The 42440-nt window shown below is 65.5% G+C and carries 46 protein-coding genes (1 of these 46 running past the window's edge); 22 read left to right on the top strand and 24 right to left on the bottom strand.

Annotated elements, in window-relative coordinates; genetic code table 11:
* On the bottom strand, nucleotides 1-244 hold a 244-nt coding region (locus IE113_RS10955; protein WP_444544211.1), incomplete at its 3' end, for a flagellin N-terminal helical domain-containing protein.
* 195 nt (nucleotides 245-439) lie between these two features.
* Here IE113_RS10955 and IE113_RS10950 point away from each other — a divergent pair.
* The 3 genes from IE113_RS10950 to IE113_RS10940 are packed head-to-tail and all read left to right on the top strand — an operon-like array spanning nucleotide 440 to nucleotide 5474.
* Nucleotides 440-2140 (top strand): amidohydrolase, encoded by a 1701-nt coding sequence (locus tag IE113_RS10950; RefSeq protein ID WP_189541340.1) that lies wholly within the window; start codon nucleotides 440-442, stop codon nucleotides 2138-2140.
* Nucleotides 2141-2190: 50 nt separating this feature from the next.
* Complete coding sequence (locus tag IE113_RS10945; RefSeq protein WP_189541338.1) at nucleotides 2191-4935, top strand: ATP-dependent DNA helicase; 2745 nt, start codon at nucleotides 2191-2193, stop codon at nucleotides 4933-4935.
* Nucleotides 4932-5474, top strand: a complete 543-nt coding sequence (locus IE113_RS10940; protein ID WP_189541336.1) for a SixA phosphatase family protein — start codon at nucleotides 4932-4934, stop codon at nucleotides 5472-5474. Before IE113_RS10945 ends, IE113_RS10940 begins: the two co-directional genes overlap by 4 nt.
* Before the next feature lie 10 nt (nucleotides 5475-5484).
* Here the strand turns inward: IE113_RS10940 and IE113_RS10935 are convergent, their stop codons facing one another.
* The 6 genes from IE113_RS10935 to rpmF form a co-directional block, all read right to left on the bottom strand.
* The gene (locus tag IE113_RS10935; RefSeq protein WP_189541334.1) at nucleotides 5485-6918 is read right to left on the bottom strand and encodes an NAD-dependent succinate-semialdehyde dehydrogenase; all 1434 of its coding nucleotides are present in this window, start codon (nucleotides 6916-6918) and stop codon (nucleotides 5485-5487) included.
* Between the two features lie 64 nt (nucleotides 6919-6982).
* Nucleotides 6983-7426, bottom strand: a complete 444-nt coding sequence (locus IE113_RS10930) for a MerR family transcriptional regulator (protein ID WP_189541331.1) — start codon at nucleotides 7424-7426, stop codon at nucleotides 6983-6985.
* Between the two features lie 9 nt (nucleotides 7427-7435).
* A complete protein-coding gene (locus tag IE113_RS10925) occupies nucleotides 7436-7732 on the bottom strand; it encodes an integration host factor subunit alpha (RefSeq protein WP_189541329.1) in 297 nt (98 codons plus the stop codon).
* 111 nt (nucleotides 7733-7843) lie between these two features.
* Nucleotides 7844-8812: a beta-ketoacyl-ACP synthase III gene (locus tag IE113_RS10920; protein ID WP_189541327.1), complete on the bottom strand. Its 969-nt coding sequence runs from the start codon at nucleotides 8810-8812 to the stop codon at nucleotides 7844-7846.
* Nucleotides 8809-9864 carry a phosphate acyltransferase PlsX gene (gene plsX / locus IE113_RS10915; protein ID WP_189541325.1) on the bottom strand — a complete coding sequence of 352 codons (1056 nt, stop codon included), beginning with the start codon at nucleotides 9862-9864 and terminating at the stop codon, nucleotides 8809-8811. The genes IE113_RS10920 and plsX overlap by 4 nt, the downstream gene beginning before the upstream one ends.
* A gap of 27 nt (nucleotides 9865-9891) precedes the next feature.
* A complete protein-coding gene (gene rpmF, locus IE113_RS10910; RefSeq protein ID WP_189541323.1) occupies nucleotides 9892-10071 on the bottom strand; it encodes a 50S ribosomal protein L32 in 180 nt (59 codons plus the stop codon).
* Between the two features lie 157 nt (nucleotides 10072-10228).
* Here rpmF and IE113_RS10905 point away from each other — a divergent pair, with 157 nt between their 5' ends.
* Nucleotides 10229-10621: an MAPEG family protein gene (locus tag IE113_RS10905; RefSeq protein WP_189541321.1), complete on the top strand. Its 393-nt coding sequence runs from the start codon at nucleotides 10229-10231 to the stop codon at nucleotides 10619-10621.
* Nucleotides 10622-10664: 43 nt separating this feature from the next.
* Here the strand turns inward: IE113_RS10905 and IE113_RS10900 are convergent, their stop codons facing one another.
* Nucleotides 10665-11345 carry an MBL fold metallo-hydrolase gene (locus IE113_RS10900; protein ID WP_308430061.1) on the bottom strand — a complete coding sequence of 227 codons (681 nt, stop codon included), beginning with the start codon at nucleotides 11343-11345 and terminating at the stop codon, nucleotides 10665-10667.
* Nucleotides 11346-11408: 63 nt separating this feature from the next.
* Nucleotides 11409-12059, bottom strand: coding sequence for a S24 family peptidase (locus IE113_RS10895; RefSeq protein ID WP_189541319.1), 651 nt, complete (start codon nucleotides 12057-12059; stop codon nucleotides 11409-11411).
* A gap of 117 nt (nucleotides 12060-12176) precedes the next feature.
* Between IE113_RS10895 and IE113_RS10890 the strand changes: the two genes are divergently transcribed.
* The 3 genes from IE113_RS10890 to IE113_RS10880 all read left to right on the top strand — a co-directional run bounded on the left by IE113_RS10890 (nucleotide 12177) and on the right by IE113_RS10880 (nucleotide 13405).
* On the top strand, nucleotides 12177-12365 hold the full coding sequence (locus tag IE113_RS10890; protein ID WP_189541317.1) for a hypothetical protein: 189 nt from the start codon (nucleotides 12177-12179) through the stop codon (nucleotides 12363-12365).
* Nucleotides 12355-12714, top strand: a complete 360-nt coding sequence (locus IE113_RS10885) for a hypothetical protein (protein WP_308430060.1) — start codon at nucleotides 12355-12357, stop codon at nucleotides 12712-12714. Before IE113_RS10890 ends, IE113_RS10885 begins: the two co-directional genes overlap by 11 nt.
* Nucleotides 12715-12796: 82 nt before the next feature.
* Nucleotides 12797-13405, top strand: a complete 609-nt coding sequence (locus IE113_RS10880) for a 2OG-Fe(II) oxygenase (RefSeq protein ID WP_189541315.1) — start codon at nucleotides 12797-12799, stop codon at nucleotides 13403-13405.
* 6 nt (nucleotides 13406-13411) lie between these two features.
* Here the strand turns inward: IE113_RS10880 and IE113_RS10875 are convergent, their stop codons facing one another.
* The 7 genes from IE113_RS10875 to IE113_RS10845 form a co-directional block, all read right to left on the bottom strand.
* Nucleotides 13412-14350, bottom strand: a complete 939-nt coding sequence (locus IE113_RS10875; protein WP_189541311.1) for a D-2-hydroxyacid dehydrogenase — start codon at nucleotides 14348-14350, stop codon at nucleotides 13412-13414.
* A 47-nt stretch (nucleotides 14351-14397) separates the two neighbouring features.
* Entirely contained in the window at nucleotides 14398-15876 is a 1479-nt protein-coding gene (cysS, locus tag IE113_RS10870; protein ID WP_189541309.1) for a cysteine--tRNA ligase, read from the bottom strand.
* Between the two features lie 60 nt (nucleotides 15877-15936).
* The gene (locus tag IE113_RS10865; protein ID WP_189541307.1) at nucleotides 15937-16608 is read right to left on the bottom strand and encodes a nitroreductase; all 672 of its coding nucleotides are present in this window, start codon (nucleotides 16606-16608) and stop codon (nucleotides 15937-15939) included.
* A 10-nt stretch (nucleotides 16609-16618) separates the two neighbouring features.
* Nucleotides 16619-17296: a nitroreductase gene (locus tag IE113_RS10860; protein ID WP_189541305.1), complete on the bottom strand. Its 678-nt coding sequence runs from the start codon at nucleotides 17294-17296 to the stop codon at nucleotides 16619-16621.
* A 37-nt stretch (nucleotides 17297-17333) separates the two neighbouring features.
* On the bottom strand, nucleotides 17334-19148 hold the full coding sequence (gene cobT / locus IE113_RS10855) for a cobaltochelatase subunit CobT (RefSeq protein WP_189541304.1): 1815 nt from the start codon (nucleotides 19146-19148) through the stop codon (nucleotides 17334-17336).
* 64 nt (nucleotides 19149-19212) lie between these two features.
* Nucleotides 19213-19863, bottom strand: a complete 651-nt coding sequence (gene fsa, locus IE113_RS10850) for a fructose-6-phosphate aldolase (protein WP_189541302.1) — start codon at nucleotides 19861-19863, stop codon at nucleotides 19213-19215.
* 83 nt (nucleotides 19864-19946) lie between these two features.
* Nucleotides 19947-20630, bottom strand: coding sequence for a DUF4197 domain-containing protein (locus IE113_RS10845; RefSeq protein ID WP_189541300.1), 684 nt, complete (start codon nucleotides 20628-20630; stop codon nucleotides 19947-19949).
* A gap of 67 nt (nucleotides 20631-20697) precedes the next feature.
* Here IE113_RS10845 and IE113_RS10840 point away from each other — a divergent pair, with 67 nt between their 5' ends.
* Nucleotides 20698-22863, top strand: coding sequence for a primosomal protein N' (locus tag IE113_RS10840; protein ID WP_189541298.1), 2166 nt, complete (start codon nucleotides 20698-20700; stop codon nucleotides 22861-22863).
* Here the strand turns inward: IE113_RS10840 and IE113_RS10835 are convergent.
* The 4 genes from IE113_RS10835 to IE113_RS10820 all read right to left on the bottom strand — a co-directional run bounded on the left by IE113_RS10835 (nucleotide 22860) and on the right by IE113_RS10820 (nucleotide 26148).
* The gene (locus IE113_RS10835; protein ID WP_189541296.1) at nucleotides 22860-23363 is read right to left on the bottom strand and encodes a hypothetical protein; all 504 of its coding nucleotides are present in this window, start codon (nucleotides 23361-23363) and stop codon (nucleotides 22860-22862) included. The genes IE113_RS10840 and IE113_RS10835 overlap by 4 nt on opposite strands.
* 80 nt (nucleotides 23364-23443) lie before the next feature.
* Nucleotides 23444-24493, bottom strand: coding sequence for a bifunctional transcriptional activator/DNA repair enzyme AdaA (locus IE113_RS10830; protein ID WP_229822291.1), 1050 nt, complete (start codon nucleotides 24491-24493; stop codon nucleotides 23444-23446).
* A gap of 83 nt (nucleotides 24494-24576) precedes the next feature.
* Nucleotides 24577-25389 carry a TauD/TfdA dioxygenase family protein gene (locus tag IE113_RS10825; protein WP_229822290.1) on the bottom strand — a complete coding sequence of 271 codons (813 nt, stop codon included), beginning with the start codon at nucleotides 25387-25389 and terminating at the stop codon, nucleotides 24577-24579.
* A 78-nt stretch (nucleotides 25390-25467) separates the two neighbouring features.
* Nucleotides 25468-26148: a dienelactone hydrolase family protein gene (locus tag IE113_RS10820; RefSeq protein ID WP_189541292.1), complete on the bottom strand. Its 681-nt coding sequence runs from the start codon at nucleotides 26146-26148 to the stop codon at nucleotides 25468-25470.
* Between the two features lie 157 nt (nucleotides 26149-26305).
* Here IE113_RS10820 and IE113_RS10815 point away from each other — a divergent pair, with 157 nt between their 5' ends.
* The 7 genes from IE113_RS10815 (at nucleotide 26306) to IE113_RS10785 (ending at nucleotide 32233) form a co-directional block, all read left to right on the top strand.
* Nucleotides 26306-26860, top strand: coding sequence for a F0F1 ATP synthase subunit delta (locus IE113_RS10815; RefSeq protein WP_189541290.1), 555 nt, complete (start codon nucleotides 26306-26308; stop codon nucleotides 26858-26860).
* A gap of 32 nt (nucleotides 26861-26892) precedes the next feature.
* Entirely contained in the window at nucleotides 26893-28422 is a 1530-nt protein-coding gene (gene atpA, locus IE113_RS10810; RefSeq protein ID WP_189541288.1) for a F0F1 ATP synthase subunit alpha, read from the top strand.
* 23 nt (nucleotides 28423-28445) lie between these two features.
* Nucleotides 28446-29321, top strand: coding sequence for a F0F1 ATP synthase subunit gamma (locus IE113_RS10805; protein WP_189541286.1), 876 nt, complete (start codon nucleotides 28446-28448; stop codon nucleotides 29319-29321).
* A gap of 30 nt (nucleotides 29322-29351) precedes the next feature.
* Nucleotides 29352-30821 (top strand): F0F1 ATP synthase subunit beta, encoded by a 1470-nt coding sequence (gene atpD / locus IE113_RS10800; protein ID WP_189541284.1) that lies wholly within the window; start codon nucleotides 29352-29354, stop codon nucleotides 30819-30821.
* 6 nt (nucleotides 30822-30827) lie between these two features.
* Complete coding sequence (locus IE113_RS10795) at nucleotides 30828-31085, top strand: ATP synthase F1 subunit epsilon (protein WP_189541282.1); 258 nt, start codon at nucleotides 30828-30830, stop codon at nucleotides 31083-31085.
* Nucleotides 31086-31170: 85 nt separating this feature from the next.
* Nucleotides 31171-31509, top strand: a complete 339-nt coding sequence (locus tag IE113_RS10790; RefSeq protein ID WP_189541280.1) for a hypothetical protein — start codon at nucleotides 31171-31173, stop codon at nucleotides 31507-31509.
* On the top strand, nucleotides 31502-32233 hold the full coding sequence (locus IE113_RS10785) for a class I SAM-dependent methyltransferase (RefSeq protein WP_189541278.1): 732 nt from the start codon (nucleotides 31502-31504) through the stop codon (nucleotides 32231-32233). The genes IE113_RS10790 and IE113_RS10785 overlap by 8 nt, the downstream gene beginning before the upstream one ends.
* A gap of 4 nt (nucleotides 32234-32237) precedes the next feature.
* Here the strand turns inward: IE113_RS10785 and IE113_RS10780 are convergent, their stop codons facing one another.
* The 3 genes from IE113_RS10780 to IE113_RS10770 all read right to left on the bottom strand — a co-directional run bounded on the left by IE113_RS10780 (nucleotide 32238) and on the right by IE113_RS10770 (nucleotide 34962).
* Nucleotides 32238-33506, bottom strand: a complete 1269-nt coding sequence (locus tag IE113_RS10780) for an LTA synthase family protein (RefSeq protein ID WP_189541277.1) — start codon at nucleotides 33504-33506, stop codon at nucleotides 32238-32240.
* A gap of 89 nt (nucleotides 33507-33595) precedes the next feature.
* Nucleotides 33596-34054, bottom strand: a complete 459-nt coding sequence (locus tag IE113_RS10775) for a DUF6265 family protein (protein WP_189541274.1) — start codon at nucleotides 34052-34054, stop codon at nucleotides 33596-33598.
* Nucleotides 34051-34962, bottom strand: coding sequence for a DMT family transporter (locus IE113_RS10770; protein ID WP_189541272.1), 912 nt, complete (start codon nucleotides 34960-34962; stop codon nucleotides 34051-34053). The genes IE113_RS10775 and IE113_RS10770 overlap by 4 nt, the downstream gene beginning before the upstream one ends.
* A 100-nt stretch (nucleotides 34963-35062) precedes the next feature.
* Here IE113_RS10770 and IE113_RS10765 point away from each other — a divergent pair, with 100 nt between their 5' ends.
* The 5 genes from IE113_RS10765 (at nucleotide 35063) to IE113_RS10745 (ending at nucleotide 41065) form a co-directional block, all read left to right on the top strand.
* Nucleotides 35063-36046 carry a phosphatase PAP2 family protein gene (locus IE113_RS10765; protein WP_229822285.1) on the top strand — a complete coding sequence of 328 codons (984 nt, stop codon included), beginning with the start codon at nucleotides 35063-35065 and terminating at the stop codon, nucleotides 36044-36046.
* 199 nt (nucleotides 36047-36245) lie between these two features.
* Entirely contained in the window at nucleotides 36246-36485 is a 240-nt protein-coding gene (locus IE113_RS10760; protein WP_189541270.1) for a hypothetical protein, read from the top strand.
* 2 nt (nucleotides 36486-36487) lie between these two features.
* Entirely contained in the window at nucleotides 36488-37870 is a 1383-nt protein-coding gene (locus IE113_RS10755) for a class I SAM-dependent methyltransferase (protein WP_229822282.1), read from the top strand.
* Nucleotides 37871-37881: 11 nt separating this feature from the next.
* Nucleotides 37882-39429, top strand: coding sequence for a sulfatase-like hydrolase/transferase (locus IE113_RS10750; protein WP_189541266.1), 1548 nt, complete (start codon nucleotides 37882-37884; stop codon nucleotides 39427-39429).
* 130 nt (nucleotides 39430-39559) lie between these two features.
* Nucleotides 39560-41065, top strand: a complete 1506-nt coding sequence (locus tag IE113_RS10745; RefSeq protein WP_189541264.1) for a TadA family conjugal transfer-associated ATPase — start codon at nucleotides 39560-39562, stop codon at nucleotides 41063-41065.
* An 83-nt stretch (nucleotides 41066-41148) separates the two neighbouring features.
* On the opposite strand, the gene IE113_RS10740 is transcribed toward IE113_RS10745, so the two are convergent.
* Nucleotides 41149-41400, bottom strand: coding sequence for a hypothetical protein (locus tag IE113_RS10740; RefSeq protein WP_229822281.1), 252 nt, complete (start codon nucleotides 41398-41400; stop codon nucleotides 41149-41151).
* 19 nt (nucleotides 41401-41419) lie between these two features.
* Between IE113_RS10740 and IE113_RS10735 the strand changes: the two genes are divergently transcribed.
* Both IE113_RS10735 and IE113_RS10730 read left to right on the top strand, forming a co-directional pair.
* Nucleotides 41420-42328: a DMT family transporter gene (locus tag IE113_RS10735; protein ID WP_189541262.1), complete on the top strand. Its 909-nt coding sequence runs from the start codon at nucleotides 41420-41422 to the stop codon at nucleotides 42326-42328.
* A 74-nt stretch (nucleotides 42329-42402) separates the two neighbouring features.
* Nucleotides 42403-42440, top strand: the start of a protein-coding gene (locus IE113_RS10730) for an entericidin A/B family lipoprotein (protein ID WP_189541260.1). The gene runs 94 nt beyond the window's last position; only the first 38 of its 132 coding nucleotides appear in the window; its start codon is at nucleotides 42403-42405; its stop codon lies off the right edge, out of view.

Below are 42440 nucleotides of genomic sequence, written 5' to 3'. Positions count from 1 at the left end.
ACAGCGCGCCTTCGGCGGTCTGCGCCAGGCTGATGCCATCGTTGGCGTTGCGGATGCCCTGGCTCATGCCGCGCACCTGCGAGGTCATCGTGGTGGCAATGGCCAGGCCCGCCGCGTCGTCCTTCGCGCCGTTGATGCGCTTGCCCGACGACAGCCGTTCCATCGCCGTGCCCAGCATCTTGCTGGCGGCGGTCGACGAATTGGCAGCGCGGATCGCGCCCATGTTGGTGTTGATTACGGTCATGTGGTTACCCCTTCTTGCTGTCGGCTCCGGGGTTGATTGCTGAAAACCGGTGCCGCTGTCGGAACTAAGAGCGGCAGGGGAGCGCCAAATTTAACCCTTAGTGCCATTACCTTGTTGGTCGCCCCACGATTGCGCTAGGCAAATCCAGCGCTTCCCCCCTATCCTCCAGGACCAGAAAACAAGTGGGACGGGACCATGAAGGGCAAGATTTTTACCGCCGCCGCAGCACTGCTGCTGGGCGGAACCAGCGCTGCAGTCGCAAAGGCCCCGCCCGCTTCCCTGTGGTTCAACGGCACCATCATCACGATGGATGGCCCCGCCCCGCGCACCGTTGACGCCGTGGTCTCGCGCGACGGCCGGATCGTGTTCGCGGGGCCAGAGCGAAAAGCCCGCTCCATCGCCGGCAAGGATGCCGTCCGCCACGATCTGCGCCGCGCCACGATGCTGCCCGGCTTCATCGATGCGCACTCGCACTTTGCCATCGCGCTGCAATCGGCCGGAGGGATCGATCTGTCCGACCCGACCCTGCCCCCGGTGACCGATACCGCCAGCCTGATCGCAACCGTCCGCGCCGAAGCGGACCGCCGCCAGATTCCGGCCGGAGAATGGGTGGTGGTCTGGCAATACAACGAGGAAGCACTGGCCGAACGCCGCCACGTGACCCGTGCCGAACTGGATAGTGCCTTTCCGGATCGCAAGGTCATCCTTCTCCACGTTTCGCTGCACGGTCTGGTCGCGAACAGTGCCGCTCTGGCCGCCGTCGGAGTGGATGAGAGCACGCCGGTTCCCGCTGGCGGGATCATGCCCAAGGGACCGGATGGCAAGCTGAGCGGACTGGTGTTCGAATCCGCACTGTTCCTCATCATGCCCAAGCTGCCGCAGCCCACCGAAGCCCAGAAACTCGCCGCTCTCGACGCCGCCCAGACCCGTTATGCCCGCGAAGGCTTTACCCACGCGCAGGAAGGCGGCACGCAGCTAACCGATCTCAAGTTCCTGATGAGCGCCCCGGCGCGCGACCGCTTGCGGATCGACCTTGCGGCACTGCCGTTTCATTCCACGCTGGACTGGGTCCTGGCCCAGCCGGACCTGAAATTCGGCCAGTATCAGGGGCGGTTCAAGCTGCAGGGCGTCAAGTTCGTGCTCGATGGCTCCCCCCAGGCCCGCACCGCCTACTTCACCCGCGATTACGCGCGCGGATCACCGGGCGAAGGCAAGCACCCCTGGCACGGCGAACCAGTGATGTCGGAGGCCAGCTTTCAAGAAATGGCTGGCAAGGTCCACGCGCGCGGCTGGCAGATCTTCGCGCATGCCAACGGCGATGCGGCGATCGACATGGCGCTGCGCGGGTTCGACGCGCTGGGGATCAAGGCTGCCGACAATCGCCGCCCGGTGGTGATCCATTCGCAGTTCCAGCGCCGCGATCACTTGCCCGACTATGCCCGGATCGGGGTTGGTCCAGCCTATTTCAGCAACCACACGCACTATTTCGCGGACACCCACCGCACCAACTTCCCGGCTGAAGTGGTGGATTTCATCAGCCCGCTCAAAGCTGCTGCACAAGCTGGCCTGCACCCGTCAAACCACAGCGACTTTCCCGTCACCCGGCTCGATCCGTTCACCCAGTTGTGGAGTTCGATGGCCCGCACCTCGACCACGGGCGTGATCAGTGGCGCGGACCAGCGGCTCAGCGCCTATGCGGGTCTGCAAGCGCTGACCACTGGCCCGGCCTGGCAAGTGTTCGAGGAAAACCGCAAAGGCCGGATCAAGCGTGGTCTGCTGGCGGATTTCGTGGTGCTGGACCGCAATCCGCTGACCGTTCCGGTGGAGGAAGTCCGCGCGATCCGGGTGCTGGAGACCGTCAAGGAAGGCCAAACGATCTGGAAACGGGGGGAATAAGCCGCCTGCACGGCTTGCCCTGCGTTCCAGTTCCGTTCTAATGCCGCGCCATGGACGAAGTCCCGCCCAGCCCTGGTTCCGCAGCGATTCCGGCCCTGCCCCTACCCGCGCTCCACGCCAGCCACGGCGGCTGCTGGCTGCGCGATGGGGCGGGCCACACACGCGGCGCGGGCAAGGGCGATGCGATTGTCGCGGCCGCGGACACGCCGCTGCTGATACTCAGCGCTCCGTTGATCGCCACCCGCCTGGGCTATCCCGACTTGTCCGGGCTCGACCTGCTGGAACTGTTCGCTTTCGTTCACCCGGCGCGGTTCGTGGTCCCGACCGCCAAGGGTCTGGCCCACGCGCTCGAACTGCCCGAACCGGACGGCGATGATGCGATCCCGCTGCTGCTTCAGCAAGCGGCAGAGGCCCTGCTGGGCACATGCGAAGCGCCGGACTGGCAGGAACGCGAAGGCGCATGGAGCGCGCTCCAATCGCTGGCCCGCCTGCGCTGGGCCTGGGCACCGCTGCTCACCGCGCGGATTGCCGCGCCGCAGCGGGCGGAGCGCTGGCTGTTTTCGCGTCTGCCCGAATGGGAGGATGCGCCCGAACGGCCCCAGCCGGGGCAAGTCACGCTCGACCCCGACGCCGTGACCACCCGACTCGCACAATTGACCGGTAGCGGCGCCGAAGCCCGCCCCACCCAGCAGGCCTATGCCGCCGAAGCCGCGCACGTGTTTGGCCCGCGTCGCCGCGAAGGCCTGCCGCATCTGCTGCTGGCGCAAGCGGGAACCGGCATCGGCAAGACACTCGGCTATCTCGCCCCAGCCTCGCTCTGGGCCCAGCAATCGGGCGGGACGGTCTGGGTTTCAACCTATACCAAGGCCCTGCAACGCCAGCTGCGCCGCGAAAGCCGCCGCGCCTGGCCCACCACTCGCGCCGATGGATCGCAGCCGGTGGTGGTGCGCAAGGGCCGTGAAAACTACCTTTGCCTGCTCAATCTGGAAGATGCGCTGCAAGGCGGGTTCAGTGGACGCGCCGCGATCATGGCGCAGCTGGTCGCGCGCTGGGCCGCCTATAGCCAGGACGGCGACATGATCGGCGGCGACCTGCCCGGATGGCTAGGCACGCTGTTTCGCCAGCGCGGCATCGCCGCCTTGACCGACCGGCGGGGCGAATGCGTCTATGCCGGCTGCCCGCATTACCGCAAATGCTTCATTGAACGCGCCGCGCGGGCCAGTCCCCAGGCCGATCTGGTGATTGCCAACCACGCGCTCGTCATGGTCAACGCCGCGCGCAGCCGCGAGGCCGCCCAGCGACCGACCCGGATCGTGTTTGACGAAGGCCACCATGTGTTCGAGGCGGCCGATTCCACCTTTGCCGCGGCACTGACCGGCACTGAAACGATCGAACTGCGCCGCTGGGTGATCGGCCCGGAACGCGGATCGAAAGGACGCCGCCGGGGCCTCGCCGCGCGGCTGGCGGATCTCGCCAGTTATGACGAGGCTGGGGCGAAGGCGATCTCAGCCGCGCGCCATGCGGCAGAGGCGCTGCCCGGCGATGGCTGGTTACAGCGACTGGCCGAGGGCACGCCATTTGGTCCGGTGGAGGAACTGCTCGCAGCGGTCCGTTCGACGGTTTACGCCCGTGATGAAAGCGGCGGGCAGGAAGCCGGCTATGGGCTGGAAACCGAAGCGGCGCAGCTCGATGGCCCGTTCATCGAACGCGCCGGGGCCGCGCAGGCCGCCTTGGCCGCGCTGCGCCAACCGCTGATCCGCCTGGGGGTTCGGCTGGAAGCCTTGCTGGCCGAACCGCCAGACTGGCTCGACGGACCAGGCCGCGCCCGGATCGAGGGCGCGCGCCATTCGCTGACCTGGCGGATCGACCTGCTGGCCGCGTGGGAGGCGCTGCTTGAACGGCTGGGTGGTCCGGCGGACCCGGAATATGTCGATTGGCTGGCGGTCGAACGCGGCGATGCGCGTGAATTCGACATCGGTATTCATCGCCGCTGGCTTGATCCGATGAAGCCGTTTGCCCGCGTCGTGCTGGAACCGGCCCACGGGGTGATGATCACCTCGGCCACCTTGCGCGACGGGAATGACTGGGACGCGGCGATTGCGAAGTCCGGGGCCAATGCCCTGTCGCTGGCACCGCGCCTGTCCAGCTTCGAGAGCCCGTTCGACTATGCCGGACAAGCCGAAGTCCTGATCGTCACCGATGTGCCAAAAGGTGACGTGGCGGCACTCGCAGGAGCCTATGGGCGCCTGATCGAGGCTTCGGGCGGCGGCGCGCTGGGGCTGTTCACCGCGATCCGCCGGCTGCGCGCAGTACATGGCCGGATTGCCGACCGGCTCGCCCGCGCCGGCCTGCCGCTCTATGCCCAGCATGTCGATCCGATCGACACTGGCACACTGGTCGACATCTTCCGGGACGATCCGCGCGCCTCGCTGCTCGGCACCGATGCCTTGCGTGACGGGGTGGACGTGCCGGGCCATTCGCTGCGGCTCGTGGTGATGGAACAGGTGCCCTGGCCCAAGCCGTCAATCCTGCACCGCGCCCGGCGGCTGGCTGGGGGCGGATCGGCCTATGACGACCGCATCATCCGCGCCCGGCTCGCGCAAGCCTTTGGCCGCCTGATTCGCAGCCGCGAGGATTCGGGCCATTTCGTGGTGCTGTCCTCCGCCTTTCCCAGCCGCCTGCTGTCCGCGTTCCCCGCCGGAACGCCCGTCACACGCCTGACGCTGGACGAGGCTTTACAACGGGTCGCCACTGGTGCTTTTGGCAAGCCCGTCCAGACAGAGAGCAATTCGTGAAAATCCTCGGCCTGTTCCGCCATGCCAAGTCAGACTGGCACGATCCCCGCGCCCGCGATTTCGACCGTCCGCTGAACGAGCGCGGCCGCACGGGAGCTGCCATGATGGGACGGCACATCCGCGACCACGGCGTGGCATGGAACCGGGTCATCGCCTCGCCCGCGATTCGCTGCGCCGAAACGATCGAGATCGCCTGTCAGGCCGCCCAGCGCCCGATTGCAATCAACTGGGATCGCCGCATCTACCTGGCCAGCAGCGCCACCCTGGCCGATCTGCTGCGCGAACAGGAGGGCGATCCGCAGGCAATCCTGATGGTCGGGCACAATCCGGGGCTTGAAGACCTGATTTTCGATCTGGTCCCCGATGACGGCTCCAGCCCGCTGCGCGACGTGGTCGAGGCGAAGTTCCCCACGGCCGCCTTCGCCGTGCTGGAACTCGCCATCGACCGTTTGAGCGATCTGGCTGACCGCTGCGGGCGGCTGGTGCACCTCACCCGCCCGCGCGATCTGGACCCGGAACTGGGACCGCAGCGCAGCTGATCCAGCCGTCTCAGGCGGTGTGGATCGCCTTGGTGACGAGATAACTTTCCAGCCCCTCGATCCCCCCTTCGCTGCCAAAGCCCGAATCCTTTACGCCGCCAAACGGTGCATCGGCCATGCTGATCGCAAAGGTGTTGATCCCCACCATCCCGCTTTCGATCGCATCGCCCAGCAGGTTCGCCTGCCGCATGTTCTCGGTGAAGGCGAAGGCGGCAAGGCCGTAGGGTAGGCGGTTGGCCTTGCCGATCGCATCGTCCAGCGTGTTGAACGGCGCAGCCACGGCCACTGGCCCGAACGGTTCGCTACCCATGATGTCGGCATCGTCCGGCACATCGGCCAGCAAGGTCGGCTGAAAGAAGAACCCTTCGTTCCCGCGCTTGCCCCCGGCCAGCACCCGCGCGCCCTTGGCGGCGGCATCCTCCACCAGCGCGGCAATCGCCTGCGGGCGGCGGACATTGGCAAGCGGCCCCATCTTCGTGTCGGCATCCAGCCCGTGCCCGGTCTTAACATGCGCGGTTCGCGCGGCAAATCCGGCCAGGAAGCGGTCATAGATTCCTTCCTGCACATAGAACCGCGTCGGGCTGACACAGACCTGGCCCGCGTTGCGGAACTTCTGCGGCACGACCATGTCCAGCGTCTTTTCCAGATCGCAGTCGTCGAATACCAGCACCGGGGCATGGCCGCCCAGTTCCATCGTCGTCCGCTTCAGCCCATCGGCAGCCAGTTTCAGCAGATGCCGCCCGACCGGAACCGACCCGGTAAAGCTGATCTTGCGGATCACGGGTGAGGCCAGCAGGTGGCGGCTGACGGCATCGGGCACGCCATGGACCAGTTGCACCACCCCGTCCGGCAGCCCCGCGTCAACGAGCGCGCGAATCAGCATGCCGGTGCAGCCGGGGGTTTCCTCCGGCGGCTTGGCGATAACCGAACAACCCACGGCCAGCGCCGGAGCGAGCTTTTTTGCCATTAGGTAGACTGGGAAATTCCACGGGCTGAACGCGGCCACCGGGCCTACCGGCTGCTTGATGACCAGCGAGCGCTGCCCGGTGGGACGGACCAGCACGCGGCCATAGATCCGGGTGGTCTCCTCGGCACACCAGTCAAAGAAGCTGGCGCTGCTGACCACTTCGGCGCGCGCCTCGACCAGCGGCTTGCCCTGCTCCAGCGTCAGGATGCGGGCAATGGCATCGGAGCGCTCACGCAGCAGCGCAGCGGCCTTTTTCAGCACTGCCGCACGGGCTTCGGGCGCGGTATTGCGCCAGGTCACGAAGGCCTTGTCGGCCACAGCCAGCGCTTCGTCGAGGTCGGCGGGGGTAGCCAGCGGCACTTCGGCAATCGTCTCGCCACGCGCGGGGTCCACCACCGGGAACAGGTCGCGGCCTTCGCCGACCTTCCAGCTGCCGCCAATGAACAGCGACAGATCGGCATCGTAAGTCTGGGTCATGGGAAAATCCTCACTCCTGCTGCGGAGCGGGATAGAATGTTACGCTGCCCTTGGCGAGAGTTGCTCAACCTTCATGCAAGGCATTGACCAGGGTTGTCCGCAGGGCAATCAAACGCGCCCGGAACGCAAAGGAGGGCGCGGCAGGTGCGGGCGCCTCCGCGATGGCCGCTGCCACCGGTGCGGCTGCAACGGGCATGGGCGCGAGGGCGGCGCCCTCCGCCTCTCGCAGCGCCTTGAGCGCGCCTTTCAGGGTATAGCCCTGTTGGTGCACCAGCCGGTCGATCGCCTCGACCAGTTGGACATCTTCCGGACGGTAATAACGGCGCCCACCGCTGCGCTTCAGCGGCTTGAGCATCGGGAACTGGTCTTCCCAGTAGCGCAGCACGTGCTGGCGAATGCCGAGGGCCTTGGCCACTTCCCCGATCGTGCGAAGTGCCCCCGCGTCTTTGCCATCGGCAAAGGCGGCGTCGCGCGCAGGTTGGTCCAAAGAACCCTCAACTTCGGTCATGCTGGCGCGTTACCCCTTGGCAATCCGCTCTTTCAGCATCTGGCTGGCCCGGAAGGTCAGCACGCGGCGCGGGGTAATCGGCACTTCCACGCCAGTCTTGGGATTGCGGCCAATCCGTTCGCCCTTGTCACGCAGGAGGAACGTGCCAAACCCCGAGATCTTTACGTTCTCTCCGCCTTCCAGCGCATCGGACATGTGATTCAGGATGGATTCGACCATTCCCAGCGAATCCGACCGCGAAAGCCCGACCTTGCGGTTGATAGCCTCCGCCAGGTCCGCACGGGTCAGTGTATTCATCGAGCGCATTATGCGCACTCCCCCAGTTTTCAGTGACGCGACCACTGAGTCGAGACGATAATCATCTGCAACCAGAATGCAACGGAACTGCCGCGAAAACCGGCAGTTAGGGGCCAAAATTCAAACCCGCAACAAAGTTGCGCCCCAGGTAAAGCCGCCGCCCATCGCTTCCAGAATGACCAGGTCGCCCGGCTTGATCCGGCCATCGCGCACTGCCGTGTCCAGTGCGAGCGGCACCGAGGCGGCCGAGGTGTTGGCGTGCCGGTCAACGGTGACCACCACCTTTTCCGGCGCCAGGCCAAGCTTCTTGGCGGTGGCATCCAGAATGCGCTGGTTGGCCTGGTGGGGAACGACCCAATCGATATCGGCCGCGCTCAATCCGACTTCGGCCAGCGCCTCGCCCAGCACTTCGGCCAGGTTCACCACGGCGTGGCGGAATACTTCCCGACCTTTCATACGGATATGCCCGGCGGTGCCAGTGGTCGAGGGGCCACCGTCGACATAGAGCATCTGGTTGTGCGCCCCGTCGGCATGGAGCTTGGTTGCCAGCAGGCCGGGACCATCGACTGCCACGTCGCGCGCTTCCAGCACGACCGCGCCGGCGCCGTCGCCGAACAACACGCAGGTGGTGCGGTCTTCCCAATCCAGAATGCGGCTCATCGTTTCCGCGCCGATCACCAGCGCACGGCTGGCCATGCCGGCGCGCAGCATGGAATCGGCAACCCCGACGGCATAGAGAAAGCCGGAGCACACCGCCGCCACATCGAACGCGATGCACCCGTTGGCGCCGATCTCGTTCTGCACGATCGTCGCGCTGGCAGGGAACGTCTGGTCCGGCGTGCAAGTCGCCAGAATGATCAGGTCAATCGATTCGCCCGCAACGCCAGCAGCCTCCAGCGCGGAGCGCGCCGCTGCGGTGGCGAGTGTGGACGTCGTTTCGCCCTCGCCCGCGATATGACGGTTGCGAATGCCGGTGCGCTCGACGATCCATTCGTCGCTCGTGTCGACCATCTGCGCCATTTCCGCATTGGATACGGCACGCTTCGGCAGGGCGGAGCCCGTGCCGATCAGAACGGAACGACGGATCATTCTGCTGCCTTCGCGCTTTTGCGGAAATTGTCTGCACCAAGCCGGGCAAGGTCCGCCTTGATGCGTTCGGTCAGGTTTTCTTCCAGCAGCCGCGCCGTCAGCGCCACCGCATTGGCCACGCCGAGCGCGCTGGCCGAGCCGTGGCTTTTCACCACCACGCCGTTCAGCCCCAGGAACACGGCCCCATTGTGGTTGTTCGGATCCAGATGGTGCTTCAGCAATTCCGTCGCCGGGCGCGAAATCAGGAAGCCGAACTTCGAGCGCAGCGAACTGGCAAAGCTGCGACGCAGCAGGTCGGCCACGAACCGGGCCGTGCCTTCGACCGCTTTGAGCGCAATGTTGCCCGAAAACCCGTCGGTCACGACGACATCGACGTCACCGCGCCCCAGCTTGTCTGCCTCGGTGAAACCGTCGAACGCCATGGACAGCTTGTCGGCGGCTTCGCGCAGCATGGCCGCGGCGGCCTGGATATCCTCGGTGCCCTTGGTTTCCTCGCTGCCGATGTTCAGCAATCGCACGCGCGGACGCTCACGTCCGGTGGCGATGCGCGAGTAGGCCGCGCCCATCACCGCGAACTGCACCAGATTGCGCTCGTCGCACTCGGTGTTTGCGCCAAGGTCCAGCATGACTAGGTCGCTATCGCCCAGCGTCGGCAGCAGAGCGGAGAGCGCCGGGCGGTCGATGCCTGGCATCGTGCGCAGCGCCAGCTTGGCCATGGCCATCAGCGCGCCGGTGTTCCCGGCGCTGACCGCAGCACCGGCATCGCCCTGCTTCACGGCGTTGATCGCCAGCCCCATCGACGTGGTCTTGGCCCGGCGCAAAGCCTGGGTCGGCTTTTCATCGCCGGTCACCACATCGGGCGCATGCAGGATTTCGGAGGCAGCCCGCAGGTTGGGATGCACCTCAAGCGCGGCGCGAATCCGGTCTTCGTCCCCGACCAGCAGGAACTTGAAACGGTCATGGCGGCGCCGGGCAAGCGCCGCCCCTTCGATCATGACGCGCACGCCCTCATCGCCGCCCATCGCATCAATGGCGATACGCGGCAGGCTCATGCGCTTCGATCCCCCGTCGGCTTGGGCTTAGAGCCCGACCGCAACGATCTCGCGACCGTTGTAGTGACCGCAGGCCTGGCACAGGTTGTGCGGGCGCTTCAGTTCACCACAGTTCGGGCATTCGTGGAATGCGGCCGGCGTCAGCGAGTCGTGGCTGCGGCGCATGCCCCGGCGCGAGGGGGTCGTTTTTCTTTTGGGGACAGCCATGTCGGCACCTGTTCCTGAAAATTCCTGGCGTCTATGAAGTCCGCACAGAGCCCAAGGGGGTCGGCGGAAGCGAAGGCGCGCCTATAACGAATTTGGCGCGGGTTGCAAGCACCGAGCGGCACCTTGAGGCAACTGAACGAAACCGGGGGAACCAACGATGCTGCTGACCACTACCCTTTCGCTTGCCGCCGCCGCGGCGATCATCAATTTCTGGCTCGCGCTGCGCTGCGGCCAGGTTCGCGCCAAGGCCAAGATCTCGATCGGCACCGGCGGCAACGAATTACTGGAGCGGCGGATGCGCGCGCAGCTCAACTTTGTGGAAAACACGCCCTGGGTGCTGATCCTGATCGCCGGGATCGAACTGGCCGCGCGTGGCGGAGCCTGGCTGGCCCCGGTCGGCGCGGTATTCATGCTGGGCCGCGTGGCGCACGGGCTGGGCATGGACGGCGGCCGCTTTGGCGTGGGCCGCTCGATCGGCACGGCCACGACCATGCTGACCCAGCTGGGCCTGGCGATTGCCGCCGTGCTGATCGTGCTGGGTTACCTCTAAGCACAGCGCTGACCGCCCTGCCCGCGCGATGCGGGCGGGGCGGTCAGGCCAGCATGTAATCGCTGACGAACGAATTCGTCTGCCGCTCGCGCCCGAACGTGCTGGTCGGACCATGGCCGGGCAGGAACGTCACGTCATTGCCCAGCGGCCACAGCTTCTGCGTGATCGAATCGATCAGCTGCTGGTGATTGCCCATCGGGAAGTCCGTCCGCCCGATCGACCCGGCAAACAGGACGTCACCCACCACGGCAAAGTGCGATTCCGGGTGGTGGAACACCACGTGACCCGGCGTATGGCCGGGACAGTGGATCACGTTGAGCACCAGATCCCCCACCGTTACCGTATCGCCATCCTTCAGCCAGCGATCCGGCACGAAGTTCTCCGCCGGCATGCGGTATTGCCGCCCCGATTCCTCCAGCCGGTCGAGCCAGAAGATGTCATCCTGATGCGGTCCTTCGATCGGCACACCGAGTTCGCGGGCGTAGACAGCAGTCGCGCCGCAATGGTCCATGTGGCCGTGGGTCACGAGCAGCTTCTCGATCGTCACGCCCACCTTGGCGACGGCGCCGCGCACCTTGTCGAGATCGCCGCCGACATCGATCAGCGCGCCCTTCATGGTCCGGGTGCACCAGATCAGCGAGCAGTTCTGCTCCAGCGGGGTGACAGGAATGATGCCCACGCGCATCGGCGGTTCGCCGGGGGCCGGCTGGTTGGTTTCGCTCATGCCCCGGGAATGGCGCGCGGGCGCGGACAAATCAATCCCGGATGGTGCCCCATCGATAGCGCGTCACAGGCGCCCGCTTTTCCAGACGACTCGCCCGATCACTTCCACTTCATCGGGGCGTAGCTCGATCCGGCCATAGGCGGGATTGTCACTGACCAGCGCGATGACGCCCGGTCGCCCCAGATCGAGCCGCTTGACGAGCAGGGCATCGCCGGTGCGCACCACGTGAATCCCGTCGCGCAGCGGCCGGGGTGTGCGATCAACCAGAATCTCGTCCCCGTCGCGGAGCGTCGCCTCCATCGAATCGCCCTCCACCCGGATGGCCGAGAGCATCGACGGAGCGAGTCCCTGCTCACGCAGCCAACGCGCGGAAAAGCGGAACGCACCGATCGGCTGCTCCTCCAGCGCCAGCGCGCCCGGCCCGGCAGAAGCGCCAAGCGGCAGCCGTGGAACATCGCACCACTCGCTCAGCGCCGGTTTTCCCACCGAGGCGGAGGATTTTTCCTCTGGCCCACCCAGCTCCGATTCGGCCACGCCAAAGAACCGCGCCAGCGTGCGCCGGTCGTTCTCCTCCAGCTTGCGCGGGCTGCCTTTGCGAATGAACTGCTGCAAATACGTGGAGTTACGCCCGATCAACTCGGACAGGCCAGACAAGCTGGCACCGCGTTCGCTGGCCAGTTCCAGCAGTCGCACCCTAGGATCGGTGGTAACCATGAAAATCCTATAGGCGATGTATTTTTCCTAGACAAGTAGGATTTCGGCTTGAATTACTAGGGAAATTCCCACGGCGATTCGTCCGTCGCCGCCCATCTGACCAGAGGAGCCGCCCTTATGCTGTTACGCCGGATCGAGAAGTTCCTGCGCGAAACCGGAATGCCCTGGACCAAGTTCGGGCGACTGGCCGCACACGATCCGCGCTTCGTGCAGGACTTGCGCAATGGCCGCGCGCCGCGCGCCAAGACCACCTCACGCGTGGAACATTTCATGAACACTTATCGCGAGGAAGCCCGTGCAAATTGATCCTGCCGCCACCCGGTCGATGCAATCCGCCGTCCGCCGCAGCCCCTGGCTGTTGCTGCTGTCCACCCTGCTGGAACTGGCGCAGGGCAAGGCCGAGCTGGTCCGCCATGCCGAGCGCAGCTGGGCGAGCGCCACCTTTTCCGGCACCCGCCACACGGTTGTCCTGTCCTTCACCGGGCTGGAGGCCGTCGCCGCCGGTGAAGCGCTGATTGAGCTGCTGCCCGACCACGAATTCGCCATCCCCCGGCAACTGGTGGCCGATGCCAACGTGATCGCGGTGGACCACACCGCCCTGCCCCAGCCGCACCTGCAACTGGAAGTGGAACTGCTGCTGCTGGAGGATTGCTGAAACGGCCCGCTCCGGCCTATGCTGAGGCTGCACAGCCGCGCGGCATGGGCCGGGCCGGTTCAGGCGCAGGAACAGACAACCGATGGCAGGCCCAACGCCCCGCACCGCGATCTTCGATCAGTTCCTGCCAGAGACCCTGCATCGCCAGTTGCTGGACTACACGCTCGCCAGCGAAGCCGATTTCATCCCCTCGGGCGTGCATGTGGAGGGCGAGGCAAAGGTGCGCGATCACTATCGCATCAGCCACTATCATCCCGATGGACTGGGCCCGCTCAAGAAAACCTTCCGCGCCGTCGCCGACGATAATTTTGCCCGCCTGTGCGATGGCGCGGGGGTCAAGCCGTTCGCGATCGACTGGATCGAGGTGGAACTGGCCGCGCACGGCGACGGCGCGTTCTTTCTGCCGCATATCGACACGTACACCGGGCGCGGACGCGGCACGCAGAACAGCGACCGGGTGCTGACGGCAGTCTATTACTTTCACCGGGAACCAAAGGGGTTCAGCGGCGGCAATCTGGAAGTCCACCCGTTCGGCGGCGGTCCGGCCTGTCAGGTGATCGAACCGCAGCAGAACCGAATGGTCTGCTTTGCCTCGACCGTGCTGCACCAGGTCAGCGCGGTTTCCTGCCCCAGCGGCAAGTTCGAGGACAACCGCTTTGCGCTGAACTTCTGGTATCACCGCGCGAAGTAGGCGCGCTCAATACCCCAGCGACGGATCGAAGCGGTTTTCCAGCGGCAAGCCCGCGTGCCAATGGGCCAGGTTGTCGAGGAACCGTTCGGCCCCACGCGCCATCATCAGGGTTTGCGACCGCCCCGACAGGTGCATGGTCACTTCCACGTTGTCAAAGCTCCACAGCGGATGGTCGGCGGGCAGCGGTTCGGGCGTGGTCACGTCCAGAAACGCCCCGCCCAGGTGCCCGGCGCGCAGGGCATCGACCAGCGCATCCTGATCGACGACGGCCCCGCGCGCCACGTTGACCAGCTCTGCCCCCGGCTTCATCGCCGCGAGTTCCGCCGCGCCGATCATGCCATCGGTCTCCGGGGTGGCCGGGACCGCCAGGATCACCCAGTCGAATTCCTGCAAGCGGGGGCGCCAGTCGTCCGGACCCAGCGTACCGGGGCCGGCATTGCGGCGCACCTTGATCACGCTCACCCCGAATGCGGTCAGCCGCGCATCGACCAGTTGCCCGATTGCGCCATAACCCAGAATCAACGCCTTGCTGCCCGCCAGCTCGCGCTTGCCGGGGGCGTCGCGCAACCATTCATGCCGGTCCTGCGCGCGCACCACTTCGCGGTAGCCCTTGGCGCGGGAAAGCATTCCCATCACCACGTATTCGGCAATCGTCAGCGCGTTGATCCCCGCGCCGTTGGTCACCGTCACCCCGCGCTCGATCAGCAGGTCAGCGGGCAGGAAATCCAGCCCGGCAATGATCGAATTGAGCCATTTCAGCCGCGTTGCGCGGGTAATCGCCTCGACCATGTCTTCCTTGGCGTGCATGTCGAACCAGCCGATTTCGGCCTGCGGGGCCAGGTCCATCGCCTCGCCCTTGGTCGCATACCAGCGCACATCCAGCCAGTCCGGCAACCGGCCTTCCAGCAGCGGCTTCAGCATGGCGTTGAGCACGGCGACGGTCATCGGCAATTCTCCCAGTTGATGCGTCCCGGTTCGCGCGCCGGGATCGTTCAGCTACCCAGCTTCCATTCCCAGCCCAGCGGATCACCGTCCATGACCTCGACCCCTTGCGCGGCGAGTTCGTCGCGCAGCGCATCGGAACAGGCAAAGTCCTTGGCCGCACGGGCTTCCTTGCGGGCCGTCAGTGCGGCTTCGATCTCCGCTTCGGTGATCGTCGCCGCCTTGGGCCGGATGCGCAATTCCGCGCGGTCCAACTTGCCAAGGCCAAGGCCCAGCACCCGGTCCATATGCACGGCAGCCGTCACAACGCATTCCGGCGCAGTGCCCTTCAACGCCAATGTTTCCTCCAGCACGGTCAAGGCATCAGCCGTGTTGAGATCGTTGGAGATCGCCGCATCAAAGCGGGCGACGAGCGCATTGGTCACGCGTTCGCGCTCCCAGCTGTCGCCGGGGGTGAGGCGCCCTTCGGTCAGCCGGTCAGCCCACTTGCGATGCGCCATCAGCATCCGCTTCAGGCGCGTCAGCGCCGCCGCCAGCCCTTCCCACGAAAACTCCAGCTCGCTGCGGTAATGCGCCTGCAGGCACATCATCCGGTAGGCGAGCGGGTGATAGCCCTTGTCGATCAGCAATTGCAGCCGCAGGAATTCACCCGACGACTTGCTCATCTTGCCGCTGCGCTCGACCAGGAAGTTGTTGTGCATCCACACCCGCGCGCCGCTGTTGGCCGGGTCGGACAGGCCGCCCGCGCAGCAGAACGCCTGGTTCTGGGCGATTTCGTTGGGGTGGTGGATTTCGCGGTGGTCGATCCCGCCGGTGTGGATATCGAACGGAAAGCCCAGGAGCTGGCCCGACATCACCGAGCATTCCAGGTGCCAGCCCGGCGCGCCCCGCCCCCACGGGCTGTCCCATTCCATCTGGCGCTTCTCGCCCGGCGGGGTCTTGCGCCAGATCGCGAAGTCGGCGGCGTGGCGCTTGCCTTCCACCGCCTCGATCCGGCCTTCTCCCTCATCGGTCTGCGCACGGGCGAGACGGCCATAGTTCTCGACCGACCCGGTATCGAAATAGAGCCCGCTCTCCAGCTCGTAGCAGTGCTTGTCCGCGATGCTTTTCGCGAACTCGATCATCTGCGGCACGTAATCGGTGGCGATCGACCAATGCGCGGGCTGGCGGATGTTCAGCGCCTTGATGTCGGCCCAATAGGCTTCGGTATAGTGCTTCGCGATGTCCCAGATGGATTGCGCGTTTTGCGCCGCCATCTTTTCCATCTTGTCCTCGCCCGCGTCGGCATCGTCGGTCAGGTGGCCGACGTCGGTGATGTTGATCACGTGGGTGAGCTTGTAGCCCTTGAACGACAGTGTCCGCCCCAGCACGTCGGCAAAGACATAGGCGCGCATGTTGCCGATGTGCGGGTAATTATAGACCGTCGGCCCACAGGTATAGACGCGCGCCTCGCCGGGGTGGACGGGCTGGAACGGCTCCAGCTGGCGGGTCAGGCTGTTGAACAGCTTCAGGGGGGCAGCGTCAGTCATGCGGCGAGGCCATAAGTCGGCCTCGCGCCTTCGACAAGCGCCTGCGGTGGATCAGGATCTTCAGAAGCCTTCCCAGCGGACCACTTCATCCAGCGGAGCGCGGGGCACGGGAAACTGGTTGATCGGCAAACTGCGGTCACCATGCCCGATGGCCAGCCCGCAGAAGAAGATGTGGTCGTCGGGAATGTCCACGCATTCGCGGATCTGCTTCGTGTAAACCGCCCAGGCTTCCTGCGCGCAGCTGTCCAGCCCTTCCTCGCGCAGCAGCAGCATCACGGTCTGCAGCCACATTCCCATGTCCGACCACTGCGGCGGCCCCATGTAGCGCGGCGTGTGGACCAGCATCAGCACCGGGGCCCCGAACGCCTGGAAGTTACGGGCGAACCATTGCATCCGGCTGGCCTTGTCCTCACGCGGGATGTCCAGCGCGGCATACATCGCCTCGCCCACGCCAAACCGGCGCTCCTGATAGGCGCCGTCCAGTTCAGGCGGATAGATGTTGTATTCGGGCGAATAGGCCGCCAGCCCCTGCGGGATCACGTCCGCGACCTTGCCCAGCAACGTCTGCAGCGGCGCGCCGGTCAGCAAAACCGCATTCCACGGCTGGGTATTGCCCCCGGACGGGGAACGCTGCGCCCGTTCCAGCACGCGCGTCAGCACCGCCCGGTCAACCGGCTGGTCCAGAAATGCGCGGATCGAGCGGCGCGAGGCGACAGCGTCGGAAACGTTCATGCCGATGCCCTTATTCGAAGCCGAGGAACCTGACCTTGCCGTCTAGCGGCTCGCGCTTGCGGTCAAAGTGGTTCACCGGGTCTTCCTCGTCCTGATAGCCAATGGCGATCCCGCAGAAGAAGATGTGGGTTTCATCCGATACGCCCAGATGGTCCTTGATGACCTTGGAATACATCGAGAGGAATTCCTGCGGGCAGGAATCGAGGCCCTGCTCGCGCAGCAGCAGCATGATCGTCTGCAGCCACATCCCCACGTCCGACCACTGCGGCGCACCCATGACGCGCGGGAAATAGACCATCAGCACGGCCGGAGCATCGAACGAGACGATGTTGCGGGCCATGAAGTCCGCACGGCCTTCCTTGTCGCCGCGTTCAACCTGCAGGGCCGCATACATATCCGCGCCGACCTGCTGCAGGCGGGCGAGGCATTCCGGAATGACTTCCGGATCGCTCCACGAATATTCCTTGGGGTCCTGCGGCGGCGTGACCTTCATCTTTTCCTGCAGCTGGCGCAGCGGCTCCCCAGTCAGGATCGCGCCTTCCCACGGCTGGAAATTGCAGCCGGACGGCGTCCAGCGGGCGGTTTCCATGACCTGCCGCAGGATATCGAGGGGAACGGGCTTGTCGCTGAACGCCCGGATCGAGCGGCGCGACATGACGGCTTCGGTGACGGTGGTGCTTTTGCTCATCCGCGTTTAATTGTTCGGTTAAACGCGGCGGTCAAGCCTATTCGTCCTCGAACAGGCCCGCCAGCTGCTCGATCATCGTCCCGGCCAGTTGCTCGACATCCATGATCGTCACCGCGCGGCGGTAATAGCGGGTCACGTCGTGGCCGATGCCGATGGCGACCAGTTGCACCGGCGACTGCTTTTCAATCCAGTCGATCACCTTGCGCAAGTGCTGTTCCAGATAGCCCGCGCTGTTCACGCTGAGCGTGGAATCATCGACCGGCGCGCCGTCGGAAATGACCATCAGGATGCGGCGATCTTCCGGCCGTGCGAGCAGACGGGTGTGCGCCCAGAGCAGCGCCTCGCCGTCGATGTTTTCCTTCAGCAGGCCTTCGCGCATCATCAGGCCCAGGTTCTTGCGCGCCCGGCGATAGGGTTCGTCCGCCTTCTTGTAGATGATGTGGCGCAAATCGTTCAGGCGGCCCGGATGCGCCGGCTTGCCCCCGGCCAGCCATGCCTCGCGGCTTTGCCCGCCCTTCCACGCGCGGGTGGTAAAGCCCAGGATCTCGGTCTTCACCCCGCAGCGTTCCAGCGTCCGCGCCATGACATCGGCGCTGATCGCGGCGATCGAAATCGGCCGGCCGCGCATCGAGCCGGAATTGTCGAGCAGCAAGGTCACGACCGTGTCCTTGAACTCGATGTCACGCTCCACCTTGTAGGACAGCGACTGCCCCGGCGAGATCACCACGCGGGCCAGCCGCGCGGCGTCCAGCAGGCCTTCCTCCTGGTCGAAATCCCAGCTGCGGTTCTGCTGCGCCATCAACCGGCGTTGCAGCCGGTTGGCCAGCTTCGTAACGACGCCCTGAAGCCCCTTCAGCTGCGCATCCAGATAGGCCCGCAGGCGGTTCAGCTCGTCCTCGTCACACAGGTCGGTCGCGGCGACGACTTCGTCGAAGCTTTCGGTAAAGGCCTTGTAATCGAAGTTGGCGGGAATGTCGGTCCACGGCCGGTTCGGGCGGACGGGCATCATGCCTTCCTCGCCCTCGTCCCCGGCCTCGCCCTCGGCCGAATCGTCCTCCATCTGGGATTCGGCTTCGCCCTCGCCGTCGTCCTCACCCTCGGTGGGTTCGGCAGCGACTTCGCTGGGCGACTGCTCCTCGCCCGCCTCGCCCTCGTCCGGCTGGTCTTCGGACTGGTCCTCGCCGTCCTGTTCCTCGCCTTCCTCGGTGCTCGGCTCCATCGGCTCGGCCTTGGTCAGCTCAAGATGCTGGAGCATGTTGAGCGCCAAGCTCTGGAACGCCTTCTGATCGTCGATGGAAGCGGCCAGCGCATCGAAATCACCGCCCGCGCGCTCATCGATCCAGCCGCGCAGCATGTCGACCCCGGCCCGCGCCGCTTCAGGCACCGGCTGGCCGGTGAGCCGTTCGCGCAGCAGCAGCGACAGCGCCGCGGACATCGGCACTTCGTCCGCCCGCACCGCGCGGGTGATCGGATCGCCACCGACCCGCACCATCAGCGCCGCGTCGAGATTGTCGCGCATCCCCTGATAGGCGTTTGCACCCAGTGCTTCATACCGCACCGTTTCCACCGCGTCGTAACAGGCGCGGGCAGTGGGTTCGGCAGGCGCGTTCCTGGCGTGCAACTGTTCGTTGTGGTGCCGCACCTTCAGCGTGAAGCTGTCGGCAAAGCCGCGCGCTTCCATCGCCTGTTCGCGCGGCAGGTTGCGCCCCGGCATCGGAATTCGGAAGTTCTTGCCATTCTGGATCGGCGTATCCGCCGTCCAGGCCACCTCGATCTCCGCATCGTGCGACAGCGCACGGGCAGTGCCGGCCAGCACCGACTTGAAGCGATCGAGGGGGGATTCGTCTGACATGGGCCTCGTGAAACCTAGCTTGGGGCTAACCCCGCATCACCACGCGATTACAGCGAATGCCAGATCAGAGCGACTGGCCGGTCTTGGCCCAGTCGGCCATGAAGCCTTCGATGCCCTTGTCGGTCAGGACGTGCTTGAACAGGCCCTTGATGACGGACGGCGGCGCGGTCATCACGTCGGCGCCGATCTTGGCGGCTTCCAGCACATGAACGCCGTGGCGCACGCTGGCGACCAGGATTTCGGTCGCGAAGTTGTAATTGTCATAGATCAGGCGGATGTCGCTGATCAGGGCCATGCCATCAAAGCCGTTGTCGTCATGCCGGCCCACGAACGGCGAGACGAACGTTGCCCCCGCCTTTGCCGCCAGCAGCGCCTGATTGGCCGAGAAGCACAGCGTGACGTTGACCATGGTGCCGTCGCCGGTCAGCGCCTTGCAGGTCTTCAGGCCGTCAATCGTCAGCGGTACCTTGATGCAGACATTGTCCGCGATCTTGCGCAGGATTTCCGCCTCGCGCATCATCCCTTCGTGGTCCAGCGCAACGACTTCGGCGCTGACCGGGCCATCGACGATACCGCAGATTTCCTTGGTCACTTCGATGAAGTCGCGGCCCGACTTCATGATCAGCGACGGATTGGTGGTCACACCGTCCAGCAGGCCAGTGGCGGCCAGTTCCTGAATGTCGGCGATTTCGGCAGTGTCGGCAAAGAACTTCACGGGTGCAGGCTCCTGATGGCGAGTCAACCGCCGCTATAGGCAAGCCCTGCCCCCCGGCCTAGACCTTAAAGCAAGCCCCGTCCTTAAAGCACCTTCAGCGCGGCGATCAGCAGCGGATCGTTCGTCGCCTGCGGATTGGCCCGAATCGCGGCTTCTTCCGTGCCGATCTGATACCAGATCGAATTGTCCGCGCCGATGGCGACCGATTGCGCCACCGCGCCCACATCCACACCCGTCAGCGCGGCAATGGCCTGACTGACGATGGGATCTTCGGCCACGCGGATCGCATCGGCCAGGCCGGGGATCATCGCGTTGATCAGGCCCGGACCCATCTGCCGGCGCAGATAGGTCGTCGCGGCAGTCGGCCCACCCTCGATCAGGGCCAGCGCGTCCTCGATGGAAATGGTGCGAATCACCTCGGCCACCACTGGCGCGGCGCGCTCTGCCCCGCGTTCGGCCAGATGGTTGAGTTCGCGGTGGAGCCTGGCGCGGAACGGGCCAGACGTAAGGATGCCTTGCAGCACCCCGCCCCGGCTGCCGAACAGGTCCGGCAAGGCGATCCGGGCCACCTGGCTGTCCCAGAACCCGCCCGGCGCGGTCAGTTTGGCCAGCGCATTGTCGGCGGACAGCATCAGCAGGCGCCGCACGACTTCGACCAGGCTGTAGCGCGGCCCGGTCTGGCAGCCTGACAGTGCCAGCAGGCCCGTGGCGGCGGTTCCGGTCAGGAACAGACGGCGGGGAATCCGGTTTTCAACGGCGCTGTGCATGGCTTGGCTCCCTTTGAGGAATCGAGACTGTCGCGCCTCGGCGCCAGACCCCATATAGGCGGCGCAGATGAACCGCGTCCGACTCCTTGTCTTCAACCCCGTGCTCAACGTGCTGGATTACCGCGTTCCCGATGGAATGGCGACTCCGCTGGGCGCGCTGGTTGTCGCCCCGCTGGGGCCGCGCCAGGTGCTGGGGATCGTGTGGGAGCCGGACCAGCTGGAGGGCGAGGCAGTGGCCGACAGCCGGCTGCGCCCGCTGCTGGAAGTGCTGCCCGTGCCCCCGATCCCCGCACCCTTGCGGCGGCTGATCGAATGGACGGCGGATTACTATTGCGCGCCGCTCAATGCCGTCGCGCGGATGATGCTGGGGCCGATGGCGGCGCTGCGCGGCGGCGGCACGGCCACCGAATACCGCCTGACCGGGGTGGAACCGGCGCGCCTCACCCCGCAGCGCGCCGCCGCGCTGGATGCCTTGCAGGGGGAACAGGCCTCGATCCGGGAACTGGCGGAACTGGCCAGCGTATCGGACGGCGTGCTGCGCGGGATGGTCAGCGCCGGAATGCTGGAAGCGGTGACGGTGGACCTCGACCGTCCCTACCCCCGCGCAAACCCGAAACACGCCGCGCCGGACCTCAGCGACGAACAGGCGGCGGCAGCGGATACCTTCGTCGCGGCGGTGCGGGACGGCGGATTTCAGCCCTTCCTGCTCGACGGGGTAACCGGCTCCGGCAAGACCGAGTGCTACTTCGAAGCCGTGGCCGAGGCGCTGAATACCGGCAAGCAAGTGCTGGTGCTGCTGCCCGAAATCGCGCTCACCGAAAACTTCCTGCGCCGGTTCGAGGCGCGCTTTGGCGTGCCACCCGTGTTGTGGCATTCGGGCCTCAAGCAAAGCGAACGGCGGCGCGCGTGGCGGGCGATCGTGGCGGGGCAAGCGCAAGTCGTGGTCGGCGCGCGCTCGGCGCTGTTCCTGCCCTATGCGCGGCTGGGGCTGATCGTGGTCGACGAAGCGCACGAAGTGTCGTTCAAGCAGGATGACGGCGTGCGCTACAACGCCCGCGATGTCGCCGTGATCCGCGCGCGGTTCGAAGGCATTCCGGTGATCCTAGCCAGCGCCACCCCGGCGCTCGAATCGCTGCAACTGGCCGAAAGCGGGGTTTACCGGAAGATCGACCTGCCCAGCCGGTTCGGCGGGGCCGAGCTGCCCGACATCCAGATCGTCGACTTGCGCAGCGAAGCGCCGGAACGCGGCCACTGGCTTTCCCCCCGCCTGGTCAGGGAACTGAAGCTGCGGCTGGAACGGGGCGAGCAATCGCTGCTGTTCCTCAACCGGCGCGGCTATGCACCGCTGACGCTGTGCCGCCACTGCGGCTATCGCTTTCAATGCCCCAACTGCACCGCCTGGCTGGTCGAACACCGCCTGTCGCGGCGGCTGGCCTGCCACCATTGCGGCCACGAAGTGCCGGTGCCCGATGCCTGCCCCGAATGCCACACGCCCGATTGCCTGGTCGCCTGCGGCCCCGGCGTGGAGCGGATCGCGGATGAAGTGGCGGAAATCATGCCCGACGCGCGAGTCGCCATCGTTACGTCCGACACGCTCAACACGCCGGAGAAGATTGGCGAATTTGTCGCGGCGGCGGAGGAAAAGCTGATCGACGTGATCGTCGGCACCCAGCTGGTGACCAAGGGCTACCACTTTCCCGAGTTGACGCTGGTGGGCGTGGTCGATGCCGATCTGGGGCTGGAAGGCGGGGATCTGCGGGCGGCGGAGCGGACATATCAGCAGGTCGCGCAAGTCGCCGGGCGCGCCGGGCGCGGGGAAAAGCCGGGCGAAGTCCTGATCCAGACCCGCCACCCCGAAGCCACCGTGATTGCCGCGCTCGCCGCGGGGGACCGCGACGCGTTCTACGCCGCCGAGGCCGAAGCCCGCCGCGATGCCGGGGCGCCGCCGTTCGGGCGCTGGGCCGCGATCATCGTCAGTAGCGAGGACGAGGCCGAGGCGCGCGATGCCGCCCGCGCCATCGGTGGCACCCGGCCCAACCTGCCCGACGTGATGATTCTTGGCCCCGCCCCGGCGCCGCTGTCATTGCTGCGCGGGCGCTATCGCTATCGCCTGCTCATCAACGCCCGGCGCAGCGCGCAGTTGCAGGACGTGATCCGGCAATGGCTGGGCGGCCTGAAATTCCCGCCGGGCGTCCGCGTCGGCGTGGATATCGATCCCTACAGCTTCGTCTAGGCTGGAACCAGTTCGGCCGCCGCCAGCAGGCGGTTGCCGTGGTCGGTCTCTTCCTTGCCGTTCAGCAGGAACAGGGCCGCGGCCTCGGCATTGGCGGTGTTCGCCGCCCAAACCTCGTAGAGCTTCTCTCCGCCGAACTCGCCCTGCGCCAGACCGGTCAGGGCTTCGCGCGTGATCGGGGCGAACGGGGCCAGGCCGTCCTGCAGATAGGGATTGTCCTCCGGCTGGGGTGGGTTGAACTCCTCGCCCGACACGATCCGGATCGCTTCGGATACCCGCCGCGCGTGGAGCATTTCCTCGCGCCCGTTGGCCTGGAGCAGGTCCACGATCCCGCTGATCTCGGTGCCCTCTGCCGTCTTGTAATAGAGCGCCATCGCCGCCGCCTCGGTCAGCACCATGACTTTCATGTCCAGCACACTCGGGGCAGTGACGGTGCCGATGTGGGCAAAGGCTTCGCGCAAGGTGGCGGGCGCCCCTTCGGGCAGGGTCATCACGGGCATCGGCGGGATTCTCCCAGTTCCTTTTGCGACAAAGCTATGCGTCCGCCGCCTCCGCCGCAAGCCTGCCGGAATTGCCAAGCCTACAGCAGATCATCATCCAGCGCGCCTTCACGCTGCAGCAGCGCCCGCTTCACCTCCAGCCCATACGCATAGCCGCCCAGGCTGCCGTCGCTGCGAATCACCCGGTGACAGGGGATCAGCACCGCCACGTTGTTGGCCCCGTTGGCGCTGCCCGCCGCGCGTACCGCGCCGGGGTTGCCCGCCGCTGCGGCCAGCTCCGCGTAAGAGCGGGTTTCTCCGGCCGGGATGCGGCGCAGTTCCCGCCAGACGGCCTCCTGAAAGGCCGTGCCCTTCACGTCGAGCGGGATGTGCGCGAAATCGCCGGGTGTCTCCACCGCGCGGATCACCTCGTCCAGCAGCCGGGCGAACTCGGCCCCGCCCGCAACCAGCTCCGCATTCGGAAACCGCGCTTCAAGCGCCGCGCGACCCTCGCCGAACGAGAGCCGGCACACGCCCTTGTCGGTGGCGGCCACCAGCATGTCGCCCAGCGTGGTGGGCACCACTGCCCAGCGGATCGTCACTCCGCGCCCGCCATTTGCCCATGCCGATGGGGTCATGCCCAACCTTCCCTCGTTAGCCGCATAGAAGCGCGACGGCCCGGAATAGCCCGCCGCATAGACCGCGTCCGTCACGCGCCGTTCTTCCGTCAAGGCCTGTGCCGCCCGCTCGGCCATCAAGGCGCGGGCGTAGGCGGCCGGCGAGAGCCCCGTATGGCGGGTGAACACCCGCTGGAAGTGCGTCGTCGAATAGCCTGTCTCCGCCGCCAGCGCGGCGAGCGCCAATGGCTGCTCGGCCGCGCGAATCGCGGCAATCGCGCCCATCACGGCGCGCTCATCGCGTGATACATCGTCAGGCAGGCAGCGCTTGCAGGGCCGCAATCCTGCGCCCCGCGCCGCCGCACCATCGGCAAAGAAGCGCACGTTTTCCCGCCGCGGATGGCGCGCGGCACAACTGGGCCGACAATAGATGCCGGTCGACAGCACCCCTGTGACGAACCGCCCGTCAAACGCACGGTCGCGCCCCAGCACTGCGGTCCAGCATTCGTCCGGGTCGATCATCGATACAGTCATGGCAACACTCCTTGCGGATGCAAGCCATGCCGCAATCGCACCGCTGCCGCCTCCCGACGCTTGCGGTCAAAGCGCCAACGGCATCAGGCCGCAATCGGCTCCCCGGTCAAGGTGATGCGGTGCATGACCCGCCGATGGCCGTGATAATCGTTCATCGCCAGGTGCCAGGTTGACCGGTTGTCCCAGATCGCCACGGTCCCCGGCCGCCATTGCAGCCGGCACTGGAACTCCTCGCGCTGCGGGACGCTGTAAAGGTATTGCAGCAGCGGCGCACTCTCTTCGCGCGTCCAGCCTTCGAAGTGAAGCGTGAACGCCTGGTTGACGTAGAGCAGCTTCTGCCCGGTCTGCGGATGGCGGATCACCACCGGGTGCAGCGCAAAGGTCTTCTGATCGTGCCCGCGCAATTCCGGCCCGATGTCGGTCTGCGCATATATCCCGTCGGCCGCATAGATGTGGTCAGCCGAATGAACCGCCCGCAGGGTCTCCAACGTTGCTTTCAACCCCGGCGAGAGCGATTCGTACGCCGCAGCCATGCTTGCGAACAGCGTGTCACCCCCGCTGGGCGGCAGTTCCCGCGCGACCAGGATCGAGCCCATCGCCGGAATCTGGTCATAAGAGTGATCGGTGTGCCAGCCGCCGCCGATATTAGTCAGCTGGGTCTCGGCCTTGCGGACCTCGGCGATTTCTGGAAACTCGGCATTCAGCGGAAAATAATTGTTCACGTCGATCCCGCCCCACCGGCGGCCCAGCTCGACGTGCTGCGCGGGAGACAGTTCCTGCCCGCGCGCCACCAGCAATCCGTGCCGGGCCACAAGCCGCTTGATCTCCTCCAGCCCCGCCGCATCCAGCGCGGCCAGCTGCGCTCCCGTCAGTTCCACGCCCACATGCGCGGACATCGGCTGTATTTCCATGGGCTCTCCCCCCGTTGTTATACCGCCGAGGCTAACGCCAAGCCCGCAAGCCGCGCAAGGGCTTCAGCCGCCCAGCGCCCGGAACAGCATCAGGGTCCGCTCTTTCGCCAGGTCCGCACTTTCCGGGTGATAATCCTTGCGGCGGTCGGAATTGAACCCATGTCCGGCTTCGTAGACAAATATCTGCGCGGTCGGGTGCTGCCGTTCGATCAATTTTTCGACCGGAGCGAAATCGACCAGCGGATCGTAACGCCCGAAGTGGCAGATCGTTGCACAGCGAGGCGCGTCGTCGGCAAAGCGGGTGGCGATGAAACCACCGTAATAGCAGGACGCCGCGTCCAGATCGTCGCAGGTTTGCGCCATTCGCCACGCCACCGAGCCGCCAAAGCAATAGCCGACGATGAACACCGGCCCGACCCGCTGCTTGAGCCAGCGGATCACCTGCGCCGTGTCGGACAGTCCCCGCTCCCAGTCATGCTCCTCCCGTGCGAGCTTGACCGCGCGCTCCCAGTCCGGGCCCGCATAACCCGCCGCGAATCCGGGCTCGACCCGTTCGAACAGGCCGGGCGAAATCACTTCATAGCCATCCTCGGCATATTCATCGCACAATTCGCGAATATGGTCGGTTACCCCGAAGATTTCCTGCACCAGCACCAGCCCGCCACGCCGGTTACCTGATGGAATCGCGTGATAACATGGCATTTCAAAGCCATCGCCCATGGTTACGCGGATCATCTCGCCCATCTTTGCACCTTTCCGGCATTCGTATTCGGGAATGTCCTAGCGCCAGCTTGCATCCATGCACAATCGTCGCTATGCGCGCCCCCGTCTGCGGGCCCGACGTGTATGTATTGCATGGCGCCATGTGCCCCAGCCCACCAGAGGTAAGGAATCGACGCGCGTGGAGAATTCCGGCGGCATTACGGCCAGCTTGCAAGGGCGCTACGCCTCTGCGCTGTTTCAGCTTGCCAGCGAGCAGAAGGCGGTTGCGGCCGTCGAATCTGACCTGGACAAGCTGGGCGAGGCAATCACCAGCTCGGCCGATCTTTCGGCCCTGATCAACAGCCCGCGCGTTTCGCGCGATGATGCCGCCAAGGTAATGGACGGAATCGTCAGCGTGCTTGGCCTGTCGCCGATCACCAAGAACTTCCTGGGCGTGCTGGCCAACAACCGCCGCCTGTCCGCGCTGCCCGACATCGTTCGGGCCTTCGCGTCGATCGCCGCCGCCGCACGCGGCGAAGTGACCGCCGAAGTGACCAGCGCCCACGCCCTCACCGCAACCCAGCTCAAGGCGCTTGCCGCGAAGCTGAAGGATCGCGAAGGCAAGGACGTGAAGATCAAGACTACCGTCGATCCCGAAGTGCTGGGCGGGCTGGTTGTCCGTATCGGCAGCACCCAGATCGACAGCTCGATCCGCACCCGACTCAATTCTCTCGCCCAGGCGATGAAGGGCTAAGGCCCCGCACGAAATTCGATGAAAGGCTGAACATGGAAATCCGCGCCGCTGAAATTTCGAAGGTCATCAAGGACCAGATCGCCAGCTTCGGCACCGAGGCCCAGGTCTCGGAAGTCGGTTCGGTGCTGTCCGTTGGTGACGGTATCGCCCGCATTCATGGTCTGGACCAGGTCCAGGCCGGTGAAATGGTCGAATTCTCGAACGGGGTTAAGGGCATGGCGCTCAACCTCGAAGCCGACAACGTCGGTGTCGTGATTTTCGGTTCGGACAGCGAAATCCGTGAAGGTGACGTCGTCAAGCGGACCGGCACCATCGTGGACGTTCCCGTCGGCAAGGGCCTGCTGGGCCGCGTGGTCGATGGCCTCGGCAACCCGATCGACGGCAAGGGCCCGATCGAATACACCGAGCGCAAGCGCGTTGAAGTCAAGGCGCCGGGCATCATTCCCCGCCAGTCGGTTTCCGAACCCGTCCAGACCGGCCTGAAGGCAATTGACGCCCTCGTTCCCGTCGGCCGCGGCCAGCGCGAACTGATCATCGGTGACCGTCAGACCGGCAAGACCGCCGTCGCGATCGACACCTTCATCAACCAGAAGGGCCCGAACGCCGGCACCGACGAATCGAAGAAGCTGTACTGCATCTACGTCGCCGTCGGCCAGAAGCGTTCGACCGTCGCGCAGATCGTGCGTCAGCTCGAAGAAAACGGCGCGATGGAATACTCGATCGTCGTGGCCGCGACCGCTTCGGAACCGGCTCCGCTGCAGTACCTGGCGCCCTACACCGGCGTGACCATGGGCGAATTCTTCCGCGACAACGGCATGCACGCCGTGATCGTGTATGACGACCTTTCCAAGCAGGCCGTCGCCTATCGCCAGATGTCGCTGCTGCTGCGCCGCCCGCCGGGCCGCGAAGCCTATCCGGGCGACGTGTTCTATCTCCACAGCCGTCTGCTGGAACGTGCCGCGAAGATGAACGATTCGCTGGGCGGTGGTTCGCTGACCGCGCTGCCGATCATCGAAACCCAGGCGGGCGACGTGTCGGCCTACATTCCGACCAACGTGATCTCGATCACCGACGGCCAGATCTTCCTTGAAACCGGTCTGTTCTATCAGGGCATCCGTCCGGCCATCAACGTCGGTCTGTCGGTGTCGCGCGTCGGTGGCGCCGCCCAGACCAAGGCGATGAAGAAGGTGTCCGGCTCGATCAAGCTGGAACTGGCCCAGTACCGCGAAATGGCGGCCTTCGCCCAGTTCGGCTCGGACCTCGACGCTTCGACCCAGCGCCTGCTCAACCGCGGTGCGCGTCTGACGGAACTGCTGAAGCAGGCCCAGTTCAGCCCGCTGCCGTTCGAAGAGCAGACCGTGTCGATCTTCGCTGGCACCAACGGCTACCTCGACGCCGTGTCGACCGCCGACGTGGTTCGCTATGAAGCCGAAATGCTCAGCTTCATGCGCGACAAGCACGCCGACGTGCTGGGCCTGATCCGCGACACCCGCGACTTTGGTGACGAAGCCAAGGCCAAGACGGTTGCCGCGCTCGACGCTTTCGCGAAGCAGTTCGCCTGATCCGATTGAAGGGGTAAGGCTTCATGGCCTCGCTTAAGGAACTCAAAGGGCGGATCAACTCGGTCAAGTCGACCCAGAAGATCACCAAGGCCAAGCAGATGGTCGCCGCCGCCAAGCTGCGCAAGGCTCAGGCCAACGCCGAAGCCGCGCGCCTCTATGCGGCGCGCCTGACCGAGGTCATGGGCAGCCTGGCGTCCAAGGTCACCGTGAGTGACAATGGACCCAAGCTGCTGGCCGGCACCGGCCAGGACCAGGTTCACCTGCTGGTCGTCGCCAACTCCGACAAGGGCCTGTGCGGCGCGTTCAACGCCAACATCGTCAAGGCCGCCCGGCTGAAGGCGAAGGAACTGGAAGCGGCCGGCAAGACCGTGCTGTTCTATCTGGTCGGCAAGAAGGGCCGCGCGGTCATCCGCCGCGAGTACCCGAAGGCCGTGCTGGCGATGTTCGACACCTCGGACGTGCGCGATCCGGGCTTCACCGAAGCCGAAAAGATCGCGAACGAGCTGGTCGCGCTGTTCGAAGCCGGCAAGTTCGACGTGGCGCACCTGTTCTACTCGAAGTTCCGCAGCGCGCTGGTGCAGGAACCGACCGAACAGCAGATCATCCCCGTCCCCGCTCCCAAGATTGCTGCTGCCGATACCGGCGCGGTGGTCGAATATGAGCCGGAAGAGGAAGCGATCCTCGCCGAGCTTCTGCCGCGCTACCTGCGCACCCAGCTGTTCGGTGCGCTGCTGGAAAACGCCGCGTCCGAACAGGGTGCGTCGATGACGGCGATGGACAACGCGACGCGCAACGCGGGCGAACTGATCAACAAGCTGACCATCCAGTACAACCGCAGCCGCCAGGCCGCGATCACCACCGAACTGATCGAGATCATCGCGGGCGCCGAAGCGCTCTGATCTGACTGAATTCTAGGCAAGGAACGAGACATGGCCACCGCAGCCAAGAGCAAGACCAAGACCCAGGCCGCCCCGACCGGCAAGATCAGCCAGGTCATCGGCGCCGTCGTTGACGTGACTTTCGAAGGCGAACTGCCGGCGATTCTTTCGGCACTGGAAACCGAGAATAACGGCAGCCGCCTCGTTCTCGAAGTTGCCCAGCACCTCGGTGAAAACACCGTCCGCACGATCGCGATGGACTCGACCGACGGTCTGACCCGCGGCCAGCCCGTGACCAGCACCGGCGCGCAGATTTCGGTTCCGGTCGGTCCGCAGACCCTGGGCCGCATCCTCAACGTCGTCGGCGACCCGATCGACGAGCGTGGTCCGGTCAACACCGACATGCGCGCCCCGATCCACGCGAAGGCGCCGGAATTCATCGACCAGTCGACCGAAGCGGCGATTCTTGTCACCGGCATCAAGGTGATCGACCTGCTCGCCCCCTATGCGAAGGGCGGCAAGATCGGTCTGTTCGGCGGCGCCGGCGTGGGCAAGACCGTGCTCATCCAGGAACTGATCAACAACATCGCCAAGGGCCACGGCGGCGTGTCGGTGTTCGCGGGCGTGGGTGAACGCACCCGCGAAGGGAACGACCTCTACCACGAATTCCTCGACGCCGGCGTTATCGCCAAGGACGCCGACGGCAACCCTACCCCGGATGGCTCGAAGGTGGCGCTGGTGTTCGGCCAGATGAACGAACCGCCGGGCGCCCGCGCTCGCGTCGCTCTGTCGGGTCTGACCATGGCGGAATACTTCCGCGACCAGGAAGGCCAGGACGTGCTGTTCTTCGTGGACAACATCTTCCGCTTCACCCAGGCCGGTTCGGAAGTGTCGGCACTGCTGGGCCGCATTCCTTCGGCGGTGGGCTATCAGCCGACCCTGGCGACCGACATGGGCGCGCTGCAGGAACGCATCACCTCCACCACCAAGGGTTCGATCACCTCGGTGCAGGCGATTTACGTTCCCGCGGACGACCTTACTGACCCGGCGCCGGCCACCTCGTTCGCGCACCTTGACGCCACGACCACCCTGTCGCGCGCGATCTCGGAACTGGGCATCTACCCGGCCGTTGACCCGCTTGACTCGACCAGCCGCGTGCTGACCCCGGCTGTTGTCGGTCAGGAGCACTACGACGTGGCCCGCCGCGTTCAGGAAACTCTGCAGAAGTACAAGTCGCTGCAGGACATCATCGCCATTCTCGGCATGGACGAACTGTCGGAAGAAGATAAGCTGACCGTCGCCCGCGCGCGCAAGATCCAGCGCTTCCTGTCGCAGCCGTTCCACGTGGCCGAAGTGTTCACCAACATCCCCGGCAAGTTCGTGCAGGTCGAAGACACCGTGCGTTCGTTCAAGGCGGTTGTGGACGGTGAATACGACCACCTGCCGGAAGCCGCGTTCTACATGGTCGGCGGCATCGACGAAGCCGTTGAAAAGGCCAAGAAGCTGGCCGAGGAAGCGTAAGACATCATGGCCCTCCACTTCGAACTCGTCACGCCTGCGCGCCTGGTCCGTTCGGACGACGTCCACATGGTCGTCGTCCCCGGTACCGAGGGTGAGTTCGGCGTGCTGGAGGGCCACGCGCCCTTCATGTCGACCGTCCGCGACGGTGCGCTGAAGGTTTACAAGACCGAAGGCGGCCAGCCGGAGGAAATCATGGTTCAGGGCGGGTTCGCCGAAGTGAGCGCCACTGGCCTCACCGTGCTGGCGGAACACGTCGAAGGCTGAGAAGCCTCCTGACCAAAGCGATCAAGGGCGGTCCCGCTGGGGCCGCCCTTTTCGTTTGGGCGGGCGCAGTGTAAGCCCCTTCCCCATGGCAAAGATCGACCGACTGGAGCGACTGGACGCGCACCGCAGCGAACTGGAAGCGGAATACACCGCCGCGCTGATCGCGGCCCTGCACGTGACTGCGGCGGGCAAGTGGGGCCTGTTCGACCATCAGGGCGATCGCCACGCCCGCAAGGTCGTTGCCCCGGTGATCGCCAACCTGACTGACCTGGCCGAGACCATCGACCGCATGCGCGACCAGCTGCTGATGCCCCCGTTCGAGCTGCACCAGCAATTCATGGCCGCTCGCGGTCCAGTCAGCTCGCAAGCCATGGGTGAGCCCAGGCAGGCACAGGCCTGGCTGGACCGGCTGGCCGGTGCCTGACCCCGCCTACGATACCATCGGCCTGAATTATGCCGACCTGCGCCGCCCGGATCCCCGCATCGCCGCCCTGATCGAGTGCGCGCTGGGCGGTGCGGAAACGGTCCTCAATGTCGGCGCGGGCACGGGCTCGTATGAACCGTCAGGGCGTAGCGTCACCGCGCTAGAGCCGTCCGCGACCATGATCGCGCAGCGCCCGGTTGGCGCGGCGCCGGCAATCCAAGGTCATGCCGAAGCCCTGCCCTTCCCCGATGACAGTTTCGATGCGGCCATGGCGGTGCTGACCGTCCACCACTGGAGCGACCAGCCGCAAGGCCTGCGCGAATTGCGCCGGGTGGCGCGCGGCCCCGTGGCAGTGCTGACTTTCGATCCGCTCGCCCGCCCCTGGCTGACCGATTACCTGCCAGAGCTGTCCGTGCTGGATGAAGCACAGATGCCCGCGATCGGCGATTACGCCCGCCACCTTGGCCCGGTCGACATCCAGCCCGTGCCGGTGCCGCGCGATTGCAGCGACGGGTTCCTCTATGCCTACTGGGCGCGTCCGGCAGCCTATCTCGACCCGCGCATCCGCACCGGCAGCTCCTCGTTCTGGAAGCTACCTGCCGCGCAGGCCGGGCTGGCGCGGCTGGAGCGCGATCTGGCCAGCGGTGCGTGGCACGAACGCTATGGCCACTTGCTGGAACAGGATGCGCTGGACGTGGGGTACCGGCTGATCGTAACGCGCTGAACGCTTACTTCGCGCGCAGGAACACCCACGGCACCTTGTCCCCATCGAACCGTTCCCGCGCCTTGCGCTGGAAGAACGGGGGCATGTGATCGCCCACGATCAGGATGTCGGTGGGGGGCAGTGCCGGGTCCATCGCCATGGCCGAAATCGCGTTGGCCAGCTGGTGATGGATCACGAAGATCCGGCACAGCATCGGCGGCCCGTCAGCCAGCACGGCCCCGCCGTGATCGCAATCGGTGGTGCCAAGCGAAGGATCGTCGAGCACCGGCAGGTGCGAATTGAGCGTTACCCAGTAATGCAACTGCGGCTGCTGCGCGTCCTTGATCCGCTGGCCGATGATCCCGGCGATGTCGTTGTCGCAAGCGCCCGGAAACACGCCGCCGCAAGGCTTTGCGCCGGCCTGAAGCGAGCGCTCGGCAAAATTGCGTTCCTGAATGCCCAGCTTGGGCCACCACTGATATCGGCTGAAGAACCAGCCGGGGAATGCATGCCAACCGGTGGTCTTGTAACCGGCAGCGGCATAGCGCTTTGGCAGGCAATTGGCGGCGGCGATGTCCAGCGTCAGATAATCGGCCCACTGGCTGCACAACTCGCGCATTTCGGCGGACGTGGTGGAGCCGTAGTACGGCGAAGTGCCGCGCGTCACGGTATAGCGCGTGCGCCATTCCGGACGGTTCCAGTCCGCCTCGAACAGACGGCGTTCTTCCTCGCCCGCCGGATTGCCCAGGGCCTCTACCAGCACGATCACCAGGTGGCGGCGTTCCTTGCCGGGCTGTTCCACCCCGGCCTGACGCACGGCAGAGGAGAACGGATTGCGCGGATCAGGAAGCCCTTGATAGCTGCCCGCGGTGCTGGCCGTCGCGCGATTGTCGATCATCGTCACGGCCAGAACGATCAGCAGGCCCAGCAGCCATGGCTTTGGCCCGGCAAAGCGCGGCACACGCGGGACCATGATCCAGCCCGCGATCAGCGCCGCCAGCACCACGGCCCCGCCGATCACGTAATCGGGCGAACGCAGCGGCTTTACCTCCAGCAGGAAGGGCAGCAGCAATTCATAGTTGTAGATCGTGATATTGAAGGTCTTGCTGACGTAGACCACGGCCATGGCCAGAGTCAGCAGCAGCAGCACGATCCGGCGCACGCGCAGCCACGGCAGTTGCGAAGCGACCAGCGCGGTCGCCCCCATGCCCAGCCAGAACCGCCCCATCGGCGGCCCGCCAATCGGCCAGGTCAGCATGACCACCAGCCCCGGCAGAACCAGCCAGACAAGCACCCAAAGCCAAGGAATCGAACGAAAAAGCGAAGACTGCAAAACGAACCCCGGAAGCTTGTGGCGCGGCTGGAACGATGGGCTGGCGCGGTTCAATCCCCGCCAAGCGGGGCATAGCTCCATTCCATCGGCTTGCTGCCATCGATCAGCGAAATCCGCGCCTTCAGCAGCCTGCCCTCACGCCAATACCGGATGCGCTGCGGATAGTCATGCGCCGGATTGGCAAATTCGATCATGCCATCACCATGCGCCACCAGCGGGAATTCGGCAGCAGGGACGCCGCGCGGCTGGGCGAAGAAGCTGATCGAACCATCGGCCTTGCGCTCGATCCGGGTGCTTTCCCACATCTGGAGCGTATCGCCCTTGCCCATGCGGGCCGCGCCGATCATCAGCCCGGCGCGAGGGGCAGTCCAGTATTCGTCAGACCAGCTTTTGCCCTCGTGCATTTCCCAGGCCCCGGCCAGCCAGCTTGGCAGCGTTGCCGGCGGATCGAGCGCCAGCGCGGCAGTGGCCGAACACAACGCGACAACGGAAAGAAGCAGGGACTTCATGCGGTATTTCCCTCGGTCCGGGCTGGAGCAGTATCACGCCCGGAACGCCACAGGTAAAGCCCCGCCGCGACGATGATGCCCGCCCCCAGCAGCGTCCAGGCATCGGGGTGATCATCAAACAGCAACCAGCCTGCCAGCGAGGCCACGAGCAGTTGCACATAGGTCATCGGCGCGATGGTCGCCGCCCCAGCGCGGACCGTGCCCATGTAGATCAGCCAGTGCGCGCAACTGGCCGAACACGCCACCAGCGCGCAGCGCGCCAGCACGCTCCAGTGCGGCCAGGTCAGCGCGTATTGCTCCAATCCGCTGAAGTGGAATGCCGTGGCCGCCAGAACCAGCAGCGGCGCGGCGAACAGGCCGACATAGAACTGCATTGCCAGTGCAGAGCCCTTGCCCGCCACAAACCGGTTGCCGATCATCAGCATGCTCATGCCCAGCGCCGACAGCAGCGGCAGTAGCGCCGCCAAGCCAATGGCCATGAAATTGGGCCGCAGCACGATCAGCACGCCGGTAAAGGCGATGACCGAGGCGATCCACGTCTGCCGCCGTGCCGGTTCGCCCAGCAGCACGGCCGCCAGCAGCGCGGTAATCATCGGGCTGGTGAAGGTCACAGATGTCGCGGCGGCCAGCGGCATGAAGAAGATCGCGGAGAAGAACCCCAGCGTCGCCAGGCCAACCGCCGCCCCTCGCATCAGCTGCACCTTGGGGTGCGGCATCCGGAATGCACCAGCGCCTTCGCGCGCGTGCAGCAGTCCGGCCAGTGCGATGGCCCCGATGACATAGCGCGCTGCCGCAATCGCCACGGGCGACCACTGCCCAACCATGGTCTTGACCACCACGTCGCCGAACGAGAGCGTGGCAAACCCCGCCAGCGCGAAAAGCAACCCCGAACGTTCCTGCGTCTTCATGGTCATCCCCTTGGGCCAGCCGCACGGCCAAGGCAATGGCGCGGCCATTTCGTCCACTGCGTAAGGGCATTTTAACCATGTTCGACTAGCTAACGGCCCCATGACCACGACCCTTGCGCGCGCGCTGAACCGCTTTCCCGAACTCTGGATTACCGGCGCGATGCTGGCACTGGTGGTGCTGACCGGCTGGACCATCGGCGTTCCCGTCAGCCTCCCGGAAGGCGACCGCGCGGCATTTGTCGGCATCCATTACCTCTACCCGCTGATCGGGGTAGGCGTGTGGGGCCTGTTCGCGCTGCTTGGACAGCGGCGACAACTGGCCTCCACCTTCTTCATCGCCTTGCCGTGCTATGCGATCATGCTGGTCTGCCACTTCAACCTGAAGCTGTGGCGACCGTTGATCAATCCGGCAAACTGGGACGCGTTCTATTGGCAGACCGATACCTGGCTGCGCCCGGTGGTCGATTTCTGCTTCGCCCTGCGTGAAGCGCTGCTGCCGATCATCCCGGCGGATAGCAACCTCTACATGACCGCGTTCATCGCGATGTTCTATGTCAGCTTCTGCTTCCACGCGCTGCGCAGCGCCGAGAGCTTTCGCACGCTGTTCCTGGCCGCGCTGATTTTCCAGGGCGCGGGTGCGCTGGCCTATCTGGTGATGCCCGCGCTGGGGCCGTTTCTGTATGAAACCGGGCTGGAGCCGATGCAGACCCGTGCGCAGGCCTCGATGCTGGCCAGCTATCGCGACATCGTGGCGGGCGGTGCGGGCTGGATCACCCAGAATGGCGGCACCCATATCACGGTCGGGCTGGCGGCGATGCCGTCGCTCCACACCGGGGGATCATTCCTGTTCCTGCTGTTTGCATGGCGATATGCCCGCGTGCTGGTGCCGCTCTACCTCGCGCTGTTCGGGTTCATCACGATCGATGCCGTGGCCAGCCGCTGGCACTACTTCATCGACCTGCCGGTGGGGATGCTGCTGGCCTGGGGATCGGCCTGGGCGGCGGAGCGGATCAACGCAGCTGCGCCGCAGCCTGTCGCCTCCGCGCCTGCGGCCGCTGCGCCGGAACCTGCTCTGGCGGGCTGATCGCCACCCTCCCCCATTATCCATCCGAACCCGCAGACACCGCCGCTGAACCGGCGGTGTCTTGCGTTTCGTGGTTAACCATTATTTGCCGGATCCGGCGCACCGCGGGCCAATACGGAGCGCGAAAACAACTTATTAACCATTATCCCCCTAAGAAATCAGGGAACGCCGCTACTTGCGGCACCACAAGGGGGCAGACATGCACAGTGCACGGCTCAAGCAGCATACCGGTAACATTCTCTTCGCGCTCGCGGTGACCACCGCGCTGCCGCTGGCCCCGGCCCATGCCTATCTCGACGCGGGCAGCATCAGCATGGCCTTGCAGGTCACCGTTGGCGCGATTGCCAGCGGTCTGATGATCGGCAAGCTCTATCTCCACCGTATCATGTCGTTCCTGGGCCTGCGCAAGGCCGCTTCCGACGAAGCGAAGAAGGACTGATGATGTTCGATCCCGGATCGTTCCGCGACCCGTCGGGCCGCGTGCTGATGCGCGACAGCCGGGTGCTGCGCGCGGTGTTCGAACACGGCCGCGCCGCGTTCGAAGCGGCGGACAGCGCCGGCGTCCTGCGCCGTGCCATCGACAAGGGACTGCTGCTGGACATGCAGCCGGTCGATCCGGCGGTCGTGGCGGGGATCGTCCCCACGCCGGTCCACGTGATCGAGCATCCGCGGCTGGACTTCGTATCCTATCCCTATGAGTGGACATTCTCGGCGCTCAAGGCCGCCGCGCTCCACCATCTGGACTTCCAGCTGGACCTGCTGGAACAGGGCTTCACCCTGTCCGACGCGACGGCCTACAACGTTCAGTTCAATGGCCCCCGCCCGGTGTTCATCGATCACCTTTCGGTCATTCCCTACGAGGAAGGCAGCCTGTGGACCGGCCAGCGCCAGTTCGGGATGCAGTTCCTCAATCCGCTGGTGCTGTGGGCCAAGCGCGGGATCGCGCCGAACGCCTGGTTCCGCGGTTCGCTGGAAGGGATTGCGCCCGAAGACCTGGAGCCGCTGCTGCGCACGCGCGACAAGCTGTCGTTCACCGTCATGGCCCACATCGTCGCGCAGGCCCGCCTGCAGCGCGCGGTGGTCAAGGCCGGGTTCGAGAACAAGCCCAAGGCCGCCGCGAAGCTCTCCAAGACCGCGTTCAAGGCGATCCTGGTCGGCCTGAAGGATTATATCGCCGGCCTCAACCTGCCCGAAACCAAATCGGTCTGGTCCGATTACGCCGTTCACAACAGCTATGACGATACCCGCCGAAGTGCGAAGCACGAATTCGTGGCCAAGCTGGTGCGCGAGGAAGCGCCCGGCCTGTTCTTCGATGTCGGCTGCAACAGCGGTGATTTTTCCGCCACCGCGCTCGATGCCGGGGCCGGGGCCGTCGTCGGGTTCGATTTCGATTTCGGCGCGCTGGAACGGGCCTTTGCCCGCTTCACGAAGTCCGGCCAGAAGATGCTGCCGCTGTGGCTCGATGCCGCCAACCCCAGCCCCGCGCAAGGGTGGGCGAGCGCCGAACGCAAGAGTTTTGGCGAGCGCGCCAAGGGCGATAGCATGGTCGCGCTGGCGCTGATCCACCACATCGCGATTTCGCGCAACGTGCCGCTGGATCAGGCGGTCGACTGGCTGATGGCAATGGCCCCCACCGGCATCATCGAGTTCCCCAACAAAGACGACGTGATGGTTCGCGAACTCCTGTCCAACCGTCCGGACATTTTCCCCGATTACACCGAGGAAGCCTTCGTCGCGCACGTTTCCGCGCGCGGGCGGATCGTCGAGCAGACCCGGCTGGGTGACAGCACCCGGCTGCTCGTCCGCTACGACAGCCGGACCTGAACCGGACCGGCATGACCCAGACGGATCAGAACCTGCTCCACAAGATGCCGGCCGCGGGGCTCTCCATGGCCGGCATTTTCGTGCTGACGCTGTGGCAGCCCAACACGTTGCGCCTGCCCTGGCAGGAAGCCCTGCCGACCATTGCGGTCACGCTGGGGCTGGCCGCGCTGTTCATCGCGCTGCTGCGTCCGCTGGCTGGATCGTGGCGGCGCGCATCGCTGATCGGGGCGATCTGGACTGCGTGGTGTGCCTATGGCCCGGTGGCCGTGAGCATGGTGTTCAATGCGCCCGGCTGGCGCTGGGCCGCGCTGGCCGTATTGGCGCTGTTCGCCTGGGACGTTTCGCGCAAAGTGCCGTGCGGCGAAGCCGATCTGGCCAAGGTCACGCGCCTCACCAACATCACCCTGTTGCCCTACGCCCTGATGCTGGTGACAATCGCGCTGTACAACGTCGCCCGGTTTGAAAGCACCCGCCCCGAACCGGCCACCGTGTTCAAGCTGCCCCAGGCCCGCGCCGACGCGAACAGCCCGGACGTGTGGCACATCATCATGGACCGCTATGGCGACGCGGAAACGCTCCGCAACGTCTATGGTCATGACAACCGCCCGTTTCTGGATGCCCTGCGCGCCCGCGGCTTCACCGTTTCGGACACCGCGTTCTCGAACTATCAGCGCACCGGCCATTCGGTAACCTCGACGCTGAATGCCTCCTATCTCGATCCGCTCGGCCAGGCCGGCGCCAATCCTGCCGACTGGGTGCCGCTCTACCGGGCGCTGGCGGACAATGCCGCGCTGCGCTTTTTCAACGCAGCGGGATACCGCACGATCTATTCGGGTTCGTGGTGGAACACCACGCGCCGCAGCGACAGTGCGGATACCAACATCAATTACCGCGCCCTGCCAGAGTTGGCGCAGCTGATGCTGGATCAGACCGCCATCGGCCGCGCCATGGCCGCCCTGCGGCTGCCCTATGGCGATACCCGGCGGGAACAGTGCGAGCGCACGCGCCGGGAATTCGCGCAGTTGCGCGCAGTCGCGCAATCGGGCGACCGCAAATACGTCTTCGCGCACTTCCTGGTGCCGCATCCGCCTTATGTCCTCAACGCCGATGGCACCTGCCGCGACCTCGCCGTTGCCAAGGCCGCGACCCGCGCGCAGAACTATGCCGGGCAGGTCGAGTACGCCAACCGCGAGCTGCTGGCCCTGATCGACCGGATCCTGGCCGGGCCGCGCAAGGCCACGATCGTGCTGCACGCCGACGAGGGCCCCTGGCCCGCGCCCTATTTCGATAACGAACACGAACAAGGACAAGACCCCGTCGCCGTCGACTGGCCCAATCTGGACCGCGCCGCCCTGCGGGAGAAGCTGGGCATCCTGATGGCAATCCGCCACGCCGACGGCGCCCCCGCCCCGGCGCTGCAATCGCCCGTCAACATCTATCCGGTGGTGCTGAACCATTCATTTGGCGGGAAATTCCCGCTCCAGCCGGACCGGCATTTCGTCTTCAACCGCGAGGACGCGCTGTACACCTTCACCGATGTCGGCGGGAAAATCCGGTGATCGCGATGGCCAGTTTGCGCGGCATATTAGGAAATATTCAAAGTTTCCGTCCTATTCACCATGTCGATAAGTCACGGGGTAGGCATCCCTGCGGCATCAGAACAAACCGATTTCCGAGGGTTTCCGCACGATGAGCGCTTTTGGCCGACGCAATGGAGTAGGTGGCATGGCCCCCGGGGCCCGGCCGCAATTCGGTGTCGCGCGTCCGATGAAGGGCGGGATCGATGCGGTAAAGGCCGTGCCGGAACAGGCCATGCCGCTGCCCGGCGAAGACCTGAACGCCCCGATGCTCGACCCGTCGCGGCAAGACCCGATGACCCGCCTGGCCGACCGCGTGAACGGCGTGGCCGAAGGCAACTACCAGGCCGAAGGGTTCGAAGCCTCGGTCCACAAGATCAAGGAACAGGTGCTGCCGCGCCTGCTGGAGCGCGTTGACCCCGAAGCCGCCGCGACCCTGACCAAGGATGAGCTGTCGGAAGAATTCCGCCCGATCATCATGGAAGTGCTGGCGGAACTGAAGGTCACCCTCAACCGGCGCGAACAGTTCGCGCTGGAAAAGGTACTGATCGACGAGCTGCTGGGCTTTGGCCCGCTGGAGGAACTGCTCAACGACCCCGACGTGTCGGACATCATGGTCAACGGGCCGGAACAGACCTACATCGAAAAGAAGGGCAAGCTCCAGATCGCGCCGATCCGGTTCCGCGACGAAGCCCACCTGTTCCAGATCGCCCAGCGCATCGTGAACCAGGTCGGCCGCCGCGTCGACCAGACCACCCCGCTGTGCGACGCCCGCCTGAAGGACGGCAGCCGCGTCAACGTGATCGTGCCCCCGCTGTCCCTGCGCGGCACCGCGATCTCGATTCGTAAGTTTTCCGAAAAGCCGATCACGCTGGATATGCTGCGCGATTTCGGATCGATGTCTGACAAGATGTGCACCGCGCTGAAAATCGCGGGTGCCTGCCGGATGAACATCGTGATTTCGGGTGGTACGGGTTCGGGTAAGACGACCATGCTCAACGCCATGTCGAAGATGATCGACCCGGGCGAGCGCGTGCTGACCATCGAAGACGCCGCCGAACTGCGGCTGCAGCAGCCCCACTGGCTGCCGCTGGAAACCCGCCCGCCGAACCTGGAAGGGCAAGGCGCGATCACCATCGGCGATCTCGTCAAGAACGCCCTGCGTATGCGTCCGGACCGGATCATCCTGGGCGAAATCCGCGGCGCGGAGTGCTTTGACCTCCTCGCCGCGATGAACACCGGTCACGATGGCTCGATGTGCACGCTCCACGCCAACAGCGCGCGCGAAGCCCTTGGCCGTATGGAAAACATGATCCTGATGGGCGACATCAAGATCCCCAAGGAAGCCATCAGCCGCCAGATCGCCGAATCGGTTGACCTGATCGTGCAGGTCAAGCGCCTGCGCGACGGTTCGCGCCGCACCACCGGCATCACCGAAGTGATCGGGATGGAAGGCGAAGTGATCGTCACGCAGGAACTGTTCAAGTTCGAATACCTGGACGAAAGCGACGACGGCAAGATCATCGGCGAATTCCGCGCCAGCGGGCTGCGCCCCTACACGCTGGAAAAGGCCCGCCAGTTCGGCTTCGATCAGGCCTATCTGGAAGCGTGTCTGTAAAACCTCTGTCCGAAACTGACGTTTCGGAAGAAGCGGCAGGGGCCCGCTCCTGAAATTCGCCTCCTTCGAATTTCAAACAGGAACTACGCGTTCAGCCACCCATGCAGCGCTGCGATCAACAGCAGCAGCGCCGCAAAGGTGGACCAGAACGAGATGTCCCGCCACGCGATCAGCCCGACCGCATCGGGATCGCTGCGCCGCATCCGGCGGCGGTCGGCGGCCCATGCCAGCACCGCGACCAGTGCCGCGCCGATGCCCGGCAGCAACCACCACAGCACCCAATCATGATAAAGCCAATCGTCCAGCGCGGCCGGGATCAGGTCTTGTAGAAGCATCGCGCGCCGCTAAGGCGAAATGGTGCAGCCTGTCCAGCGCCCGTTCCTTGCCTTGTTCCTGCGCCTGCTGGCGACGGGCGTTCTGGCGACCCTGATCATGCTGGTCAAATACACCTCGGAAACCGGGGTGGCCTTTGCCGAAATCCTGTTCTGGCGGCAATTTCCCACGGTGATCCTGATCCTGGGGTGGCTGGCCTTGCGCGGGGAAATCGGCCGCCTGCGCACCCGGCGTCTGCCAGTCCATGCGCGGCGGGCGTTCCTGGGGCTGACGGGCATGTGCTTCACGTTCGGTGCGCCGATCCTGCTGCCGCTGGCTGAATCGACCACGCTGGGCTTCACCACCCCGATTTTCGCGGTGATCCTCTCGGCCCTGCTGCTGCGCGAAAAGGTCGGTCCCGTGCGGTGGCTGGCGGTCGTGCTGGGCTTTACCGGCGTCATCATCATCGCCCAGCCGGGGCAATCGCACATCCCGCCGTTCGGCGCGTTCGTGGGGCTGGGCGCGGGTTTCATGGTTGCGCTGATCTCGATCCAGGTGCGCGATCTGGGGCGGACGGATGAATCGATCTCGATCGTGTTCTGGTTCGCGGCGCTGTCCAGCCCGTTCCTGCTTGCAGCCCTGCCCTTCGTGATCAGTGCCCATACGCCCTGGCAATGGTTCCTGCTGCTGTCCTGCGGGTTGCTGGGCTGCATCGGCCAGCTGCTGCTGACGGCGTCGCTGCGCTATGGTCAGGTCGCGACGGTTATCGTGATGGATTACACCGCGCTGGTCTGGGCCACGCTCTATGGCTGGCTGGTGTGGGACCAGTTGCCCCCCGCCGCGACCTGGCTGGGTGCGCCCGCGATCATCGCCGCCGGGGCCATCATTGCCTGGCGCGAACATCGCCTGAATCAGCGCACCCCGCCAGCCACCGCCAGCGCGGGCGAATAAGACCCGTTCTTCCCCTGTTCAGGCTGACTGCCTAGACTGGCGCTGCCTTCGGGTCGCACCAGAGGAGAACAAGGATGATTCGCAAACTGCTCGCCACACTCGCGCTGACCGG

This window comes from Novosphingobium arvoryzae (assembly GCF_014652615.1).
GTDB lineage: Bacteria > Pseudomonadota > Alphaproteobacteria > Sphingomonadales > Sphingomonadaceae > Novosphingobium > Novosphingobium arvoryzae.
Note: the sequence above shows the minus strand (reverse complement) of the source record. Positions and strands in the feature narration are given on the sequence as shown.

Bases quoted from the DNA above. Each gene is read 5' to 3' on its own strand.
- IE113_RS10945 (WP_189541338.1), top strand. From the start codon at position 2,191: ATGGACGAAGTCCCGCCCAGCCCTGGTTCCGCAGCGATTCCGGCCCTG.
- IE113_RS10740 (WP_229822281.1), bottom strand. From the start codon at position 41,400: ATGCTTCTACAAGACCTGATCCCGGCCGCGCTGGACGATTGGCTTTAT.
- IE113_RS10930 (WP_189541331.1), bottom strand. From the start codon at position 7,426: ATGACCGAAGTTGAGGGTTCTTTGGACCAACCTGCGCGCGACGCCGCC.
- IE113_RS10875 (WP_189541311.1), bottom strand. From the start codon at position 14,350: ATGACCGTCGCCGTGCTCAACGCCATGCTGAAGCCGCTGCTGGAAGGC.
- atpA (WP_189541288.1), top strand. From the start codon at position 26,893: ATGGAAATCCGCGCCGCTGAAATTTCGAAGGTCATCAAGGACCAGATC.
- IE113_RS10750 (WP_189541266.1), top strand. From the start codon at position 37,882: ATGACCCAGACGGATCAGAACCTGCTCCACAAGATGCCGGCCGCGGGG.
- IE113_RS10890 (WP_189541317.1), top strand. From the start codon at position 12,177: ATGCTGTTACGCCGGATCGAGAAGTTCCTGCGCGAAACCGGAATGCCC.
- rpmF (WP_189541323.1), bottom strand. From the start codon at position 10,071: ATGGCTGTCCCCAAAAGAAAAACGACCCCCTCGCGCCGGGGCATGCGC.
- IE113_RS10795 (WP_189541282.1), top strand. From the start codon at position 30,828: ATGGCCCTCCACTTCGAACTCGTCACGCCTGCGCGCCTGGTCCGTTCG.
- IE113_RS10830 (WP_229822291.1), bottom strand. From the start codon at position 24,493: ATGACTGTATCGATGATCGACCCGGACGAATGCTGGACCGCAGTGCTG.
- IE113_RS10865 (WP_189541307.1), bottom strand. From the start codon at position 16,608: ATGAACGTTTCCGACGCTGTCGCCTCGCGCCGCTCGATCCGCGCATTT.
- IE113_RS10835 (WP_189541296.1), bottom strand. From the start codon at position 23,363: ATGCCCGTGATGACCCTGCCCGAAGGGGCGCCCGCCACCTTGCGCGAA.
- cobT (WP_189541304.1), bottom strand. From the start codon at position 19,148: ATGTCAGACGAATCCCCCCTCGATCGCTTCAAGTCGGTGCTGGCCGGC.
- IE113_RS10790 (WP_189541280.1), top strand. From the start codon at position 31,171: ATGGCAAAGATCGACCGACTGGAGCGACTGGACGCGCACCGCAGCGAA.
- atpD (WP_189541284.1), top strand. From the start codon at position 29,352: ATGGCCACCGCAGCCAAGAGCAAGACCAAGACCCAGGCCGCCCCGACC.
- cysS (WP_189541309.1), bottom strand. From the start codon at position 15,876: ATGACTGACGCTGCCCCCCTGAAGCTGTTCAACAGCCTGACCCGCCAG.
- IE113_RS10735 (WP_189541262.1), top strand. From the start codon at position 41,420: ATGGTGCAGCCTGTCCAGCGCCCGTTCCTTGCCTTGTTCCTGCGCCTG.
- IE113_RS10760 (WP_189541270.1), top strand. From the start codon at position 36,246: ATGCACAGTGCACGGCTCAAGCAGCATACCGGTAACATTCTCTTCGCG.
- IE113_RS10860 (WP_189541305.1), bottom strand. From the start codon at position 17,296: ATGAGCAAAAGCACCACCGTCACCGAAGCCGTCATGTCGCGCCGCTCG.
- IE113_RS10770 (WP_189541272.1), bottom strand. From the start codon at position 34,962: ATGAAGACGCAGGAACGTTCGGGGTTGCTTTTCGCGCTGGCGGGGTTT.
- IE113_RS10880 (WP_189541315.1), top strand. From the start codon at position 12,797: ATGGCAGGCCCAACGCCCCGCACCGCGATCTTCGATCAGTTCCTGCCA.
- IE113_RS10895 (WP_189541319.1), bottom strand. From the start codon at position 12,059: ATGGTTACCACCGATCCTAGGGTGCGACTGCTGGAACTGGCCAGCGAA.
- IE113_RS10745 (WP_189541264.1), top strand. From the start codon at position 39,560: ATGAGCGCTTTTGGCCGACGCAATGGAGTAGGTGGCATGGCCCCCGGG.
- IE113_RS10905 (WP_189541321.1), top strand. From the start codon at position 10,229: ATGCTGCTGACCACTACCCTTTCGCTTGCCGCCGCCGCGGCGATCATC.
- IE113_RS10935 (WP_189541334.1), bottom strand. From the start codon at position 6,918: ATGACCCAGACTTACGATGCCGATCTGTCGCTGTTCATTGGCGGCAGC.
- IE113_RS10825 (WP_229822290.1), bottom strand. From the start codon at position 25,389: ATGTCCGCGCATGTGGGCGTGGAACTGACGGGAGCGCAGCTGGCCGCG.
- IE113_RS10805 (WP_189541286.1), top strand. From the start codon at position 28,446: ATGGCCTCGCTTAAGGAACTCAAAGGGCGGATCAACTCGGTCAAGTCG.
- IE113_RS10840 (WP_189541298.1), top strand. From the start codon at position 20,698: ATGAACCGCGTCCGACTCCTTGTCTTCAACCCCGTGCTCAACGTGCTG.
- IE113_RS10845 (WP_189541300.1), bottom strand. From the start codon at position 20,630: ATGCACAGCGCCGTTGAAAACCGGATTCCCCGCCGTCTGTTCCTGACC.
- IE113_RS10755 (WP_229822282.1), top strand. From the start codon at position 36,488: ATGTTCGATCCCGGATCGTTCCGCGACCCGTCGGGCCGCGTGCTGATG.
- IE113_RS10950 (WP_189541340.1), top strand. From the start codon at position 440: ATGAAGGGCAAGATTTTTACCGCCGCCGCAGCACTGCTGCTGGGCGGA.
- IE113_RS10925 (WP_189541329.1), bottom strand. From the start codon at position 7,732: ATGCGCTCGATGAATACACTGACCCGTGCGGACCTGGCGGAGGCTATC.
- IE113_RS10765 (WP_229822285.1), top strand. From the start codon at position 35,063: ATGACCACGACCCTTGCGCGCGCGCTGAACCGCTTTCCCGAACTCTGG.
- IE113_RS10920 (WP_189541327.1), bottom strand. From the start codon at position 8,812: ATGATCCGTCGTTCCGTTCTGATCGGCACGGGCTCCGCCCTGCCGAAG.
- IE113_RS10820 (WP_189541292.1), bottom strand. From the start codon at position 26,148: ATGGGCGAGATGATCCGCGTAACCATGGGCGATGGCTTTGAAATGCCA.
- IE113_RS10775 (WP_189541274.1), bottom strand. From the start codon at position 34,054: ATGAAGTCCCTGCTTCTTTCCGTTGTCGCGTTGTGTTCGGCCACTGCC.
- plsX (WP_189541325.1), bottom strand. From the start codon at position 9,864: ATGAGCCTGCCGCGTATCGCCATTGATGCGATGGGCGGCGATGAGGGC.
- IE113_RS10900 (WP_308430061.1), bottom strand. From the start codon at position 11,345: ATGAGCGAAACCAACCAGCCGGCCCCCGGCGAACCGCCGATGCGCGTG.